This is a genomic window from Streptomyces sp. WI03-4A, assembly GCF_033792105.1.
GTDB lineage: Bacteria > Actinomycetota > Actinomycetes > Streptomycetales > Streptomycetaceae > Streptomyces > Streptomyces collinus_A.
The window spans coordinates 57672-105054 of the sequence record NZ_JARAUO010000031.1; the positions used below are offsets into that span (position 1 = coordinate 57672).

The window sequence follows — 47383 nt, forward strand, 5'->3', positions numbered from 1 at the left end:
GGTCTTCGTCGTCGCCGCGGCCGTGAAGGACGTCCGCCTCGACGCCTGGCAGTGGCTCGCCCTCACCGGCGTGATCTGGGCGGGGAGCCTCGTCTTCGCCGCGCTCGGGGTCGCCATCGGCTACGTGGCCTCCGGGGACGCGGTCCGCCCCATCACGATGATCATCTACTTCGGCATGTCGATCCTCGGCGGCCTGTGGATGCCCTCCACGAGCTTCCCGCAGTGGCTCCAGGACATCGCCGAGTGGCTGCCCACCCACGCGTACGCTGCTCTGGGGCGGGCCATCGAGCAGAGCGAGGCCCCCCACACCCAGGACATCGCCATCCTCGTCGTCTCCTTCGTCCTCTTCGCGGGCGGCGCGGCCTGGCTGTACCGGAAGGACACGCTGAAGGCGTGAGCACCATGACGGAAGACGGCAAGGCGCCCACCACGAAGCACGTACCCGTGGGCTGGCCGCCCCGCAACCGGCGCGAGATGACGGTCAAGGTGCTGTGGATCGGCGTCTGGCTCGTCTTCCTCAAGTCGCCGATCGAGGACCTGGCCGGCGGCGCCCACGGCATCGGGGCCACCGCGGCGGGGGCGGCCGGCCTCGCCGCCTTCGTCGGGAGCTACCTGGCGCTGGTCTTCCGCAACATCGGCCGGCCCTTCACACCGAGGTTCGTGATCAGCCTGCTCGCGGTCCTCGGCGTCCTGGCACCCCTGCTGTCCTACACCCTCGGCGGCGCCTGGCTCGGTCTGTTCATCTACCTTTCGGTGGCCTGCGGGGCGACGCTGCCGCTCCGGGCGGCGTACTGGGCCATCCCGGTCTCCTCCGTCCTGCTGTACCTGGTCGGGCTGCACTCCGACGTCCGGGAGGCGCGTGACCTGCTCCTGCTCACCCTGCTCATCGGCTTCGCGATGACCGGCGTGGGCCAACTGGTCCGCACCACGATCGAGCTGCGCCGGGCCCGGGCCACCGTCGCCCAGCTCGCCGCCAACGAGGAGCGGCTGCGGCTCGCCCGCGACCTGCACGACCTGCTCGGCCACTCGCTGTCCCTGATCACGCTCAAGAGCGAGCTGGCCGGCCGGATGCTGCCCGACCACCCCGACAAGGCGGCCCGGCAGGTCGCCGACATCGAACAGGTCAGCCGGCAGGCCCTGGTCGACGTCCGGGAGGCCGTCACCGGCTACCGCCGCCCCCGCCTCGCCGCCGAGCTCGCCGGCGCCCAGGTCGCGCTGACCGCCGCCGGGGTGCTGGCCGAGGTCCCCGCCGACCCCGACCTCACCGGCATCGCCGAGGAGGCCGAGTCCACCCTCGCCTGGACGCTGCGCGAGGCGGTCACCAACGTGGTCCGGCACAGCGGCGCCGACCGCTGCCTGGTGCAGCTCCTGCGCCGCCAGACCCTGGACGGCCCGGTCCTCGAACTCACCGTCGAGGACAACGGGTCGGGCGGCTCCGGCAAGGGCCCGGGCAACGGCCTGACCGGTCTGACCGAACGGCTGGAGAAGGTGGGCGGCGTATTGGAGGCGGGCCGGATCAGGCACGGTTTCCGGTTGCTCGCCCGGGTCCCCGCGTCCCCCGTGGTGGCCGTAGTATCCGGGGCATGACGAGCGTGATCAAGGTCCTCCTCGCCGAGGACCAGTCGATGGTGCGCGAGGCACTGGCCGCGCTGCTCGGCCTGGAGGACGACATCGAGGTCGTCGCCCAGGTCGCACGCGGCGACGAGGTGCTGGCGGCCGTCGGCGCGCACGGCGTCGACGTGGCGCTGCTCGACATCGAGATGCCCGGCTGCACCGGCATCGAGGCCGCCGCCCAGGTGCACCGCAGGTACCCGGCGGTCAAGCTCGTCGTCCTCACCACCTTCGGCCGCCCCGGCTACCTGCGCAGCGCCATGGAGGCGGGCGCCGACGCCTTCCTGGTCAAGGACGCGCCGGCCGCCCAGCTCGCCGCCGCCGTGCGCAAGGTGCTGGCCGGGGAGCGGGTCATCGACCCCACGCTGGCCGCCGCCGCGCTGGCCGAGGGCGCCAACCCGCTCACCGACCGCGAGCGCGAGGTACTGCGCACCGCGGCCGACGGCTCCACCAACGCCGAACTCGCCGCCGCCCTGCACCTGTCCCAGGGCACGGTCCGCAACTACCTCTCCACGGCCATACAGAAGCTGGCCGTGCGCAACCGGGCCGAGGCGGTGCGCACGGCCCGCGAGAAGGGCTGGCTGTAGGGCGAACAGGCCCTGGGCCGTGTCCGCGAAGTCCTGCCCGCCCCACGACGCCCGGCACGGCCCAGGGCTCAGTTGAGCATCGCCCGGGCCGTAGCGGCCTGCTGCCGCACCCGCAGGGCGGCCGGTTCGTCGACCACCTCGATCAGGTGCGCGTAGGCGTCGAGCTCCGCCGCGCCCGCCACGAACTCACCGCGCTGCACCAGCAGTTGTCCGCGCTCGTAGCGCAGCCGGGCCGGATGCGAGGGCAGCAGCAGGCTCAGCTCGACGGCTCGCAGCGCGACGTCCGAGCGCTCGGGCCGGGCCGCGGCCCACGCCCGGATGTTGTTCAGGATCCGCTGGACGACCTCGAGCGGCTCCGCGGGCACCAGCATGGCGGGCTCGAGCGGCGCCCCGGTGGCGCCCGCCACCATCAGCTCGGCGTCCGCCCCGGTCAGCACCCGGCCGCCGTCGAAAGGATCGACCAGCACCTGGTCACCCTCCGGCCCGAACCCGACCACGAAGTGCCCGGGCAGCGCCACCCCGTACACCGGCGCCCCGGCCCGCCGGGCGGCCTCCAGCCACACCACCGACAGCAGGATCGGCAGCCCGCGCCGCCGCCGCAGCACCTCGTGCAGCAGTGAGGACTCCAGCCGCTGGTAGTCGGCCGGGCTCCCGCGGAACCCCAGGCGCTCGCCCAGCAGCCCGCACACCGCCTCCGCCCACGCCCGCGGGCCGCCCGGCCGGAACGGCAGCCGCCCGGCGAGCCCGTCGAGCTCGACCTGGGCCGCGTCGATGCCGGCCTCGTCCAGCGAGCCGTCGGCCTCGGCGCCGATCAGCAGGCACAGCGCCGACAGGTCGGGCCGCTCGGACCGGGCCTCCTCCCCGAACCGCCGCCGCAGCTCGGCGGACCGTTCCGGCGGGGGCGGATACGGGGGCGGGAGACGAGGGTGCCGCATGTCTGGCCTATGCCCTGCCACGGGGGTTCCTACGACCGCGCGGGACCGGACACGTCCGGTTCCCGGTAGTGGTGGTAGGCGTGGTGCGGGGCCATGCCGAGGCTCGCGTACAGGGTGCGCGCGCCCTCGTTGTCGTCCTCCACCTGCAGCCAGGCCGCCGAGGCGCCCTCTTCGAGGGCCCGTCCGGCCAGCGCGGCCATCACCTCGGTGGCCAGGCCCTGCCGGCGCCGAACGGGATCGACCTCGACGGCCGCGAACCCGGCCCACCGCCCGTCCACGACGCACCGCCCGATGGCCGCCACCGGCGCGTCCGGGGCGTCCCCGGGCACGGTCGCGAACCACACCGAGGGGCCGCTGCCGAGCACGCGCAGGGCCACCTCGCCCACCGGCCCGCGCCGGTACCGGGCGAGCCACGCCTCGTCCGCCGTCCGGGACAGCACCACGCCGGCGCCCTCCGCCCGGTCCGCGAGCGGTGCCAGCGCCCCGATCCACAGCCCGGCGGTCACCTCCCGGACCCAGCCGCGCCGCTCCAGCTCCGCGCACAGCAGCTCCTGGGTGCCCTCGGCGCCCGTCGCCGTCTGCACGTAGGCGGGCAGGCCGCGTTCGCCGTACCAGCGCCGTACGGCCGCCAGCGCCTCGTCCAGCGGCAGCCCGGGGTCACCGAGCGGCAGCACGCTGTTGGCCCGCCGGGTGAAGCCCGTCCGACACCCGGTCGCCCCGGCCGGGCGCGGCTCGGCCGCCGCCCGCAGCTCCCACTCGCCGAGCCGCTCGCTCTCCACCGGCCGCCAGGCGCGCGCCGCGGCGCGGGCGAGCTCCGGATAGGTGGCCGCCGGGCCCCTGCGGCGCGCCGGGGCGGCCGGTACGACCTTGCCCGCGACCAGCGCCCTCTCCGGGATCCGGACACTTCTGCCGTCCCGCTGTGTGATCATGAGCACGCCTGCGTCCCATGATGTGAGAACACCCACCGTGTCGGTGAACTTCTCCTGCGTCGCCCCAGGTTCGCTCAAGCGCCGCACGGAGACCCGTTTGCCCACGTCAGCAGCGGTGATACGGACCTCGAGGCGTCCTTGCGCCGAGATTTCCACTGGTCAGTTCACCCCTCCTGTTCGGATCATGCCCCGGAACGGAGATACTAGGGGCGGGCATCGACGACGCCGCGCTCCCGCGCGCCAGGCGGCGGAGCCTACGGAGGCCCGCCAGCGCCCTATCGAGGAGGAACGACAGCGTGACCTACGTCATCGCGCAGCCTTGTGTCGACGTGAAGGACAAGGCGTGCATCGAGGAGTGCCCGGTCGACTGCATCTACGAGGGCCAGCGGTCCTTGTACATCCACCCGGACGAATGCGTCGACTGTGGTGCCTGTGAGCCGGTCTGCCCGGTCGAGGCGATCTTCTACGAGGACGACACTCCGGAGGAGTGGAAGGACTACTACAAGGCGAACGTCGAGTTCTTCGACGAACTGGGCTCGCCCGGTGGCGCCAGCAAGCTGGGCCTGATCGAGCGCGACCACCCCGTGATCGCCGCGCTCCCGCCGCAGGGCGAGTGACCTTCCGGACGGCCTAGCGGCCCGCACCAGCGCCGCCTCGGTCCCGTACGGCCGATCGCCCCGATCAGCGCCGTACGGGACCGAGGCGTTTGCCGTACCGACGAAAGAGAGCCAGTTTCCGTGTCCGCAGTCTCCGACCGTCTCCCCACCTTCCCCTGGGACAAGCTGGAGCCGTACAAGAAGACGGCAGCGGCCCACCCGGACGGAATCGTCGACCTGTCCGTCGGCACCCCGGTCGACCCGGTCCCCGAACTGATCCAGAAGGCCCTGATCGACGCGGCCGACTCGCCGGGTTACCCGACGGTCTGGGGCACCCCCGCGCTGCGCGACGCGATCACCGGCTGGCTGGAGCGCCGCCTCGGCGCCCGCGGGGTCACCCACCGCCACGTCCTGCCGGTCGTCGGCTCCAAGGAACTGGTCGCCTGGCTGCCGACCCAGCTCGGCCTCGGCCCCGGCGACCGGGTGGCCTACCCGCGCCTCGCCTACCCGACCTACGAGGTCGGCGCCCGCCTGGCCCGCGCCGAGTACGAGGCGTACGACGACCCGCGCGAGCTGGACCCGGCGGGCCTGAAGCTTCTGTGGCTGAACTCCCCGTCCAACCCGACCGGCCGGGTCCTGTCCCAGGAGGAGCTGACCGGGATCGTCACCTGGGCTCGCGCCCACGGCGTGCTGCTCGTCTCCGACGAGTGCTACATCGAGCTGGGCTGGGAGGCCGACCCGGTCTCGGTCCTGCACCCCGACGTCAACGGCGGCTCCTACGACGGCATCGTCGCCGTCCACTCCCTCTCCAAGCGGTCCAACCTGGCCGGCTACCGCGCCGCCTTCGTCGCCGGCGACCCGGCCGTCCTCGGCCCGCTGCTGGAGATCCGCAAGCACGGCGGCATGATGACCTCGGCGCCGACCCAGGCGGCCGTGGTGGCGGCCCTCGGCGACGACGAGCACGTGCACGCCCAGCGCGCCCGTTACGCGGCCCGCCGCACGGCCCTGCGGGAGGCGCTCCTCGGGCACGGCTTCCGCATCGAGCACAGCGAGGCCAGCCTCTACCTCTGGGCCACCCGCGGCGAGTCCTGCTGGGAGACCGTGGCCCACCTGGCCGGTCTAGGCATCCTGGTGGCACCGGGCGACTTCTACGGCGAGGCCGGAGAGACGTTCGTGCGCGTGGCGCTGACCGCGACGGACGAGCGCGTCGCCGCGGCGGTGGCCCGCCTGACGGCCTGAGGGTCTGACGGCGGCGCCTACGCGGGGCGGACACCCGAACGGGGTCCAGGGAGCTCCCTGGACCCCGTTCGGGTGCCCGGACGTCAGCCGCCCAGCGGCAGGCCCTTCGTCGGCAGCGAGGAGGTCGGCAGCGACGAGGTGGGCAGCGACGAGGTGGGCAGGCCGCCCTTGGTCAGGGTGTCCGTCGGCAGCCCGCCCTTGGCCGCGCCGGCCGCGGTGTCCCCGAGGACGCCTCCGGCGGCCCCGGCCACGTCCCCCGCGGCCTTCTGCGCCACGGGCGTCGCCTTCTTCACGGCACCGCCGCCGGTCTTTCCGGCGGCCGGCACCGCCTGCTCGATCGCCTTGCCGCCCGCGTTGCCCGCGAGGCCGGTGACGTGCTGCGCCGCACCGTCGACGGTGGTGCCGAGCTGCGCCCCGTCCAGGGCGGTCAGGCCGCCGAGGTTCGGGGTGGCCGCCGGCAGGTTGGTGGCCGCGCCGGCAGAGCCGGCCGCACCGACCCCGGCGGCCGCTCCCGCTGCGACGAGCAGCGCGGCACGGGCGATCCGGCGGGTCAGGGGGAGGGACATGATGCTCCATTCGACGGGGGAGAACGCTGTGGTCGTCCGAGCTCGGACGCCGTGACTACCGCTCGAGACCGACGAAGGTTGCGGACGCCGAAGGTAAAGAATGGATAACGCATCGCATTATCGTTTGTGGATAAAAACGGGCAAAGGGCGCCCGTGCGCGCCCCTGCAGAATCCTTACCGCCCTGAAATCCCAAGGGCCGGCGGAAATCCGGCGCGGTTCACCGGGAGGCGGCCGCTCCCCGGAGCCGCGCAACCCGGCCGGGTGAGGCCCCGCACTACTGTCCGGTGACGATCCGGACCGCCCCCGAGGACTGTTCCGCGCCCCCCGTGCCCTGCGCGCGTGCCGTGTGCCACTGCCCGCCGCCGCTGCCCGCGGTCCACTCCCGGCCCGCGTACGACACCCGCTCGATGTGCAGCGCCGAGGAGTTGGCCACGGCCCAGTGCGCCAGCTGCCAGCCCCGCTGCCGCTCACCGCGCCCGGTCGCGTCCGTCCGCGCCCCCTCGGGCACCGGCACGGTCACCGTCCGCCCGTGCGCGGTCGCCGTGACGCTCGGCGACGGCGACGGTGACGGCACCGCCGTACCGCCCACCTCCGCGCCGGTCTCCTGCAGCGCGTCCCGCCCGAAGTCCCGTACCAGCGCCGCGCGCACGGCGTCGGGCCCGGTCGCCTCGACGCCGGTTCCCGGACGCCCGTCGCAGGTCAGCGTGGCCGCCGCGGTCCCGGTCAGCGCCGCGGCCAGCAGCTCGGCGTCCGGCTCGTGCTTGGCGTACGCCTCCGGGTAGCCGCTGCGCTGCACCCGCTGCGCCGCGACCGTCAGCGGCAGGCTGCCGTAGTCCGGCACCCTGGCCAGGTGGGCGTAGAAGATGCCCGCCGCGTACGCCGGGTCCATGATCTGCCGCTCGGTGCCCCAGCCCTGCGAGGGCCGCTGCTGGAACAGACCCAGGGAATCCCGGTCGCCGTGCTCGATGTTGCGCAGCCCCGACTCCTGGATGGCGGTCGCCAGCGCGATGGTCACCGCCCGCTGCGGCATGTTCCGCCCGGTGCCGACGGCGGCGATCGTCGCCGCGTTCACCGCCTGCTCCGGCGTGAACTCGTAGGACGTGCCGTCCCCGCCGGCGGACACCACCTTGCAGCCGCGGGCTCCGCCGCCCCCGGTGACGTACTGCACCACGAGGTAGGCGGCGACACCGCACAGGACCAGCAGGGCCGCGCCGAGACGCAGGAGGCGGCCGCGACGCTTGGGGCGAATGGGGGACGGCTCTGACACGCGTACAAGGTAGCGGAGCCCCTCCCTCCCCCGGAGCCGGGTCGGGCGAACCACGGCGCACCGGGCCCGCCGTACGGGCGCGCTAGGGTCGGCGGCATGGCCGACACCTTGCTCGATCTCTCCCTGGACGCCGCCGCGCTCACGGCGCGACTCGTGGACTTCCCCTCGGAGAGCGGTACCGAGAAGCCTCTCGCGGACGCGATCGAGGCCGCCCTGCGCGCCCTGCCGCACCTGACGGTGGACCGTTACGGCAACAACGTGATCGCCCGGACGGACCTGGGCCGCGCGGAGCGGGTGATCCTGGCCGGCCACATCGACACCGTCCCGATCGCGGACAACGTGCCGTCCCGGCTCGACGAGGACGGCGTGCTGTGGGGCTGCGGCACCTGCGACATGAAGTCCGGGGTCGCGGTCCAGCTACGCATCGCGGCCACCGTCCCCGCCCCCAACCGCGACCTGACCTTCGTCTTCTACGACAACGAGGAGGTCGCCGCCGAGCTGAACGGCCTCCGGCACGTGGCCGAGGCCCACCCGGACTGGCTGCGCGGCGACTTCGCGGTCCTGCTGGAGCCGTCCGACGGCCAGGTCGAGGGCGGCTGTCAGGGCACCCTGCGGATGCTGCTGAGGACCACCGGCGAGCGAGCCCACTCGGCGCGCGGCTGGATGGGCTCCAACGCCATCCACGCGGCCGCCCCGATCCTCGCCCGGCTCGCCTCCTACGAGCCCCGGTGGCCGGTCATCGACGGCCTGGAGTACCGCGAGGGCCTGAACGCCGTGCGCGTCTCCGGAGGAGTGGCGGGCAACGTCATCCCGGACGAGTGTGTGGTGACGGTGAACTTCCGCTACGCCCCCGACCGCACCGAGGAGGAGGCGATCGCCCACGTCCGCGAGGTGTTCGCGGACTGCGGGGTGGCGGAGTTCGTGATCGACGACCACAGCCCCGGCGCGCTGCCCGGCCTCTCCCACCCGGCCGCCGCCGCCTTCATCGAGGCGGTGGGCGGCACCCCGCAGCCCAAGTACGGCTGGACGGACGTCTCCCGCTTCTCCGCACTCGGGGTGCCCGCCGTCAACTACGGCCCCGGCAACCCGCACCTGGCGCACAAGCGGGACGAGCGGGTGGAGGTGGCGAAGATCCTCGCGGGCGAGGAGCGGCTGCGCGCGTGGCTCACCGCGTGACGAGCCGCCGCACGGCGCCGCACGACCGACATGCGCACGTCCCCCGTCCGTGACCCGGGTGGATCTAGTCTGAGATCGAACTACCGGCAAGCGGAGGGAGCGCACATGGCGACCGGGAACCCCGAGGGGAAGAAGCAGCCGCCGGACGAGCAGCGGCTCGGACCCGTCCTCCGACGGCGCGGGCAGGTCACGACCAGCACGACGGACCAGCGGCTCCTGGACGAGCGCGCTCCCACGGACTGGGTGCACACCGACCCCTGGCGGGTGCTGCGGATCCAGTCGGAGTTCATCGAGGGCTTCGGCACGCTCGCCGAACTTCCGCCCGCGATCAGCGTGTTCGGTTCCGCGCGCACCCCGGTGGACTCACCGGAGTACGACGCCGGGGTACGTCTGGGCCGCGGTCTGGTGGAGGCCGGCTTCGCCGTGATCACCGGTGGCGGCCCCGGTGCCATGGAGGCGGCCAACAAGGGCGCGTGCGAGGCCGGCGGCACCTCGGTGGGCCTCGGCATCGAGCTGCCCTTCGAGCAGGGGCTGAACCAGTACGTCGACATCGGGCTGAACTTCCGCTACTTCTTCGTCCGCAAGATGATGTTCGTGAAGTACGCGCAGGGCTTCGTCGTGCTGCCGGGCGGCCTCGGCACCCTGGACGAACTCTTCGAGGCCCTCACCCTGGTCCAGACCCAGAAGGTCACCCGCTTCCCCATCGTCCTCTTCGGCAGCGAGTACTGGGGCGGCCTGCTGGACTGGCTGAAGCGGACCGTGGTGGCCCAGGGCAAGGCGGCCGACAAGGACCTGCTGCTCTTCCACGTCACGGACGACGTGCAGGAAGCGGTCGCCCTGGTGTCGAAGGAGGCGGGCCGCTAGCGGCCCTCGGCGTCTAGGCCACGCCTCGCCGGGCCACCGCGGGAGGGCGGTGCCCGGCGATCGACGCCACCATCTCCAGCACCTGACGGGTCTCGGCGACCTCGTGCACCCGGTAGACCTGGGCCCCGAGCCACGCCGAGACCGCCGTGGTGGCCAGCGTCCCGATCAGCCGCTCCTTGACCGGCCGGTCCAGCGTCTCGCCCACGAAGTCCTTGTTCGACAGCGACACCAGCACCGGCCACCCGGTGGCCACCATCTCCTCGAGCCGCCGCGTCGCCTCCAGGCTGTGCCGGGTGTTCTTGCCGAAGTCGTGCCCCGGGTCGATCAGCACCGACTCCCGGGGCACGCCCAGCGCCACCGCGCGCTCGGCCAGGCCCACGGTCACCTTCAGGATGTCCGCCATGACGTCGTCGTACGTCACCCGGTGCGGCCGGGTCCGCGGCTCGGCACCGCCCGCGTGCGTGCACACCAGCCCCGCCCCGTGGCGCGCCGCGACCTCCGCGAGCCCCGGGTCCACCCCGCCCCACGCGTCGTTCAGCAGGTCGGCGCCCGCCTCGCACACCGCCTCGCCGACCTCGGCCCGCCAGGTGTCCACGCTGATGATCACGTCGGGGAAGCGGCGCCGTACCTCCGCGACGAAGCCGACGGTGCGCCGCACCTCCTCCTCGGCCGTGACCTCCTCGCCCGGCCCCGCCTTCACCCCGCCGATGTCGACGATCGCGGCGCCCTCGGCCACCGCCCGCTCCACCCGCGCCAGCGCCGGCTCGTCGCGGAACGTGGCCCCCTGGTCGTAGAAGGAGTCCGGGGTCCGGTTCACGATCGCCATGATCACCGGCTCGTGCGGCCCGAATTCCCGCTTGCCCAGCCTGAGCATCCCCTGTGACCTCTCCCGTGACTTGCCGCAGTACCGCCGCCTGCGACCCTAACCGCCAGACTCGCATGGCACGATCGGACCCAGACAGAATCGGCATCCGGCACAGCGTCCGGCACATCGAGCGTGGGGACCTCCAACGATGGTCATGTTCTTGTTCCTGGTCGTCGCCCTCGCCGTGGTGGTGGCGGCGGTGACACTCGCCGTGGTGGGCGGCGGCGAGAGCGCGCCGCTGCCCGAAGCGGCCCCCGAGCGGCTCCAGGACCCGCTGCCCCCGGACCGCCCCGTCAGCGGGGCCGACGTGGAGACCCTGCGCTTCCCGGTCGCCCCGCGCGGCTACCGCATGGCCGACGTGGACGACGCCCTCGGCCGCCTCGCCGCCGAACTCGCCGAACGGGACGCCCGGATCGCCGACCTGGAGTCCGCGCTGGCCGGCGCCCGCGCGGCCGCGCACACCCGGCTGGACAAGCCGGGCCCGGAGGCCGGGCGATGAGCGCCGCGCTCGCCGGGCCGGACGGCGCGCTGCGCTGCCCCTGGGCCCTGTCCACCGAGGACTACGTGTCGTACCACGACGATGAGTGGGGCCGCCCGGTCCACGGAGACGACGCCCTCTTCGAACGGCTCAGCCTGGAGGCGTTCCAGTCGGGCCTGTCCTGGATCACGATCCTGCGCCGCCGCCCGGGCTTCCGTACCGCCTTCGCCGGCTTCCGCATCGACAAGGTCGCCGCCTTCACGGACGAGGACCGCGAGCGGCTGCTGGCCGACGCCGGCATCATCCGCAACCGCGCCAAGATCGACGCGACGCTCGCCAACGCGCGCGTGCTCGCCGACTGGGCCGAGGGCGACCTGGACGACCTCGTCTGGTCGCACGCCCCCGACCCGGCGGCCCGCCCGGCACCGAAGACCCTCGCCGACGTCCCCGCGGTCACCCCGGAGTCCACCGCCCTGTCCAAAGCGCTCAAGAAGCGGGGCCTGAGGTTCGTCGGCCCGACGACTGCGTACGCGCTGATGCAGGCGTGCGGGCTGGTCGACGACCACCTCGAGACGTGTGTGAGCCGGGGCCGCCCGCCCGCCGCCCGCTAGGGCCTGTTGCGAAAGTGGTCCTCTGCCGTGCGACGCCCGGCCGCCCTTCGGGCGACGATGCCACTTTCGCAACAGGCCCTGGCCGCTCAGCGGCCGAGGTACTTCGGCTTCTCCTTGTTCACGAACGCCTGCACCGCGATCGTGTGGTCCTCGGACTGCCCGGCCCGGGTCTGGAGCTCGTCCTCCTTCTCCAGGGTCTCGGCCAGGGAGTGTGTCAGGCCGTAGGCCATCGCCTCCTTGATCGCCGCGTACGCCACGGTCGGGCCCTCGGCCAGCGCCCGCGCCACCTTCCCGGCCTCGGCACGCAGCTCGGCGGACGGCACCAGCTTGTTGGCGATGCCCAGCTCCAGGGCGTCCTGGGCGCTGATGCTGCGCGGGAAGAGCAGCAGGTCGGCGGCGCGGCCCGGGCCGATCACCCGGGGCAGCGTCCAGGAGATCCCGGAGTCGGCCGTCAGCGCGACGCCCGCGAAAGAGGTGTTGAAGGCCGCCGTCTCCGCCACCACCCGGTAGTCCGCGGCGAGCGCGAAGCCGAAGCCCGCCCCGGCCGCCACCCCGTTCACCGCGGCGACGACCGGCTTGGGCGCCCCGGCCAGCGCCTTCACGATCGGGTTGTAGTGCTCCTTGACCGTGCTCATGGTCTGCCGGGACCCCGTCTCGCGGTCCGACACCAGCAGCCCGATGTGCTCCTTGAGGTCCTGGCCCACGCAGAACGCCCGGTCCCCGGCCGCGGTCAGCAGGATCGCCCGTACGGCCGTGTCCGCCGCCGCGGATTCCGCCGCCTCCCGCAGGGCGACCTTGGTCGCGATGTTCAGCGCGTTCATCGCCTCGGGGCGGTTCAGCGTGATCGTCGCGAGCCCGTCGCTCACCTCGTAGAGCACGGTGTCGGCCATGGCGCATCCCCTCGTGTCGCAACTGGTGACGTACCGCTCGGTACGCCGCTGTCCGAAGGACAGCATGGCGGACATCCCGGTCCGGTGACCGGACCGGACGTGTGACCTGCGTCAAAGAAATCCGGAGCGGATCCGGCCCCGTGGGGTTCCCGGGGTGGCGCAGTATCGCAGTCACATCCCCGAATTGGGTGGTTTTGCTCGCGCGCGTTGCCCAAGCGATGCCGACCGATGTTGGTCATCGGGTCCTGAGATGCGGGATAATGGCTTGGAAGCAATGTGTTCGATGCCGGTGACGCGTGTCCGCCACGGACTGCGGGTGCCCTCCCGGGGCCGTCGGCAGACGATGAGCCTGGTTTCAGGAAGGGGAACGAGCATGGCGGCCATGAAGCCGCGGACGGGCGATGGCCCGCTCGAGGTGACCAAGGAGGGGCGGGGCATCGTCATGCGCGTTCCGCTCGAAGGCGGCGGTCGACTCGTCGTCGAGCTGACCCCTGACGAGGCCGAGGCGCTTGGCGACGCCCTCAAGAAGGTCGTCGTCTGACGGGCCGGCGCTCCTGTCCTTCCGACCGCCCCGGCATCGTCCATGGTGCCGGGGCGGTCGCGTACCGGGGCCCCGGCGCCCCCGCCCGGCCCCTCACCGCTTGACGGCGCACAGCAGGCCGTCGCCCACCGGCAGCAGCGAGGTCACCAGCTCCTGGCTCTCCCGCACCGTGCGCAGCAGCTCGCGCAGCCGCAGCACCTCCGTGGGCTGCGGCCCCGAGTCGACCGTACGGCCGCTGGCGAAGATCCCCTCGAACACCACGAGCCCGCCCGGCCGCAGCAGGCGCAACGATTCAGCGAGATAGTCCGAGTACTCCAGCCGGTCCGCGTCGCAGAAGACGAGGTCGTAGCCGGCGTCCGCGAGCCGGGGCAGCACGTCGAGGGCGCCGCCGGGGATGAAACGGGCCCGGTTGCTGGCGAAGCCGCAGGCCCGGAAGGCCTGCCGGGCGAACTGCTGGTGCTCCGGCTCCTGGTCGACCGTGGTGAGCACCCCGTCCGGGCGCATGCCGTGCAGCAGATGGATCCCGGACACCCCGCAGCCCGTGCCGATCTCCGCGACCGCCTTGGCGTCCACGGAGGCGGCGAGCAGTCGCAGCGCGGCGCCCGTGCCGGGCGACACCGAGCGCAGCCCTGCCTCGCGGGCCCGCTCACGGGCCCAGCGCAGTGCCTCGTCCTCGGCGACAAAGGCGTCGGCGAACGCCCAGCTCGTCTGCCGGTTGGCGGTAATGACCCTCTCCTGTCCCCGTGGTTGCCTCGGCGTGACTGTATCCGTTGCCGTCGGGAACCCGCAGATGGGACCGGGCGTTTAAAGGGTGGGGACGAGAGCCCGGAACGCGACGGGGGGCACGAGGTGGACCAGGACGCCGAGCACATGCTGACGCAGCCGTATCAGCGCGTATCAAATTCTCGTAAAACCGCTTATCCGGAGCTAACGGGCGAGGTGGCTATGGTAGGGGCTCCACTGGACACCACCAGAGCCGACAGGGGAGGTGCGGCTACGCCTGGGGACCGGGGTGGAGTGCTGCGGCGCTTCCTCGGGTCGGCGGGCAGGCCGAAATCCGTGACCGACACCGCTGCTGACCACAGCCACGCCGCCGGCGCCGCCGCGGCCGACGCCCAGACCGCGACCTTCTCCACCGACGCGGACGGGCAGGCTTGGACTCCGCCCACGTGGGAGGAGATCGTCAGCACGCACAGCGGCCGGGTCTACCGGCTCGCCTACCGCCTCACCGGTAACCAGCACGACGCCGAGGACCTCACCCAGGAGGTCTTCGTCCGCGTCTTCCGTTCCCTGTCGACGTACTCGCCGGGCACGTTCGAGGGCTGGCTGCACCGCATCACCACCAACCTCTTCCTGGACATGGTCCGGCGCAAGCAGCGCATCCGCTTCGACGCCCTCGGCGAGGACGCGGCCGAGCGCCTGCCCAGCCGCGAGCCCACCCCGCAGCAGGTGTTCAACGACGCCCACTTCGACGCCGACGTCCAGCAGGCCCTCGACACCCTGGCCCCCGAGTTCCGCGCCGCCGTCGTCCTGTGCGACATCGAAGGACTGTCGTACGAGGAGATCGCCGCCACCCTCGGCGTGAAGCTCGGCACCGTCCGCTCCCGCATCCACCGCGGCCGCTCCCAGCTCCGCAAGGCCCTCGCCCACCGTTCGCCGGACGCGCGCAAGACCGAGCGGCGGTCGTTCGTGGCCCGTGTCCCCGCTCTGGGGGGAGGGGGCGCGACCGCGTGAACGGATCCCGGCCCAAACCCTCGCATCTCGCGGAGCAGCACCTGGGAGACCGGCTCTCCGCCCTGGTGGACGGGGAACTCGGTCACGAGTCGCGTGACCGGGTCCTGGCCCACCTCGCCACCTGCGCCCGCTGCAAGGCGGAGGCGGACGCCCAGCGCCGCCTGAAGAACGTGTTCGCCGAGGCGGCCCCACCGTCGCCCTCCGAGAGCTTCCTGGCCCGGCTCCAGGGCCTCCCCGGGGGAGGTGACCTGGACGGCGGCGGCACGCCGACGCCCGGGGGCGGCCTCCTCGGACGGGAACCCGACGCCGGGGTCTTCGGCCTGAGCCGCGGCGAGCGCTTCGAGTTCGGGTACGTGCCCGCCGTCCCCGCGCATCCCGGCGCCCCCGCGGAGCGCGGCTTCCGCATCCACCCCGTCGGCCGCCCCGACGCCGACCGCTCCGCCTCGCGCGGACTGCGGTTCGCGTTCGCCGCCGCCGGCGCGGTGTCCCTGGCCGCCCTCGCCCTCGGAGGTGTCACCACCGCGCTTCCCGGCGACACGACCGCCGACGCCCGCAGCGGCGCGGGCACCGGCAACGTGGTCCCGGCGCGTTCGGCCGGCACCGGAGCGGGCGCGGCGACGCCCGAGTCCCAGCGCCGCCGCCCGGTCGGACCGCTGCTCCAGGGCAGCAGCCTGCTCGGCCAGACCCCCGTGGCACCGACCTCCATGTCGGCGCCGCTGCTCCCCGGAGTGCCGACCCCGGCCACCGGGCAGCTCCAGGGCACCGTGCGCGGCCTGACCGCACCGGTGATGGCCGGCGCGGCCGCGGTCTCCCCGCTGATACGCCCGCTGAGCGAGATCGCCCCGTTCTCCCTGGCCCTGCCGGCGCCGCCCCGGGTGTCCGCCCCCGGCCTGCTGTCCGCCCCCGTCCCCGACACCGACCCCGCTCCCTCCTCCCCGCCCCCGTCGCCCGAGATGCCCTGACCTGCCGCTGCGCCCGGGCCCGCGAACCTGGTTGAATCCTGCGAGACCGTGCCCCGGCGCTCGACCGGGCACGGAATCGACGTTCCGCGGACCCCGCCGACACGCGCGGCCGCGGCCAGCCGTGGGGAGAGCATGAACGAGGGGAACCCGACGCCCGGGGAGCGCAGCGCACCCGAGGGCGACTTCGAGCTGGCCAAGCCCGCACTCCCCGCCCCGGCCCCCGACGAGGCCAGCACCACCCCATCGCCGGAACGCCCCACTCCCCTGCACGACCCCGACCCGTACAGCACCCCGCCCTACGGCGAACCGGGCCCCTGGGCCCCGGCATCCCCGGTCCAGCACCCCACGGCGCCCCAGGCTGCCCTGAGGGAGGGAGCCCAGCCGACCCCGGGCCAGCCGGTCCCGCCGACTGTTCCGCCGCAAGGGGCCTCGCCCGCGCCGGCCGGGGCGCCCCAGCCTCCCTCGGGGCAGGGGGCGCAGCCGACGCAGGGCCAGCCGGCCGCGTCGACCGTTCCGCCGCAAGCGGCTTCGGCTGCGCCCGTGCCGGCCGGTGCGACCCAGCCGGAGGCCGGACTCGCGGTCGCGCCTGCCCCGGGCCAGGGGGCGCAGCCCATACCGGGCGGGGGGCCGGCCGCACCCGCGTCGGTTGAGGCGACTCCGCGGGTCGCCGAACAGGCGGCGCCGCCCGCGCCCGGCCGGCCGACCCCGCCGCACCCCGAGGCGCTGGCCACCCCTCTCACGCCCGCGCGGGCTGCTCAACCCCTCCCAGGCCCTGAGGCGGCTGTCGGGTACCCCGGCGAGGCGGTCGCCGGAGGGGTCGGGGGGCTTGGTGCCGGTGGGGCGGAGGGCGGGGGCGGAGGTGGTCCCTGGCAGGGGTACGACCCGTGGGCCGTGGCTGGGGACGGGCGGGAGCCCCTGGCCCGCGGCCCGCTGCAGCAGACCGGTGCCGGGGTGCTCACGCGCCGGCAGCGGGAGAAGCGGGGCAGGCGGCTGCTGCTGGTGTGGACCGCCGTGGTCGCGATCGTCGCCGGCGGTACAGGCGGCCTCGCCGGCGCGTACGTCGAGCGCGAGGGCGTAGGGGACGTGACGCTGCCGCAGGCCGGAAGCGTGCCCGCCGGACGGGCGCCGGACAGTGTCGCCGGGATCGCGGCCCGGGCCCTGCCCAGCGTCGTCACGCTGCACGTCAGCGGGGCCGACGAGGCGGGCACCGGCACCGGCTTCGTGCTCGACGCCCGCGGCCACATCCTCACCAACAACCACGTCGTCCGGCCCGCCTCCTCGGGCGGCGAGATAACGGTGACGTTCAGCAGCGGGGACACCGCCAAGGCGAAGATCGTCGGCCGCGACAGCGGGTACGACCTGGCCGTGGTCCAGGTCAGCGGTGTCCATGGGCTCACCCCGCTGCCCCTCGGCGACTCCGACGGCGTCCGGGTCGGCGACCCCGTCGTCGCCATCGGCGCGCCCTTCGACCTGGCCAACACCGTCACCGCGGGCATCATCAGCGCGACGGAGCGGCCCATCACGGCAGGCGGGGAGAAGGGCGACGGGAGCGACGTGTCGTACGTCGACGCGCTCCAGACCGACGCCCCCATCAACCCCGGCAACTCCGGCGGCCCCCTGCTCGACTCCCGGGCCCGGGTCATCGGCATCAACTCCGCCATCCGCTCCGCCGGGACCGGCTCCGACTCCGGCAGCGGCCAGGCGGGTTCCATAGGCCTCGGTTTCGCGATACCCGTCAACCAGGCCAGGCGGGTCGCCGAGGAACTGATCAACAAGGGGCACGCCACCCACCCCGTCATCGGCGTCACCCTCGACATGGGCTGGACCGGCGACGGCGCCCGCGTCGACGGCAAGGCCAGGGACGGCGGCCCGGCCGTCGCCGCGGGCGGACCCGCCGCCCGGGCCGGCCTCAAGGCCGGCGACGTCATCACCGAGGTGGACGGGGAGCGCGTCCACTCGGGTGAGGAACTGATCGTCAGGATCCGCGCCCACGAACCGGGCGAGCGGCTGCGCCTGACGGTCGAACACGGCGGCGAGCGGGAGGTTTCACTCGTGCTGGGCGCTTCGGAGCAGAACTGACCGAAGTCCGGAACAGAACTGACAGAAGTCTCACCACGGGACGGTATCGGTCCGACTGTCGAGCCGGGTACCGTTGAGCGACCGAGGACTCGCAATGGGAGCGTCAGGTGTTCAATGACATAGGGCCACTGGAGCTGGTGACCATCATCGTGATCGCCGTTCTCGTCTTCGGTCCGGACAAGCTCCCCAAGGTCATCCAGGACGTGACGCGCACGATCCGGAAGATCCGGGAGTTCTCGGAGAGCGCCAAGCACGACATCCGCAGCGAGCTCGGTCCCGAGTTCAAGGACTTCGAGTTCGAGGACCTCAACCCCAAGGCGTTCCTGCGCAAGCAGCTGGACAGCGACGAGCTGGGGCTGAAGGAGATCCGCAACGGCTTCGACCTGAAGAAGGAGATGGCCGAGGTCACGGACGCGGTCAACAGCCGCGACGGCGACGCCCCGTCCTCGTCCTCCCCCTCCTCCGCCGGCCGCATCGACATGACCAAGAAGCCCGAGGACCCCGGCCCGGACGACCGGCCGCCCTTCGACGCGGACGCCACCTGACCGACCCCGCACCCGCGCCGCGCGACGCGTCCGACGCCCGGACCGCACGCGTGACGCGTTTCACATCACACGCGCCTGACACCCGCCGAGCCTCCCGCGCACCGCGCGTGGAGGCCGTCCGCGCGACCCACGCGCCGGGCGGTTTCCCGGCTGTCGTCAGCGGTGTGGATATGCTGCCGAGTTGTTGTGCGGACCGGACGAGTACGCCCGAAGGGGGGCGGGCCGCCCCGGTCCGACGAGAGCGAGGAGGCGTCCGGGCAGATGGAGACGACAAGTCGGGTGGGCGCGCAGGCGCCGGCCGCGGAGGGTGGACCCCAGTCCCTCTCCGCCCGGCGTACGGTCGACGCCTACCTGGAGGCGCCCTTCCCCTGGTACGGCCTCGACGAGGCCTTCACGGGGCCGCGCTGGCTGATGCAGGTCGGCACCGCGGCCGACGGGGCCGTGGAGCACGGTTCGATCGGGCACGGTGACGAGCCCTCCGTACGCAACGAGCACGTGGCCGCGTCGGCGGCGGACGAGCCCCGGGAGAAGTTCGCGGTCGTGGTGACCGTCGCCGCGAACCCGTCCCGCAGGAGCGCCGACGGCACGGGCCTGCTGGAGGCGACGTCGGTGTCCTCGGCGGCCTGGCTGGCCGGCGTGGGGCTGCTGTCGTTCACCTGGCCCGGCCAGATGGACCACAGCCTCCGCGACGACTGGCTGGACCAGCAGACGGAGACGGCGTGGGCCCTGGCCGACGACCTGGACGGCCCGGAGTGGTCCAGACTCTCCCTCCCGGTGGACGGCGTGCCCGCCGAGTTCCACTACCGGGAGTCGGAGTTCGGCTGGGTCCTGGCCGGCACCACCGGCGCCGGAGCTCATGTCGGGGCGTACGGACGGGGGATGAGCGCGTACGGCCTCGGCTTCTCGATGATCAAGGACATCGCCGCGTACGCCTGAGCGCCGCGCCGCACGCACGGAGAAGGGGGGCACCGTCATCACCGGCGCCCCCCGAACCCGCCTTCACACGGTCACGGGTACCGGGTGGATCTCGTCGGCCCGGTGGCCGGCACGTTCGTGGACACGCTGGACCGCTTCGGCCGAGGGAGCCTCGGACAGGCAGTAGACCGTGCCGGACTCCGGATCCGCCCAGGCCTGCGCGAAGTGGACGCCTTCCTCCTGTTCGATGGCGAGATCGGCCCCGTGGGCCTGCTTCAGCTGGTCTGCCGTGATGCCGTTCATCCCGTGGTGGACATCCATGAACTGGGGCATGATTCCGCGCCTCCTTCCGGCTCCCGCGCCCCGGCGGTTCGCCGGGCCGCGCCGGCCGGCTCCGTCCTCTCCATCCTCTGCCCGTACGCCCGCGACGGCGACTGAGCGGGCCCTGGCCGGTGGGGCGCCGGCGAGGCGGTCGTGGGCTCGCCCGGGGCGGCTGAGCCATCGCGTTGCCGCAGGGCTGACCGCGTCAGCCGTTCGCCCCCGTGTCACACTGCCTCCGGCCGTCGGAGCGCGGCCTCGCGAGGAGGTAGGACATGGCGCTGGGTGCCCTGCTCATATTGCTGGGTGGATGGGCCGCGGTGGTCGCGCTGCAACTCGCAGGCACCGTGGTCGGCATATACGCGCTGACACTCGGACGAGTACCCGGCCGATGGCTGCGGCGCAACGTCGAGCACCCCAGGATCTGGGGGGCCGGTGCCCTGCTGCTGGCGTTCGGCATCGCCTTCTCCTCGACTGTCGCGATCATCGGAGGCGGGCTCATCACCCTCGGACACCTCGATGTGCCGGCGTTCAACCGCTGATCATCGAGGGTGCCTTCCCGGGCCCTCCCGGGGCTGCCCGGCGATGAACAGCGATGACAGACGACGACGGCTCCGCCGCTGGTCAGCAAGCTGACCGAGGACGGAGCCGCGGATCGCAGGCGTGCGAACGTCAGAACTTGTTCGCCGACTGCGGGTCCGTAGGGGCGTGCGTGGGGAGCTCCCCATCCCGTCCACCGCCGACCCAGGCAGAGCCGAGCGGACGCGGCCCCTGGCGTCCAGGTCGTTCGTACAGTGGCGCGCTCCACCCGGACGCCAGGAACCACGCCCGCTCCACGGTGTGTGGGTCGACGGCGGACGGGATGGCAGCTGGGGGTGGTAGTGGGTTGCGGGAGTCTGTGATCGGTTGGATTCCCGGTCTACCTCAGTACGTCTTAGTGACGTCGGCGATGAAGTCGCGGGTGCCGGCGGTGTCGAGCGCCTGGGCCCGGAGGTGGTCGTGCAGCACGCTGTAGTGCCGTACGTCGGGGTGTTTCTCCAGGTAGAAGTCGCTGGTGAACCCTTCCAGGTACACCACTGCGCCGGGGGTGTCGGCGATCTTCAGGATGGAGAACTGACGTGACAGGCCCGCGTGGGCGCCCATGGTGCAGGGGAGGATCTGCACGGTGATGTGCGGCTCGGCGCTGAGTGCGGTCAGGTGTTCCAGTTGTTCGCGCATGATGTCGGGACTACCGACGACGCGGCGCAGTACGGCTTCGTCCAGGACGGCCCACAGGCGCAGCGGGGTGACCGGGGTGTAGATCCGGTGCTGGCGGCGCAGCCGTACCTTGAGGCGCGTGGCGGCCTGTTCGACGGTGAGCTGGGGGATCGTTTCCTCGATGACCGCGTGGGCGTAGGCGGGGGTCTGCAGCAGAGCGGGGATCACCATGGGCTCGTAGGTGTGGAGGGAGGTGGCGTCCGTCTCCAGGGCGATATACGCGCTCTGGGGGATGTCGCCGTAGGCGTGCCACCAGCCCTGCTGCCCGGATTCCCTGGCCATCTGCATCAGAGCGTCGATGACCTGCGAGTCCGTCACTCCGTAGATCGCGCACAGGTCGCGCACGTCGCGGGGGCTGATGGTGCGGCGGCCGTTCTCCAGGTGACTGATCTTGGGCTGGGAGACCATGAGCTGCTTGGCCACTTCGATGCCCTTCAGCCCGCTGGCCAGGCGGAGCCGGCGGAGTTCGGCTCCCAGACGGCGTCTTCTGACCGTGGGGTTGCTGTTCGCCGCCACGAGCGGTGTACCTCCGGCTCCAAGTCATCGCTTCGTCCGCAGATTGCCATGGAGCAAGGGTTGTTGGTCGCGTGCCATGCCTCGTGTTCGTGGGGCAGCCAAAACGGACTGTGACTTTGTAATTTGCCTCACGGCAGGACCGCCAGGCGTGGACGCCAACCTCGACTTTCAAGGCCACAACTCGAGGGGGCGGGCGGTCAGTCACCAGTGAAGACGGGGACGATCACTGCTGCGATCGCAGAGAGCAGGCCGGCTACGGCCAAGAAGGCGTTGAACTTCTCCTTCGCGGTCGGGAAAACGGCACGACTCACGTCCCCGACCTTGCTCCGCAACACGATCATCTTGAGTTTCTGCCAACGATGCTGGCGGTTTCGGCACCCCATCAGTACGCCGCAGGCGTTGTTCCGGCAGTAGGTCCGACCGTCCCGATGTGGGGCACTCACCAACCACCAACGCTGACAGACGACGACGGCTCCGCCGCTGGTCAGAAGCTTGACCAGTGACGGAGCCGCAGATCGCAGAGGCGTGAACGTCAGAACTTGTTCGTCTGGAAAAACAGCAGGTCAGCGACCTTCCAAGTCATCCGGGGCCGTGCTCGGGCCGTCAGAGTGGGAAGCCTCGGTGAAGAGAGCATCCACGGCGGACCGGGTCCGGCTGTCACTGCTGGGCATGAGGTGCGTGTACGTGCGCAGCGTGAATGCCGGATCGGCATGACCTAGGTACTCGCTCAGAGCCTTGATGCTCTCCCCGGCGTCGAGCAGGACCGACGCGTAGAAGTGCCGGAGCGCGTGCATGCCGTTCCCAGGCCCGGGGACCATTCCGCCGGCCACAAGCGCCGGTCGCCAAAACTGCGCGTTGAACGGATGACGTTCAATGGCCGCACCAGCAGGAGATCGGCAGATCAGCGGTACGGAAACGACCGGACCGTCCAGCGTCCGCCACGGCAGCTCGGCGTCTGCGGCGGGGTACCGGTTGAGGTGAGCCGTCAAGGACGCAGCCACCGAATCCGGCAGGGGCACGTCCCTCACCTTGCCACCCTTCGGCAGGGCAAAGATCGGACGCCCGCGGAGGAGCTTCACCTGCCTTACGACGTGCAGAGTGCCGTTTTCGAAGTCGACATCACCCATGCCGAGCCCGAAGGCTTCACCCTGGCGAAGACCACAACCGGCGGCAAGGTCAACAAGCACCCGGTAGCGGTCATCCAACGTGGTCCGTACAGCGCGCACCTGCTCAAACGACCAGGGGACGACCTTTCGCGGATCTAGACGAGGAGCCTTCACCGAACGCGCACGACATGGGTTCTCGTGGATGATTCGATCTTCTACCGCAGCAGTGAAGACGGTCGAGACGTGAGCGAAGATGACCCTGCGGTATGCGGAAGCCAGACGGATGTCCTCCAAGGTCCGCAACCAAGTCCGGATGTGTGACGGAGAGAATGACGCCATGGGCCGTTGCCCGATGTGCGGGAAGGCGTGCAGTCGCAATCGCGATTCGACGGACTCACGCGTCAGCGGATCGGCGTCCTGACTCCTCATCCACTCCTCAGCGAACTGCTGGAAGGTGATCCGTCCGGCACGGGGCGAGACGTAGGCACCACGGTTCATGTCGGCCTCTAGGTTGGCCAGCCACTGTTCAGCGTCGCGTTTCCGGCGATCCGGAAAGCTCTTGGACCTCTCTGCGCCGTCTGGCGCGACGTACCGGGCGCGGTAGCGCATACCGGTGCCATGACGGTCGGTCTTGACCTTGACGGGCTTGCCGTTCGGCCCGGTCTCGGTCCTGTACCAGCGGTCTTGGATGTGACCGGCCATCAGGCAGCCTCCCCGATCCGGGAGTCGACCCAGGCCCGCACGTCGGTCGGGTCGAAGCGGAGGTGCCGGCCGACGCGGAAGCCGCGGGGGCCGGTGTGCTTGCGGCGCCACTGGTAGACAGTCTCAACGCTGGGCAGTTCGAACATCTCGACCAGGTCCTCAGGGGTCAGGAACCGGTTCGGCAGCTCTGAGGCCATGGTCAGCAGTCCCTTTCGTCGGCAAGCAAGGCGGGCAGTTCTTCGCGGGCGATCTCACGGTTGTGCTGGATGTCGCGGCGGATGTTGGCGGCGAGCCAGGATTCGCCGGGGGTGTGGCCGTGACCGGCGTAGACCCAGTGGGCGAGGGTCAGGGTGGTCGCCCCTTCGTCGTCGGGGTCGGGCAGGCCGAGGGCGGCGCGTTGTTGGGCGGCGCGGTAGTCGGCGCGGACCTGGCGGAGGGCGCCCAGGGTGGTGGAGTAGCGGCGGGACTTGGTGGAGAAGTGGCCGCGGAAGCCGAGCATGTGAGCCCAGTCGCGTAACTTCCGGTCGGGGTAGAGCGGGTGTAGGTCGAGGCAGGCGGCGATGAGCCGGGCCGGGTGGTCGGGCACGTCGAGGAGGACCAGGGCCTCTTTGTTGCCGATGCGGCGGTCTACCGTGCCGGTGGTCTCGGCGGCCTTGGTGGCGTACTTGGCGACGTAGGAGGCAACGGCCTGTTCGGTGATCTCGGCACCGTCCCCGAAGGCCCGGATCGGTCGCACGTCCAGCTGCTCGCCCCACTTGAGGGTGCGCGCGGGCTCGGTTCTTGTCGGTTGATCGGGGTCCGGCTGATACCGGGCCGGGGGCACATCGACCGCAACGCGGGCAGCAGCGGCCCGGATCGCAGCCTCGAGGAGTTCGCCCGTGGCCCAGGCCGGGGGCGGGCTGTCGGGGCCTTCGGGGCCGTCGAAGCGGATCACGGCGTGGAAGTGCACGGCACCGCGCTTCTGGTACTCGGCGACCTTGCCGAAGGAGACCCGCGACTGTTCCCGGGCGGCCTTCTGTGTGAGACCGGCTCGCTTGGCGATCTCGCGGCGCAGGTAGATCGTGAAGTAGCGCCACAGGTCGGAGGCGTGGTTGTTCCAGAGCACCGCGCCCGCGTAGTCGTAGGTGTCGGGGTCGAGCGGGGTGCCCAGTTCGGGCGCGTCCTCCTGGTGGTGGATGCCGCAGCGGCAGGGCCGGTTGCCGGGCCGGTTGTGCACCGGGCCGAACGACGGCGCGGTCAGGGTGGCGAACACACGCGGGTGGTCCCGGATGGTGTCGGGGGTGCCCTTGGCGGGGTCGCCGACGAGGCCGGCGCGGATGAGGTGATAGGTGTCCCCGGCGTACGTCCAGGCGCAGGCCGGGCAGCGCGAGGCCCGCCGGTTGCCGCAGGCGACACGCAGCACCCCGCCGGGCTCGGTGTCAGTCGCGTAGGCGTGCAGCACGTGTCCGGTGGCCGCGTCGCGGGTGACGGTGGAGCCCATCAGGCGGATCGGATCGGTGCAGCCGCCGGTGCGGCGGATCTGTTCTTGGAGCAGGTCGAAGCCGTATGACCCGGCCAGCCTCAGCACGTCGGTGAGGGTGGCCGGGTCCAGGCCCCCCATGGTGGCGGTGTCGGTCATCCGGTCACCGGCCCCAACGTCGCTTCTTCGGCGTGCTGGCGTCGTTGCTGGTCGGCCCGGACAGGTCCGTGCGGCCGGGCCGGGACGGTTTCGTGTCCCGCTCACGGTCGTGCAGTTCGTGCGCCTTGGCGGTCTTCTTCAAGCGGTCGTAGTCGCCGTCGATCCCTTCGTAGTGGATGCGGTCGACTCCACGGCTCCAGTTGCGCGGCATCAGGCGGTCACCTCCTGCGGGCGCGCGAGGCGAGCGGTGCCGGCGCCCTTGCAGGCCGGGCAGGTGACGCGGAGGGTGGCGCGGGTGCCGTCGGCGTGGCGGGTGCCGGTGGTGATGTGGGCGGTGGCGTGGCCGTCGCAGTCGCGGCAGATCCGTGCGCGAGTGTGCTGGGGCATGATGGGGCTTCCCTTTCGGGTCCGTTGGATCAGGAAGGTGGAGCCGTCCGGGGCGGCGGATCTTTGGCGAGAGAGCCGCCCCGGAGGGCGTTACTTGATGCGGCCGGACCGCTTACGTCCGGCGTTCCAGATGCGCTTGTCTTCCTCCGTGGCGGTCCCGTCCTTCAGCCGCCCATAGATCTCCCGGTCGAGCTGTGCGCCACGGCGCTTGCCTTCCTCGATGTGCTGGTCCTCGTCGGGGTGGGGACGCTTGCTGAAGATGCCCATGGGGGTTCCTTTCGTGATCAGTGGTGGGTGTTGCGCCTGCCGTGGCCCTTGGCCGCGTACATCGAGGCGTCGGCCGCCGACAGCGCGTCGGTCAGGGAAGGCACGGGCAAGTGCGGGCGGTGGCAAGAGCCGACCGAGGCCGAGACCGGCAACGCGTGGCCTTCGTGCTCGGTGGGCTGGTCCAGGGCGGCCTGGAGGGCGCGGAGGCCGGGGGTGCGGGCGGGGTCGCTGACGATGGCGGCGAATTCGTCTCCGCCGAGGCGGGCGGCGATGCCGTGGCGTCCGCACCAGGCGTTCAGCCGATGGGCGGTCGCGGTGAGGACCGTGTCCCCGGCGGCGTGGCCGTGGGTGTCGTTGATGGCCTTGAAGTCGTCCAGGTCGACCAGGACCACGAGGGCGCCGGGGTGCTTGGCGAGCAGGCGCTCGGCGCGGGCGGTGAATCCGGCGCGGGTGTGCAGGCCGGTCAGCGGGTCGCGGCGGGCGCTGGCCAGGCGGCGGGTGAGCATGCCGCCGTGAACGGCCCAGCCTAGGGCCGGGAGGGCTGCTGCGATTAAGTGGGTGTCCATGCCGGTCACCGGGCCTTGTGAAGGTCGTTGACGAGCAGGCGCAGGACGATGGCGACCACGGCGACCGAGACGCCGGTGACGGCGACGGCCAGGAGCAGCGAGACCAGGACCGCGCCGACGACCAGGACCACGGCGCCACCACCGGCGGCCAGGGCGAGCGCGCTGCCCGGGGTGAGCTGGATGGTCGGCCGGGCGGAGACCAGCGGCACGGGGGCGACCGAGGCCGGGACCGGTGCGGCGGGGACCGGCGCAGCCGTCTGCGGCTGGATGGCCGGGGGCGCGGGGGTGTCCTGGGGCGGGTACTTCGGGGTGAGCACGGTGGTTCTCCCTTCGGGTCAGTGGTTGATGAGGGAGCCGACGACGGGGCCAAGGAAGCTGTGGGCGATGAGGTAGCCGCCGAGGAGGAGCACGGCCACGAGCCACCAGGAGGGGCGGGCGAGCTTGATGCCGAGGTAGCCGACGACGGCTACGGCGAGCCAGAGCGGAACGTCCATGACGGGGGTCTCCTTGTCAGGCCCGGCAGCGGTGGGTGCGGGCGGCGAGTTCGGCGCCGGCGCGGGTGGAGTAGTCGGCGTCGAAGCCGCAGCCGGGGGCGGTGCAGGCGGCGGTGTGCGTCTCGCGGCCACGGCCGTCGTAGGAGGTGCCGACCTGGACGGGGCCGATGCGGATCACGTTGCGAAAGCGGCGGTAGGCGGACATGAGCGAACCTCCCTTCGGATCAGGTGAGCTGGAGTTGTGTGGTGATCGCGCGGGTCATGTCCTCGGGCAGGCCGAGGCGAGCCGAGAGAACGTCGGCAGGCATCGGAGACCCGGTGGACGCCTGGTGTGCTTCGGCGAGCTTTCGGGCGTGGTCCACCAGCGCGGCCGGGACGACCGGGGCAGGAGCCGCGGGCTTGATCGGTGCCGGTTCCGGCGCGGGAGCCAGTTCCGGAGCCGACGCGGGCGCGGGTTCGGCCGCACGCTCGACTGCGACGTCCGGCACGGCCGGTTCTTCGACTTCCGCTGCGACCGGAGCCGTGGTCGGCGAGTGCACCAGCAGGGTGCCGCCGAGGAAGGCCAGAGCGGGCCAGCCCGCCACGAGGATGCGCAGCCAGGCGGGCACGTGGTCCAGGTCGAGGAGTCCGGCGGTGGCGATGTTGGCGCCGAGCGAGGCGCCGAGGGCGATGACGAACCAGGTCCAGGCCGAGCGGTCACGCCGGGCGGTTCGCAGTCGGCGCCAGGCCGCCACGAGCAGCAGGTCAACGGAGACCGGGTAGGCCCAGGCTTTCCACCCGGACTGGCCGGCCGCGTTGGCGAGGTCGTGCAGGTGGGCGAAGGACAGCGCACCGGCGATCACGGCTTGGATGAGGACGGGGTCCGGGCGGATGGACGAGCGGGGCATGCGGGGTACCTCCCGTCAGGGCCGGTCGGGGGCCGCTAGTCGGTGACCGGTCGCGGCTTGACCAGCGCCGGGCCGCCCGCCGGCGCCTCAGCGGGCACGGAGGGGCGGAAGGGTTCGAGGAACGGCAGGTCCGGGACCAGGTGGGCGAAGGTGCGGCACGTGGCGATGACTTCGTCACGGGAGAGGGCCGGGGTGCGGATCTTCGACCAGCCACCGGACGTGTCCGCAGCGACGGCGGTACCGGGGCGTTCCATCGGGATCAGGCTGGCGGCCGGGACCGCGTCCGGGGCGACGTCGGCGAGGCCCATTTCGGCGGTCTGCTTGTCGTTGACGCGGTGCACGACCCGGCCGGTGAGCTGGGCGCGGAGCATGGTGGCGCCCTTGCCCAACTCGGAGCCGAAGCGCTGCCCGCAGATCTCCAGGTAGATACCGGCAGCGCGGGCCATCTGCGCGAGCCGGATCAGCGCGGTCACGATCCGTTCCCGGCGTTCCTCGTCCTTCTTGGAGGAGATCAGGAAGAGTTCCGCGATCTCGTCCACCAGGACGACCACGGGCACCGGACGCAGGTGGTCCGGCAGTTCCCAGATGTCGGAGACGCCGTGCTGGCTCAGCAGGTCGAAGCGGTCTTCCATCTCCGCGACCAGCACGCCGAACAGCGAGGCGGCATCGTCCGGGGTGGTGACCAGGGCCGACAGCCGAGGCGCGTAACGGGATTGCTCCACACCGCGTTTGCAGTCAACGCCGACCAGGGCGACCGGGAGTTGAGCCAGGCCCTTGATCAGGTTCCTCTGGTACATGGACTTGCCGGACTGGTTCGCGCCCAGGGTGAGCGCCATCGGGGCCTTGCGGTAGTCCCGCTCGTAAGCGGTCCCGTCCTCGCGCAGAGCGACCGGCACGATCATGTCGCGCGGCTCGGCCTGGCGGGGCATCCGGACGCGGCGCAGGACGTCGTAGCCGGTCATCCGCAGTTCCACGAAGCCCGGCTTCGTCTCCCCCACGGTCACCGAGTACACGCCCCAGGCGTGCCGCAGCCGCTCGGAGGCGGCGGCCACGTCCGCGGGCTCCAGGCCGGCCGGGAGCCGCAGCGTCACCCGCAGACCGGTCGAGGTGCCTCGCACCTGGCGGATCTTCGGCGGGACCGGCTGCACCTCGCGCCGGGCGACGTTGCGGGTCACGAACGCCCGCAGACCCGACGGCCGCACCGTCAGCCCGCACACGTCCATCGTGGCCCGGTAGGAGAACCCGAACCGAGCCAGCGTCACCGGCAGCCCCACCGTCGCCCAGTACGCGCGCGGCGCCCGCACCTTCGCGTAGCCGACACCACCGGCGGCGGATAACCCGGCCGTGGCCTCCAGCCACATCGTCAGGTCGCCCATGATCAGGCCATCGGGGTGATCGCGATGGCACGGAACGAGATCCCGTGCCGCTTCTCGCCGTTGAAGGTGTTCTCCCAGTCCCGGGCCTTCAACCCCGTCACCCGCACCGGCATCCCCGGCGCCAGCCCCTCCGGGTAGCCCGTCTCCGGCACGGTCACCTGGTAGAGGTTCCCCTCCCCCTCGTCCGAGACCAGCAGGCCCACCGTGGACAGGGCGGCACCGGTCTCCCGGTCCATCGCCCGCTCACCGGTCTTGGCGTTGGCCAGCTTCGGCGTCGGCGCGGTCGCCACGAACACCACGGCGGTCGACGTGTCGATCTTGAAGGACGGCATGAAGTACTCCCAGTGTCGAAGCTCCGGAGCAGCCCAAAAAAGGGCCGCCTTACTCGCTGTCCTAGGACTGCGAGCGACCTGAGGAGACTTTGGCACGCAGTCCCAGGACTGTCAACAGTCCTGGGACTGTGCTTGACTTATTGCGTCGAGAGGAGTCAGGCGATGACGCCCAAATGGCGGGAGCTGGCCGACAAGCTGGCCGAACAGATCAAGCAGGGTGAGTACCCGCCAGGCCAGCAGCTTCCGCAGATCAGGGAGCTAGTTGCACAGGGCGAGGGCTCCAAGTCCACCGTCCATCAGGCCTACAAGGCACTCGAAGCCGAGGGCTTGGTGACGTCCTCCCGTGGACACGGGACCGTCGTACGGCAGAGGGTCCCGCTCAAGCGACTCGGCATTGCCAGGTACGACAAGGCCAAGTGGCGTGACGGCGACGAGGTGGCTTTCATCGCGGACCGCGTGGCCTCCGGGCGCGGTTACCGCCGGAATGAGCAGACCCAGAGCGTCAGCTTGGTAGAAGCCCCGCCAGCAGTCGCAGCAGCACACGGGCTGCCCGAAGGCGCCCAGGTGTATGCGAGGGCTCGGCTGGTGAAGGAAGGCAGCCAACCGACCCACACTCTGACCAGCTACTACCGACCCGAGCACGTCGAGGGGACGCGCCTGGTGGACCCCACTCCAGGACCGGCCGGCCGCGGCGGTGGCTTCCGCGTTCTGTACGACGCGGGGTACGAGATCGACCACATGAAGGAAGAGCTTTTCGCCCGAGCCGCCACGCCGGATGAAGTGAAGCTCCTCCAGCTGCCGCCGGGCGAACCTGTCGTCGAGTTGCACCGGACGACCTACACGGCCTCTGACACAGTGGTCGAGTTCGCCATCGGCGTGCACGCGGCTTCGCGTTTCGCCTGGGAGTACGACTTCAAGGTCCCCGACTCGGCGAAGGACAAGAAGGGGCAGTAATGATCTCCGCACAAGCATGGGCCGACACTCGACGCCTATGGGACTACCACCAGATGGGCCACACCCTGAGGCCGTGCTCAGTCGCTATCGGCTTGGGCAGTCACGACTTGGGTGTGGCCGAGACGGCAGTAGACCTCTACAAGCGCGGGATGGCTCCACTGCTTGTGTTCACGGGAGCCACCAGCCCCACGACGCGGGAACGCATGCCTCGAGGCGAAGCCGTGCACTACCGGGAGCGCGCACTTGAGCTTGGTGTCCCCGACTCGGCCGTCCTTGTGGAGCCACGAGCGCGGAACACGGGCGAGAACATCCGCTTCTCCCGAGAGCTGCTGGAGGCGGCGGGTATCGAGGTGTCCTCCGCCCTGCTGATCAGCAAGCCGTACGAGGAGAGGCGGGCCTACGCCACCGCGCGCAAGCTGTGGTCCGAAGTCGAGATCGTCAGCGCATCTAGCCCGATGACACTGGACGACTACGTCGACTCCATCGGGAACGCCCGCCTGGTGATCGACATGCTTGTAGGGGCGCTACAGCGACTGCTGATCTACCCGGCGCAGGGCTTCATGATCAGCCAGGCTGTGCCAGACGACGTGCTCCAGGCCTACGACCGCCTGTGCCACGAGGGCTTCACCAGCCGACTCCTGGTTACGGACCAGCCCTCTGCCTAAGCCGAACTGCTTCCTGACCGATCAGCCCGAGAGCTGTTACAGGTTTCTCTACCTCATCAAGTGCCCGCGCGAGCGCGGGCTGGCCCCTTGGGCCCGACCCCTCTGCGCCTTCGGCGCCGGGGCCGGTCCCCTGGGGCCGCAGCGAGCTACGGCCCTGAGTCGAGACCTGGATGGGCAAGGCCACGGTCAGAACAATGCCTCCGGCGGGGGATCGGCCGGCACCGGGATGGAGGGGGCGCCGTCGCCGACCGCGGGTCCATCGCAGCGGATGCTGGGAGCTCCCATCCCGCACACCATCGACCCAGGCAGAGCCGAGCAGACGCGGCCCCTGGCGTCCAGGTCGTTCGTACAGTGGCGCGCTCCACCTGGACGCCAGGAACCACGCCCGCTCCACGGTGTGTGGGTCGACGGCGTACGGGATGGGAGCTGGGAAGGTCGTGAGGGGTCTAGGGGGCCTCTCCACTACAGGCAGTCGGCGTCAAGTGGATGCACCATGGCAAGCCCATTCTTTTAGAATGATCAGCATGGACATGCGCAGGATCGTCGCAGTGCTGGCCGAGGACGCTGAGCAGAAGATCCAAGACCAGGTGTGGAAGCTGGCGCCTAGCGACCGCGCACTCGCCCTTGAGACCGCAGCCGGCCTGCGCGACGCTGTCGGTCCGCCGGACGTCCAAGAGGACTTGCCGCAGATCAAGCGACTAGAACACCTGCGCGAAACTCTTGCTGTCTTGGCCATCTCCCTCTCGCGTACTCACGGCCGTCTGGCCTGGTTTATCTCTGGCGCTCTCAATGCGCTTGAGCCGGTCCTGCGCTGGCGCGCCATGCCAGCCGACCGTGGCGGCAGCTTCGGCACGGTCCTCCCCAGTCCTGAGGAATACAAGCAAGCGGAGGATGCCGTCCGCCGACTCCAGGACGCCCTTGCCGTGATCACCGCTGAGACGCTTGACCTCGGCAGCGTTCGCCCAAATCAGGAGGCAAACGAGGTCTGATTATTAGGGCTCCGCCGATACACGGTCACCGTGGGATGAGCAGGACATATACGCCACCGACGGATAGCGACCATGGCTGACCTCGCTTGAGGACCGTGAGGCCTTCGGCGAGTGCTTGCGCGCCCACCTGATCCGCCGCAGCCCTCAACTCCCGCCACTCCCGCTCGTCAGAGCCGAAAGCCCGCCGTGACCGCTCGACGGAGCCATCAAGGGCCCTGACAGCCGCCGCAACATCGGCCACTGTCTGTCCAGCACTGCCCACCCCCTCCAGCGTCCACGACATCCACAGGCCCATGCGGCTACGGTCGCACCGGTACCAGGCGACCACCAACCAACCGCATGCAGCGCCGGCGCCGGGATGGACGCGGCGCCATGGCCGACCGCGGGTCCGCAGGGGCGAGTGCGTGGAGCTCCCATCCCGCACACCATCGACCCAGGCAGAGCCGAGCAGACGCAGCCCCTGGCGTCCAGGTCGTTCGTACAGTGGCGCGCTCCACCTCAGGAACCACGCCCGCTCCACGGAGCCTGCTGGATGATCACCAGGTTGTGAGCGTGCCCCGCCCGTGCCCGAACAGTCGGGCACGGGCGGGGAATGGCGGAGAGTCACGGCCCAGGCAGCACAAACCCGCACGTCAGCGAGTCCCCAGCTCAGGCGCCACCCGCGTACGCGATCTTCCAAACTAGGGCTCAGTGCGATACTTCCCAGGCCAGACGAACCTTCAGCTGAGCTTGACCCTCTCCATCAAATCGATCACGTAGTGAACCACCTCGTCTGGAACCTCGGTGACTGCAAAGGCTCGGCGCGGGGTACCGGTTGTGTCGTCGTACCAAGCCGTGTAGAGCACTACCGGAGTATCGATGCCAAGTTGATCCAACTCATCCAGGAGGGTGATCCCGGCCTGGGGATCTCCCGTGCGCCCGATGTCGCTCAAGATGATGTCGTACGAGTGGCGGCGGAGATTTATGAGAGCCTCGTCCGTCGACAGGGCAGTATCCACCTCCATGCCAGTGGCGCGGAAAAGTTCGATCAGCGGAGTGTTGTTCTCCGGGTGATCATCCACCCAAAGAATCTTCCCGCCGTCCAGGACGCCAGCTGCATGCTCCAAACGCCGCAGCGCGCCACGCCGCGTACTAGCCGGAACGGTCACGTTGGTCGCGGCTTCAGCTTGATCCAACAAGGCTCGGGCTTCCTCGGCGAACTCGACACTTCCTGCAGGTGTCGAGAGGCTCTTGATGCGTGGGATCAAAGCGCCGATGTGGCTCTGATATCGCAACACGACAAACAACGCGACAGCAGGCCAGGCTAAGGCCTTGACGTAGTTCAAGATCAGATTGGCGGTTTCCACGCTGCCATCATTGCTTCCGGAATCGTTGCAGTACAGCACGGGGGTACGGCAACCGTGGCAATCACGGGTGACCGCCAGGGGCCCCTACCCATCCCCTTGGCCAGGGCGGAAGACCTCGGCGATCTTACGTGCCCGTAGTTCGCATCGAGGGGCCGTGGCGCGGCCCCCGGGCCGTGCCACTCTCGTGCCAGAACGGGCGGGGACCCACGGGGAACTGAGGTGCAGAGGGGTACCGCCACCAGGATCCAATCAGGCCGGAGAATCCGCAGGTCATGCCCGCTCTCGCCCCACCTCACTCCTAAAGCGGTGGTCCACATTTGGAGGGTGAGATCATCCGTGGATGGCAGATGCACAGCTACCCCCAGGCTGGACCCTCCACCAGATCCGCGACGTATCCGGGGACCGAGAGGCTGGCGCGCTGGATCCAAACCGGGCGGTGAAGTGGGTAGCCGGCGCCGGAGCCCACGAGGTGCTGCATCCAGAGATCATTCTCGGGTTCCACAGCCTGTGCCTCGTGAAGCCTGTTCATGACGACGACTGGTACATGGGCAGCCTGTACGACGACGGCAGTATCGACTGTTGGTCAGCCTACGACGATCTATACGAGGCACTACGCGGTCTGTAGCGGCATGCGGGCAGGACAGCAGGCGCCCTGGCTCATAACTGGCCTGGGCCGTCTCGGGGCCGTCGGAAGGTGCTCAACGACAACCAACGCTGACAAACGTCGACGGCTCCGCCGCTGGTCAGAAGCTTGACCAAGGACGGAGCCGCAGATCGCAGGCGCGTGGCGTCAGAACTTGTTCTTCGGGGTGATGCCCAGGGACAGGCCCGACAGGCCGCGCTGGCGGCCGCCCAGCTTTCCGGCGATCGCGCGCAGGGCGGAGCCCGCCGGGGAGTCGGGGTCCGTCAGGACCACCGGCTTGCCCTCGTCGCCGCCCTCGCGCAGGCGGACGTCGATCGGGATGTTGCCGAGGACCGGGACCGTCGCGCCCGTGGTGCGGGTGAGGCCGTCGGCGACGAGCTGGCCGCCGCCGGTGCCGAAGACGTCGACCATCTCGCCGCAGTGCGGGCAGGGCAGGCCGGACATGTTCTCGACCACGCCGACGATCTTCTGGTGGGTCTGCACGGCGATGGAGCCGGCCCGCTCCGCCACCTCGGCGGCGGCCTGCTGAGGCGTCGTCACGACCAGGATCTCGGCGTTCGGGATCAGCTGGGCGACGGAGATCGCGATGTCACCGGTGCCGGGCGGAAGGTCCAGCAGCAGGACGTCGAGGTCGCCCCAGTAGACGTCGGCGAGGAACTGCTGCAGCGCGCGGTGGAGCATCGGGCCGCGCCAGACCACCGGGGCGTTGCCCGGGGTGAACATGCCGATGGAGATGACCTTCACGCCGTTGGCCGACGGCGGCATGATCATGTTCTCGACCTGGGTGGGGCGGCCGTCCGCGCCCAGCATCCGCGGCACCGAGTGGCCGTAGATGTCGGCGTCGACGACACCCACCTTCAGGCCGTCGGCCGCCATCGCCGCCGCCAGGTTCACCGTCACCGAGGACTTGCCGACTCCGCCCTTGCCGGAGGCGACCGCGTAGACCCGGGTCAGGTTGCCCGGCCTGGCGAAGGGGACCTCGCGCTCGGTCTGGCCGCCGCGCAGGGCGTTCGCCAGTTCCTTGCGCTGCTCGTCGCTCATCACGTCCAGCGCGACGTCGACGCGGGAGACGCCCTCGACCCGGGAGACCGCCTCGGTCACCCGCTGAGTGATCGTCTCGCGCATCGGGCACCCGGAGACGGTCAGGTACACGGTCACCGCGACCGCTCCGTCCGCGCCGATCTCCACCGATTTGACCATCCCCAGTTCGGTGATGGGGCGGTTGATCTCGGGGTCGTTCACCGTCGCCAGTGCCTCGCGCACCGCGTCTTCCGTAGCCATAAGGACGATGGTACGGCGCCGCGAGGGGCCTCCGGGTAGCCCCTCAGCGGTCGTCTGCGTCACGTCCCGGCGACCGTTCTGCCCGCTCTGCCGGGAATACGACATGACCGTCGTGCCGCCTCCGTTCCTCCAGCTCCTTGACCAGGTCCTGGAGCTCCGAGCGGATCCAGTCGCGGGTGGCCACCTCGCCCAGGCCCATGCGCAGCGCGGCGACCTCCCGGGTCAGGTACTCGGTGTCGGCGATGGACCGTTCGTTCTGCTTGCGGTCCTGCTCCAGGTTGACCCGGTCGCGGTCGTCCTGCCTGTTCTGCGCCAGCAGGATCAGCGGCGCCGCGTAGGACGCCTGGAGCGACAGCATCAAGGTCAGGAAGATGAACGGGTACTGGTCGAAGCGCAGCGCGACCGGGGCGGAGATGTTCCAGACCACCCACAGGATGATCACCACCGTCATCCAGACGATGAAGCGTCCCGTGCCCAGGAAGCGGGCGATCTTCTCCGACAGCCGGCCGAAGGCCTCCGGGTCCCACTCCGGCAGGAAACGGTGCCGTGGCGGGCGCGGCTGGTCCAGGCGGGGTGCCCGGGGCCGCGGGGCGGCCGTGGCGCCGGCCGGGTTGCGCTCCCGGGTCCCGGTGTCTCGCTCAGGAGCCATGGGTGGTCGCCCCCTCTCCCTCGTCGAGGTGGAACTCGGTCTCCCGCCAGTCGTCGGGGAGCATGTGGTCGAGCACGTCGTCCACGGTGACCGCGCCGAGCAGCGACCCGGACTCGTCCACCACGGGCGCCGCCACCATGTCGTAGGTGGCGAAGAACCCGGCGATGACGGGCAGCGTGGCGCTGGGGGCCAGGGGTTGCAGGTCGTCGTCCACCAGGGAGCTGACCAGGGTGTACGGGGGGTCGCGCAGCAGGCGCTGGAAGTGGACGGTGCCCAGGTACTTGCCGGTCGGCGTCTCGTCGGGCGGCCGGCACACGTAGACCTGGGCGGCGAGCGCGGGGGAGAGGTCCTGGTTGCGGACCCGGGCGAGCGCGTCGGCGACGGTGGAGTCCGGGCGCAGCACGATCGGCTCGGTGGTCATCAGACCGCCCGCCGTGTGCTCCTCGTACGACATCAGGCGCCGCATCTCGGCCGCGTCGGCGGGCTGCATCAGGCTCAGCAGCCGCTCCTTGTCCGCCTCGGGCAGTTCGGCGAGCAGGTCGGCCGCGTCGTCCGGGTCCATCGCCTCCAGGACGTCCGCCGCGCGCTCCTCGGCCAGCTTCCCGAGGATCTCGATCTGGTCGTCCTCCGGCAGCTCCTCCAGGACGTCGGCGAGCCGGTCGTCGTCCAGGGCGGCGGCGACCTCGGCGCGCCGCTTGGCGGACAGGTGGTGCAGGACGTTGGCGAGGTCGGCGGGGCGCAGCTGCTCGAAGGTGGCGAGCAGGCTCTCGGCGCCCTGTCCGTGCTCCTCCAGGGAGAAGCCGGTGACCGCCGACCACTCGACGGTCAGCGTCTCGCCCTTGGCCCGCCGGAAGGCGCTGCCCTTCCTGCCCTTGCGGACGAAGACCCGGTCGACCTCCCAGTCGCGGCGGGCCGGAAGCTGCTGCACGGACACGTCGAGGACGGTGACCTCCTCGTCGGTCTCCACCAGCTTCACCCGCCGGTCCAGCAGCTCGCCGAAGGCGAGCCGCTCGGTGGGTCGCTGTTCGAAGCGGCGCACGTTGACCACACCGGTGGTGATGACCTGCCCGGACTCGACGCCGGTGACCCGGGTCATGGGCAGGAAGATGCGGCGCCGGGTGGACAGTTCGACGACCAGCCCGAGGACGCGCGGCGGGCGTCGCCCGACGCGCAGCATGACGACCAGGTCGCGTACCCGGCCCACCTGGTCGCCGGCCGGATCGAAGACGGGGACCCCGGCGAGGTGCGAGACGAAGATCCGGGGGGCGCCGGCTGCCATGGCTGTGCTTCCTTTGCTCGCATTGCGTGGGGATTGCTGTTCTGTGCCCGCTCGCGTGCGCTTCAGGCTAGCCCGTACCGATCGGATACGCCCTGGTGGGCGGTCCGGACGGACTGGCTCCGTCGGGCGGGCGGGGCCCCGGTACGCTGCCGTACACCGCTCAGGACCCGTCAGAGAGGCAGCCCCACCTGTGACTGCGATTCCCCAGGGCCGTACCCGCCGGGCCGGGCTGGCCAGCGCGACATGCGCGCTGGCCGTCACCGGAGCGATGGTGCTGGCGGGGTGTGGTGGCGACGATCCGGACGCGGGGACCAACGGGGTGGGCAAACTGCCCGCCGAGCAGATCCAGGCGAAGACCCGCGCGGCGGCGAAGTCGGCGTCCGCGGTGCGGCTGTCCGGGACGGTGGTCTCCAGCGGCCGCACGTACAAGCTGGACATGCGGCTGAAGCCCGACGGCGGCACCGGCTCGGTCACGTCCCAGGGGTCGACGTTCGGGCTGCTGCGGATCGGCAGCAAGCTGTACCTGAAGGCCGACGCGGGCTTCTGGAACCACGCGGACGGCAGCGACGGCGCGGCCGGCAAGCTCGACGGCAAGTACGTCAAGGTGCCGCAGGGGGATCCCGCGTACAAGAAGTTCAGCGGCTTCACGGACAAGGACCTCCTCCTCGACGGTCTGCTCACGCTGCACGGCAAGCTGGCGACGGACGGGCACCACGAGCAGGCGGGTACCGGCACCATCCGCATCACCGGCGACGCCGGTTCCGGCGGCACCCTCGACGTCTCCCTGCACGGCCGGCCCTACCCGCTCCGGCTGGAGCGCGCCGGTTCCGCGGGCACGCTCAGCTTCTTCGACTGGGGCAAGGACTTCGCCGTGACCGAGCCCGCGAAGGGCGAGACGGTGGACTACGGCAAGCAGCTGCCGACGTCGTAGCGGTTCGGCGGCCCTGTCGGCCGGACCACTCCGCGGGCAGCCCTACTTGGCCTTTCTGCGCCGGGCCAGCAGCCGCGGCAGGGCCGCCGGGACCGGCTGTCGCGTGGTCGCGGGCGAGGGCACCGGACGCCGCGCCAGATCCCCGGAGGGCAACGGCTCCGGCGAGCCCGCGGGCGTCAGCCGGAGCACTCTGCACTCCCGGGCCCAGCGTGCGGGCATCTCCTCGCCGTCGGAGGCGTTCAGCCGCTTCCCCTTCAGCTCGGCCACCGCCGCCTCCCACTCCGGCGAGCCGGCGGCGAGCTCGGACACGGTCGCCGGCCAGCTCACCAGCCGGCCGCCCTTGTCCTTGCTGCGCACGGTCACCTCGGCGAGGCCACCGTCCTCCAGCGCGGGCAGCGGCTGCTCTCCCGGCCCGTCGCCGACCAGGCACACCGCGCCCTCGTGCCACACGTGCCACAGGGCACGCGCCGCCGGGGCCCCGGCGCCCTTGACCCAGATGAGGCCGGACTTCTTGGTGGCCTCCTCGATCAGGGCCCGGTCGAGCAGCTCGCTTGTCATGCGCCCAGCCTATCCAGGCCCGCTCACAGCCAGCCGTTGCGCTTCAGCGTGCGGTGGATGCCGAGACACAGCACCACCGTGACGCCCATGATCACCGGGTAGCCGTACTTCCAGTGCAGCTCGGGCATGTACGTGAAGTTCATGCCGTACACGCCGCACACCATCGTCGGCACGGCGATGATGGCCGCCCAGGCGGTGATCTTGCGCATGTCCTCGTTCTGCGCGACGGACGCCTGCGCGAGGTTGGCCTGGAGGATGGAGTTGAGCAGTTCGTCGAAGCCGAGGACCTGCTCCTGGACGCGGGCGAGGTGGTCGGCCACGTCCCGGAAGTACTTCTGGATGTCCGGGTCGATCAGCCGCATCGGTCGCTCGCTCAGCAGCTGCATGGGCCGCAGCAGCGGGGCGACCGCCCGCTTGAACTCCATCACCTCGCGCTTGAGTTGGTAGATCCGCGCCGAGTCCACACCGCGCGAGACGCCGCCCCGCCGGCCCGGCGAGAAGACCTCGGTCTCCACGTCGTCGATGTCGTCCTGGACGGCGTCGGCGACCGCGATGTAGCCGTCCACGACGTGGTCGGCGATGGCGTGCAGCACGGCCGAGGGGCCCTTGGCGAGCAGCTCCGGGTCGTCCTGGAGCCGGTGCCTGAGCGCCCGCAGCGAGCCCTGCCCGCCGTGCCGGACGGTGATGAAGAAGTCCCGGCCGGTGAAGCACATGACCTCACCGGTCTCGACGACCTCGCTGTTGGCGGTGAGCCGGTCGTGCTCGACGTAGTGGATGGTCTTGAAGACGGTGAAGAGGGAGTCGTCGTAGCGCTCCAGCTTGGGTCGCTGGTGGGCCTGGACGGCGTCCTCGACGGCCAGCGGGTGCAGTCCGAACTCGCCCGCGATACCGGCGAATTCCGCCTCGGTCGGCTCGTGCAGGCCGATCCACACGAACCCGCCGTCGCGGCGCACCAGGCGCATCGCCTCCTGCGGGCTCAGCGGCTTGGCGCTCTGCACCCGGGCGCCGTCGCGGTAGACGGCGCAGTCGACGACGGCCGAGGGCGTGGACGGGTCGCGCGTGGTGTCGTACGACGTGCTCGGTTCCTTGCGCAGCGAGACACGGGACGACGGGCGGACCACGGCGCGCAGGTCGCGGATCATCGACATGGGCAGGCTCCTTCGCGGGCGGGCAGCGACTGCGCGCGGCGATCGGGTGGAACTACCCGGAATGGGGACGTCCTGCGGGGGGCTCCGGCCCTTCGTACGGGGCAGGATGTTTGGCACGTCCACAAAGCGGGGAGCACCGCACCGTCGCGGTGGCGTGTTTCGCTGCTGATGCAGAACTGATTCAGGTCAGACAGATCAGGCAAAGCGAGACGAAGTGCTCTTCCGAACGACGAAGCGATCGTGAAGGCGGCAACCTGCCAGGAACTACATCAGCAGCCGGAAGAGCGAGTGGTACTACCAGGTCGACTTCGATCCATGACAGCCCCACCTCCTCCGGCCGGTCCCTCGTAAGGGAGTCTCGTCGGCGTCGGGACTCGATAGCGACGCTTCTGCGTGCTGCCCCGAACCACCGGCTCAGCGTAGCAGCAGCCCCTGGTGTCAAGGCGCCGCTTTGCCGGTAGCTGACGAGTTCTATGCTCACCGCATGGTTGATGTTCTTCCTCTGGTCGAGGCCCGGTTGGCCACCGCGCTGGGCGAGCCGGACGCGCGCGCCGCGGTCACCTTCCTCGGCACGGACCGCATCGAGGTGCTCCGCTTCCACGAGGAGGACCTGGTCCGCTACGCCACCCTCGGCATGTCGGCACAGCCCATGGCGGACCCCACCGCGATGCTCGCCGACCCGGTCAAGGGCCCCCGCGCCGAGCTGGTGCTGTCGGTCCGCGCGGGCCGGGCGGACACCGACAAGGTGCTGCGCTCGCTCGCGGTGCTCGCCGCTTCCCCGCAGGTGGAGGGTGTGGTGGTGGCTCCCGGCGCGTCCCTGGACGTGGGCGGGCCGCTGTGGCCCGGCGCCCCCTTCACCTCGGTGCTGGTGGGCGAGCCCGGCGGTCTGGTGGAGGACCTGGAGCTCGACGACCCGATGGACCCCGTACGGTTCCTGCCGCTGCTGCCGATGACCCCGAACGAGGCCGCCTGGAAGCGGGTGCACGGCGCCCAGGCGCTCCAGGAGCGCTGGCTGGCGAGCGGCACGGACCTGCGGGATCCCGCCCGCAGGTCCGTGCCGCTGGACATCGCGCCCGAGTGAGCAAGCTCACCAAGACCCGGGAACGAAGGGTCAGTTGGCGAAGACGGTGACGCCGTCCTCGGTGGCGTGGGCCGGCTCGAGCCGCTCGGCCTCGTGGGTGAGCGCCCGGCGCCGTACGACGACCACCAGCGCGCCCAGCACCGCCGTGACGGCCGCGACCACGAACGGGACGTGGATGTCCGTCCACTCCTCGATCTTGGGCGCGAAGTACGGCGCCGCGGCGGCCGCGAACCAGCGGACGAAGTTGTAACCCGCGCTGGCCACCGGGCGCGGCGCGTCCGACACGCCGAGGGCCAGCTCGGTGTAGACGGTGTTGTTCACGCCGATGAAGGCGCCGGACAGGATCGTGCAGACGACGGCTGTGGTGTGGTCGCCGTAGCCGAGCACGAGCACGTCGGCCGCGAGCAGCACCAGGGAGCCGCCGAGCACCTTCAGCGAGCCGAACCGTGCCTGCAGCCGCGGGGCCACGATCACCGAGAAGACGGCGAGCAGCACGCCCCAGGCGAAGAACACCGCGCCCGAGCGGTAGGGGGTCATGTTCAGCACGAACGGCGTGAAGGCCAGCACCGTGAAGAACGTGTAGTTGTAGAAGAACGCCGAGACCGCGGCCGAGGCCAGGCCGCCGTGGCCGAGCGCCTTGAGCGGGTCGAGGATCGAGGTCTTCCGCGCGGGCTTCGGCTGCTCCTTCAGGAACGCCGTGATGCACAGGAAGCCGACCGCCATCAGGGTGGCGGTGCCGAAGAACGGGTAGCGCCAGCTGATGTTGCCGAGGACGGCGCCGAGCAGCGGGCCGCAGGCCATGCCGAGGCCGAGCGCGGACTCGTAGAGCAGGATCGCCGCCGCGCTGCCGCCGGCCGCCGCGCCCACGATGACCGCGAGGGCGGTCGAGACGAACAGCGCGTTGCCCAGTCCCCAGCCGGCCCGGAAGCCGACGAGCTGGCCGACCGTGTCCGACGTGCCGGCGAGGGCGGCGAAGACGATCACGAAGGCGAGGCCGACCAGCAGGGTCCTACGGCCGCCGATGCGGCTGGAGACGAAGCCGGTCAGCAGCATCGCCACCGCCGTGATCAGGAAGTACGAGGTGAAGAGGAGGGACACCTGGCCCGGGGTGGCGTTCAGGCCCTTCGCGATCGAGGGCAGGATCGGGTCCACGAGGCCGATGCCCATGAAGGCGACGACCGAGGCGCCTGCCGTGGCCCAGACCGCCTTGGGCTGCCGCAGGATGCCGCCTGCTCCGGCGTCGAAGGAGTCCATGTGCTTCTCCCGTCCTGGCTAGATAGTTGGCTTATACACATACTAGGTTAGGGTAGCTAATTAATGCAAGATGCATCTAGTTTTCCCTGGTGGGCGGGCCGCGGGTGTTCCGTCCGGACGGGTGATCGTCCTTGACGCGGGCGTCCCGGGGTAGGACCGTGGGGCCCTATGAGGGGCGAACCCAGTTGCCCGAAGTGTGGTGGCCGGGTCCGGGCTCCCGGCCTTTTCGCCGACGCCTGGCAGTGCGACGAGCACGGGTCGGTGTACCCGCTGCAGCCCGTGATCCCGCCCAGCGTCGAGGCGCTCACCGTCGTGGTGCGCCGCACGCAGGTCCCGGTGTGGATGCCCTGGCCGCTACCGGTCGGATGGCTGTTCACGGGCGTGACCTACGCGGGTGACGACCGCAGCGGCGGTCGCGCCACCGCCGTGGCCTGCTCCGGTCCCGGCCCGCTCGGCGGGGTGGGCGAACTGATCCTGGTCGCCGAGGAACTCGGCGTCGGCCTCGGGGCGCACTACGCGGGCATCGACGCCCCCGACCCGGGCCCCTATCTGAACGTCGAGAAGCCGCCCCAGGCCAAGGTGCTGGCCGGCGGCCGCCCCACCCCGCTCTGGCACGTCTCCGGCGCCCCGCACGACCGCGCCGTCTTCGCCGGCGAAGCCCTCGGGCTGTGGCTGTGGGCGGTGGTCTGGCCGGAGCAGTCCAGCATGCTCATGTACGACGAGCTGGTGCTGACGGACCTGCGGGACGCGGGCGCGGAGATAGACCTCGTCCCCTGCGGGGCGCTGTCACCGCGGCTGCTGCGCCCCTGAGCGCCCCTGTAGGGGGTGCCTCCGGGGTTCGGGTGTGACAGGGCATGCCGTTCCTGCGGCTATCCTTAGGTGTCCCCCTCCGTCCCCGTCCTGCCCTGGAGTCGCTGTGCGCATCGATCTGCACTGTCACTCCACGGCCTCCGACGGCACGGACACCCCGGCCGAGCTGGTGCGCAACGCCGCCGCGGCCGGTCTGGACGTCGTCGCGCTGACCGACCACGACACCACCCGCGGGTACGCCGATGCGATCGCCGCGCTGCCCGAGGGGCTCACCCTGGTCACCGGCGCCGAGCTGTCCTGCCGCGTCGACGGCGTGTCCCTGCACATGCTGGCCTACCTCTTCGACCCCGAGGAGCCCGCCCTGCTCGCCGAGCGCGAGCTGGTCCGGGACGACCGGGTGCCGCGGGCCCAGGGCATGGTCGCCAAGCTGAACGCGCTCGGCGTGCCGGTCACCTGGGAGCAGGTCGAGCGGATCGCCGCCGGCGGTTCGGTGGGGCGGCCGCACGTCGCCACCGCGCTCGTCGAACTGGGCGTGGTGCCCACGGTGAGCGACGCGTTCACCGAGGAATGGCTCGCCGACGGCGGCCGGGCCTACGTGGAGAAGCACGAGAGCGACCCCTTCGAGGCGATCCGGCTGGTCAAGGGCGCGGGCGGCGTGACCGTCTTCGCGCACCCGGCCGCCGCCAAGCGCGGCCGTACGGTACCGGAGTCCGTGATCGCCGAGCTGGCCGCGGCCGGCCTGGACGGCATCGAGGTCGACCACATGGACCACGACGCCGACACCCGGACCCGTCTGCGGGGCCTCGCGAAGGACCTGGGGCTGCTGGTCACGGGGTCCTCGGACTACCACGGCAGCCGCAAGACCGTCGCGCTCGGCGATTGCACGACGGACCCCGAGGTGTACGGGGAGATCACCCGGCGGGCGACCGGGGCCTTCCCGGTGCCCGGCACCGGCGGAGCCTGAGACCGGGCCCGGTCACCTCACCGGACCCGCCGACGTCCGTCCCCACGCACACCTCTCCGCAAGGCCAGTACTTCCCGCATGTTCGACATCGCCGTCTTCGGCTCTCTGTTCCTGACCCTTTTCGTCATCATGGATCCCCCTGGGATCACCCCGATCTTCCTCGCCCTGACCGCCGGCCGTCCGGCCAAGGTGCAGAAGCGGATGGCCCTCCAGGCCGTCTGCGTGGCGGGCGGGGTCATCGCCGTCTTCGGCGTCCTGGGCCATCAGATCCTCGACTACCTGCACGTCTCCGTCCCCGCGCTCATGATCGCGGGCGGGCTGCTGCTCCTGCTGATCGCGCTCGACCTGCTCACCGGCAAGACCGACGAGCCGAAGCAGACGAAGGACGTCAACGTCGCCCTCGTGCCGCTGGGCATGCCGCTGCTGGCGGGGCCCGGTGCCATCGTGTCGGTGATCCTGGCCGTGCAGAAGGCCGGCACTGTGTCCACGCAGATCTCGGTGTGGGCCGCGATCGTCGCGATCCACGTCGTGCTGTGGCTGGTGATGCGCTACTCGCTGCTGATCATCAGGGTCATCAAGGACGGCGGTGTGGTCCTGGTGACGCGGCTCGCGGGCATGATGCTCTCCGCGATCGCCGTGCAGCAGATCATCAACGGGATCACTCAGGTGATCCGGGGGAGCTGAGAACGGGCCTCGGCTCCCCCGGAAGGCTTGAGTGGCGGTCCCCGTTACGAGGCCGGGGTCTCGGCCGGGCGGATCCACAGGCGCTGCCCCACGGCGGCGGCCTGCTGAACGATCCGGTTGACGGAGGCGGCGTCCACGACGGTGGTGTCCACGGTGGTGCCGTTGACCTCGTCGAGTCGCATGATTTCGAAGCGCATGGGCTTCTCCCTTCGTCTGGTCATCCTCCTGAGGAGAACTACTGGGTGACGTGTGCTGTCGTAGAGAGTTAACGAGCTGCGTGTTACAAACATTCCCTACGCTAAATAAATTTTTCGAACGACTAATTACTGAACGGTAAGCGGTGTGCGTGAGACCGCCCGGGATCGGTTGTGTTCGCAGCGTGACCGCCGGGACAATGGTGGCGATGAACGACGACCTGGCGGCCCTCGCCGCCCGCATCGACCACACCAACGAGCTGCTGCAGCGCATGCTCGCCGAGGTGGCGAAGACGCCCTCCACCCACTCGATCTTCGTCGACGCGGGCTATCTCTACGCGGCCGCCGGCCGGCTGGTCGCCGGTACGGAGGACCGGCGGGCCTTCGACCTCGACGCCGAGGGCCTGATCGACGCGCTCATCGACAAGGCCCGCACCATCTTCGCGGACAGCCGGCTGCTGCGCGTCTACTGGTACGACGGCGCCCGGCGGCGCATCCACACCGCCGAGCAGCAGTCCATCGCCGAACTGCCCGACGTCAAGGTCCGCCTGGGCAACCTCAACGCCAACAACCAGCAGAAGGGCGTCGACTCGCTCATCCGCTCGGACCTGGAGTCCCTGGCCCGCCATCGCGCGATCAGTGACGCGGCCCTGCTCGGCGGCGACGAGGACCTGGTGTCGGCGGTCGAGGCGGCCCAGGGCTACGGCGCCCGCGTCCACCTGTGGGGCATCGAGGCGCCCGAGGGCCGCAACCAGGCCGAGCCGCTGCTCTGGGAGGTCGACAGCCAGCGCACCTTCGACCTGGAGTTCTTCAAGCCGTACGTCTCCCGCCGCACGGCCGCCGCCTACGAGGCCACCGCCGGGGCCCGGCCCACCCGGGAGGACGTCCGCTTCGTCGGCGCGCAGATCGCCGCCAAGTGGCTGTCCGCTCGGGGCCGCGAGGCCCTGGTCGAGCTGCTGCCCGGCCACCCGTATCTGCCCGGCTCCGTCGACCAGGACCTGCTGGTGGAGGCCGAGGGCCTGCTCCAGTACTCCCTGCGCGGCCAGGCGGACCTGCGCCGCTCCCTCAGGGACGGCTTCTGGGAGCACCTGCAGACGCAGTACTGACGGCTAGGGCCTGTTGCGAAACAGGCCCTGGCCCGCCCGGCCCGGGTGCGCCTGCCAGAAGTCGGCGATCGCGCGGGCCGTGGCGAGCGGCCGGTCGGTGTTGGGGGAGTGCTCGGCGCCCTCGACCACCGTCCGCCGGGCGTTCAGCCGGGCCGCCATCCCGTCGAGCAGCGCCAGCGGCCAGGTGTCGTCCAGCGCGCCGGACAGCACGTGGAACGGCAGCGGCACGGCGGCCAGTTCGGCGACGCGATCCGGTTCGGTGCACAACTGGTGTCCCGTGGCGAGCAGTTGGGCCGGCTTGTTGCGGAGCCAGCGGCGCCGCAGGTCGTTCCGGTCGTCCAGGCCGCCGTCCAGCGTGCCCGTGTCGGTCTCCTCGGGAGCCTCCATCGCCTGGATCGCGTCCCAGACCTGGGCCATCGTCATCACGGCGAGCGCGTCCCGCAGCAGCTTCACCCGCTCCCGCTGGGAGGCCGAGATCTCCGCCGGACCCGAGGCCATCAGGGTGAGCGAGAGGAAGGGGGAGTGGTCCAGCAGCACCGCCGCACGCGAGATCTGCCCGCCGAGCGAGTGCCCCAGCAGGTGCACGGGTGTCCCGACCGCCTCGGCCTGCGCGAGCACGTCACGCGCCAACTCCTCCTGCGCGTAGGCCGACTGGTCCTCCTCGGGACCGTCCGACTCGTACTGCCCGCGCCCGTCCACGGCCACCGTCCGGTAGCCGCGCTCGGCCAGCGGCACATGCAGCGGATTGAAGTCCTCCTTGCTGCCGGTGAACCCCGGCAGGAGCAGCGCGACCCCCCTGGGTTCCACCCCGTCCGCCACGGGCGCGTCGACGACGGCGAACTCACCGCGCGCGGTCCGCAGCGCATACGCGCGGGCACCGGGGGGCGGGACGAAGGTGGCAGGCCGGCTCATGGAGGCAGGCTATCGGGCACGGGAGCGGGGCCGGGAGGGAGGGACCGGACACGTCCGTCGGTGCTCGGGAGGCCCGCCGGCCGGTCGGTGAAAACGTCGATGGCCCGGTCCACGGGAAGTGGACCGGGCCATCGACGACGGGGTGCCGGATCAGCCTTCGGTGGCCTCGACGGCCGCCGCGGCCTTGCGCGTACGGCGACGCGGCCTGACCTCGGGCTCCTCGGTGGCCTGCGCCGGGATCTCCGGAGCGGCCGCATCGGCCACGGCCTTGCGGGTCCGACGCGCCTTGGGCGCGGGCGCCTCGGTGGCCTCCTCCACCGCGACGGCGGCCGTCTTGCGGGTCCGACGCGGCTTAGCCTCGGTGGCCTCGGCCGTGTCGAGGGCGGCTTCGGCGGTGGCGGCCGTCTTACGGGTGCGGCGGGGCTTGGCCTCGACGGCTGCGGCCTCGGCGGCCTCGGCGGGTGCGGTTGCCGCGGTCTTGCGGGTGCGGCGGGGCTTGGTCGCCGGGGCGGCCTCGTCCGTGCCTTCCGCGGTGGTGACGGCGGCCTCGGCGGCCGGTTCGGCCGCCTTGCGGGTGCGGCGGCGCGGCTTGGCCTCGACGGCCTCGGCCGTGTCGGCGGCGGCCTCGGCGGCCTCGGCGGGTGCGGTTGCCGCGGTCTTGCGGGTGCGGCGGGGCTTGGTCGCCGGGGCGGCCTCGTCCGTGCCTTCCGCGGTGGTG

General features: G+C 71.4%; 57 protein-coding genes and 1 pseudogene (1 of these 58 running past the window's edge). 26 read left to right on the forward strand and 32 right to left on the reverse strand.

The window, feature by feature from the left end:
• The 3 genes in view from PV343_RS27070 to PV343_RS27080 are tightly spaced (at most 5 nt apart) and all read left to right on the forward strand, a layout consistent with a single transcriptional unit that may run on beyond the window.
• A protein-coding gene (locus tag PV343_RS27070; RefSeq protein WP_319149592.1) for an ABC transporter permease crosses the window boundary here: on the forward strand, window positions 1–397 show its 3' portion. It extends 344 nt beyond the left edge of the window; only the last 397 of its 741 coding nucleotides appear in the window; the start codon falls outside the window, past its left edge; it ends in the stop codon at window positions 395–397.
• 5 nt (window positions 398–402) lie between these two features.
• On the forward strand, window positions 403–1587 hold the full coding sequence (locus tag PV343_RS27075) for a sensor histidine kinase (protein WP_319149642.1): 1185 nt from the start codon (window positions 403–405) through the stop codon (window positions 1585–1587).
• A complete protein-coding gene (locus PV343_RS27080; RefSeq protein WP_319149593.1) occupies window positions 1584–2198 on the forward strand; it encodes a response regulator transcription factor in 615 nt (204 codons plus the stop codon). The genes PV343_RS27075 and PV343_RS27080 overlap by 4 nt, the downstream gene beginning before the upstream one ends.
• Window positions 2199–2266: 68 nt before the next feature.
• Here the strand turns inward: PV343_RS27080 and PV343_RS27085 are convergent, their stop codons facing one another.
• Together PV343_RS27085 and PV343_RS27090 are read right to left on the reverse strand one after the other, a co-directional pair.
• A complete protein-coding gene (locus PV343_RS27085) occupies window positions 2267–3133 on the reverse strand; it encodes a transglutaminase-like domain-containing protein (RefSeq protein WP_319149594.1) in 867 nt (288 codons plus the stop codon).
• Window positions 3134–3162: 29 nt separating this feature from the next.
• Window positions 3163–4218 (reverse strand): GNAT family N-acetyltransferase, encoded by a 1056-nt coding sequence (locus PV343_RS27090; protein WP_319149595.1) that lies wholly within the window; start codon window positions 4216–4218, stop codon window positions 3163–3165.
• 140 nt (window positions 4219–4358) lie between these two features.
• On the opposite strand from PV343_RS27090, the gene fdxA reads away from it, so the two are divergent.
• The gene (gene fdxA, locus PV343_RS27095) at window positions 4359–4679 is read left to right on the forward strand and encodes a ferredoxin (RefSeq protein WP_020942069.1); all 321 of its coding nucleotides are present in this window, start codon (window positions 4359–4361) and stop codon (window positions 4677–4679) included.
• Window positions 4680–4799: 120 nt separating this feature from the next.
• Window positions 4800–5897 carry a bifunctional succinyldiaminopimelate transaminase/glutamate-prephenate aminotransferase gene (locus PV343_RS27100; RefSeq protein WP_319149596.1) on the forward strand — a complete coding sequence of 366 codons (1098 nt, stop codon included), beginning with the start codon at window positions 4800–4802 and terminating at the stop codon, window positions 5895–5897.
• A gap of 83 nt (window positions 5898–5980) precedes the next feature.
• On the opposite strand, the gene PV343_RS27105 is transcribed toward PV343_RS27100, so the two are convergent.
• Together PV343_RS27105 and PV343_RS27110 are read right to left on the reverse strand one after the other, a co-directional pair.
• Window positions 5981–6463, reverse strand: a complete 483-nt coding sequence (locus PV343_RS27105) for an ATP-binding protein (RefSeq protein WP_319149597.1) — start codon at window positions 6461–6463, stop codon at window positions 5981–5983.
• 275 nt (window positions 6464–6738) lie between these two features.
• Complete coding sequence (locus tag PV343_RS27110) at window positions 6739–7731, reverse strand: heavy metal transporter (protein WP_319149598.1); 993 nt, start codon at window positions 7729–7731, stop codon at window positions 6739–6741.
• Between the two features lie 96 nt (window positions 7732–7827).
• Here PV343_RS27110 and dapE point away from each other — a divergent pair, with 96 nt between their 5' ends.
• Both dapE and PV343_RS27120 read left to right on the forward strand, forming a co-directional pair.
• A complete protein-coding gene (dapE, locus tag PV343_RS27115; RefSeq protein WP_319149599.1) occupies window positions 7828–8907 on the forward strand; it encodes a succinyl-diaminopimelate desuccinylase in 1080 nt (359 codons plus the stop codon).
• A 105-nt stretch (window positions 8908–9012) separates the two neighbouring features.
• On the forward strand, window positions 9013–9771 hold the full coding sequence (locus PV343_RS27120) for a TIGR00730 family Rossman fold protein (RefSeq protein ID WP_319149600.1): 759 nt from the start codon (window positions 9013–9015) through the stop codon (window positions 9769–9771).
• A gap of 13 nt (window positions 9772–9784) precedes the next feature.
• On the opposite strand, the gene folP is transcribed toward PV343_RS27120, so the two are convergent.
• Window positions 9785–10645, reverse strand: coding sequence for a dihydropteroate synthase (folP, locus tag PV343_RS27125; protein ID WP_319149601.1), 861 nt, complete (start codon window positions 10643–10645; stop codon window positions 9785–9787).
• A 139-nt stretch (window positions 10646–10784) separates the two neighbouring features.
• Here folP and PV343_RS27130 point away from each other — a divergent pair, with 139 nt between their 5' ends.
• Both PV343_RS27130 and PV343_RS27135 read left to right on the forward strand, forming a co-directional pair.
• Entirely contained in the window at window positions 10785–11135 is a 351-nt protein-coding gene (locus PV343_RS27130; protein ID WP_319149602.1) for a DivIVA domain-containing protein, read from the forward strand.
• Complete coding sequence (locus tag PV343_RS27135; RefSeq protein ID WP_319149603.1) at window positions 11132–11725, forward strand: DNA-3-methyladenine glycosylase I; 594 nt, start codon at window positions 11132–11134, stop codon at window positions 11723–11725. Before PV343_RS27130 ends, PV343_RS27135 begins: the two co-directional genes overlap by 4 nt.
• A gap of 86 nt (window positions 11726–11811) precedes the next feature.
• On the opposite strand, the gene PV343_RS27140 is transcribed toward PV343_RS27135, so the two are convergent.
• A complete protein-coding gene (locus tag PV343_RS27140) occupies window positions 11812–12615 on the reverse strand; it encodes an enoyl-CoA hydratase/isomerase family protein (RefSeq protein ID WP_319149604.1) in 804 nt (267 codons plus the stop codon).
• A 373-nt stretch (window positions 12616–12988) separates the two neighbouring features.
• Between PV343_RS27140 and PV343_RS27145 the strand changes: the two genes are divergently transcribed.
• Window positions 12989–13156: a DUF3117 domain-containing protein gene (locus PV343_RS27145; protein ID WP_018544333.1), complete on the forward strand. Its 168-nt coding sequence runs from the start codon at window positions 12989–12991 to the stop codon at window positions 13154–13156.
• 93 nt (window positions 13157–13249) lie between these two features.
• Here PV343_RS27145 and PV343_RS27150 read toward each other — a convergent pair whose 3' ends face one another.
• Window positions 13250–13948, reverse strand: coding sequence for an O-methyltransferase (locus PV343_RS27150; protein ID WP_078614788.1), 699 nt, complete (start codon window positions 13946–13948; stop codon window positions 13250–13252).
• A 225-nt stretch (window positions 13949–14173) separates the two neighbouring features.
• On the opposite strand from PV343_RS27150, the gene sigE reads away from it, so the two are divergent.
• The 5 genes from sigE (at window position 14174) to PV343_RS27175 (ending at window position 19412) form a co-directional block, all read left to right on the forward strand.
• Window positions 14174–14890: an RNA polymerase sigma factor SigE gene (sigE, locus tag PV343_RS27155; RefSeq protein ID WP_133920164.1), complete on the forward strand. Its 717-nt coding sequence runs from the start codon at window positions 14174–14176 to the stop codon at window positions 14888–14890.
• Window positions 14887–15852: an anti-sigma factor family protein gene (locus PV343_RS27160; RefSeq protein ID WP_319149605.1), complete on the forward strand. Its 966-nt coding sequence runs from the start codon at window positions 14887–14889 to the stop codon at window positions 15850–15852. Before sigE ends, PV343_RS27160 begins: the two co-directional genes overlap by 4 nt.
• Before the next feature lie 363 nt (window positions 15853–16215).
• On the forward strand, window positions 16216–17931 hold the full coding sequence (locus PV343_RS27165) for a trypsin-like peptidase domain-containing protein (RefSeq protein ID WP_415923516.1): 1716 nt from the start codon (window positions 16216–16218) through the stop codon (window positions 17929–17931).
• A 107-nt stretch (window positions 17932–18038) separates the two neighbouring features.
• The gene (locus PV343_RS27170; RefSeq protein ID WP_319149608.1) at window positions 18039–18476 is read left to right on the forward strand and encodes a sec-independent translocase; all 438 of its coding nucleotides are present in this window, start codon (window positions 18039–18041) and stop codon (window positions 18474–18476) included.
• A 261-nt stretch (window positions 18477–18737) separates the two neighbouring features.
• Window positions 18738–19412 carry a hypothetical protein gene (locus tag PV343_RS27175; protein WP_319149609.1) on the forward strand — a complete coding sequence of 225 codons (675 nt, stop codon included), beginning with the start codon at window positions 18738–18740 and terminating at the stop codon, window positions 19410–19412.
• Window positions 19413–19475: 63 nt separating this feature from the next.
• Here the strand turns inward: PV343_RS27175 and PV343_RS27180 are convergent, their stop codons facing one another.
• The gene (locus tag PV343_RS27180; protein WP_319149610.1) at window positions 19476–19724 is read right to left on the reverse strand and encodes an SCO4226 family nickel-binding protein; all 249 of its coding nucleotides are present in this window, start codon (window positions 19722–19724) and stop codon (window positions 19476–19478) included.
• A gap of 260 nt (window positions 19725–19984) precedes the next feature.
• Here PV343_RS27180 and PV343_RS27185 point away from each other — a divergent pair, with 260 nt between their 5' ends.
• Entirely contained in the window at window positions 19985–20251 is a 267-nt protein-coding gene (locus tag PV343_RS27185) for a hypothetical protein (protein ID WP_319149611.1), read from the forward strand.
• Window positions 20252–20633: 382 nt separating this feature from the next.
• Here PV343_RS27185 and PV343_RS27190 read toward each other — a convergent pair whose 3' ends face one another.
• From PV343_RS27190 to PV343_RS27255, 14 genes are all read right to left on the reverse strand, one after another.
• On the reverse strand, window positions 20634–21482 hold the full coding sequence (locus tag PV343_RS27190) for a helix-turn-helix transcriptional regulator (RefSeq protein ID WP_319149612.1): 849 nt from the start codon (window positions 21480–21482) through the stop codon (window positions 20634–20636).
• A gap of 563 nt (window positions 21483–22045) precedes the next feature.
• Window positions 22046–23290 (reverse strand): tyrosine-type recombinase/integrase, encoded by a 1245-nt coding sequence (locus tag PV343_RS27195; RefSeq protein WP_319149613.1) that lies wholly within the window; start codon window positions 23288–23290, stop codon window positions 22046–22048.
• A complete protein-coding gene (locus tag PV343_RS27200; RefSeq protein WP_319149614.1) occupies window positions 23290–23487 on the reverse strand; it encodes a helix-turn-helix transcriptional regulator in 198 nt (65 codons plus the stop codon). The genes PV343_RS27195 and PV343_RS27200 overlap by 1 nt, the downstream gene beginning before the upstream one ends.
• 2 nt (window positions 23488–23489) lie before the next feature.
• Window positions 23490–24908 (reverse strand): replication initiator protein RepSA, encoded by a 1419-nt coding sequence (gene repSA / locus PV343_RS27205; protein WP_319149615.1) that lies wholly within the window; start codon window positions 24906–24908, stop codon window positions 23490–23492.
• Window positions 24909–24912: 4 nt separating this feature from the next.
• Complete coding sequence (locus tag PV343_RS27210) at window positions 24913–25119, reverse strand: hypothetical protein (protein WP_319149616.1); 207 nt, start codon at window positions 25117–25119, stop codon at window positions 24913–24915.
• Window positions 25119–25295, reverse strand: coding sequence for a hypothetical protein (locus tag PV343_RS27215; RefSeq protein WP_319149617.1), 177 nt, complete (start codon window positions 25293–25295; stop codon window positions 25119–25121). Before PV343_RS27215 ends, PV343_RS27210 begins: the two co-directional genes overlap by 1 nt.
• Window positions 25296–25385: 90 nt before the next feature.
• Window positions 25386–25562, reverse strand: coding sequence for a hypothetical protein (locus tag PV343_RS27220; protein WP_319149618.1), 177 nt, complete (start codon window positions 25560–25562; stop codon window positions 25386–25388).
• Between the two features lie 17 nt (window positions 25563–25579).
• The gene (locus tag PV343_RS27225) at window positions 25580–26128 is read right to left on the reverse strand and encodes a GGDEF domain-containing protein (RefSeq protein ID WP_319149619.1); all 549 of its coding nucleotides are present in this window, start codon (window positions 26126–26128) and stop codon (window positions 25580–25582) included.
• A 5-nt stretch (window positions 26129–26133) separates the two neighbouring features.
• Complete coding sequence (locus PV343_RS27230) at window positions 26134–26445, reverse strand: SpdD protein (protein ID WP_319149620.1); 312 nt, start codon at window positions 26443–26445, stop codon at window positions 26134–26136.
• An 18-nt stretch (window positions 26446–26463) separates the two neighbouring features.
• Window positions 26464–26622 (reverse strand): hypothetical protein, encoded by a 159-nt coding sequence (locus PV343_RS27235; protein WP_121024823.1) that lies wholly within the window; start codon window positions 26620–26622, stop codon window positions 26464–26466.
• A 16-nt stretch (window positions 26623–26638) separates the two neighbouring features.
• Window positions 26639–26827 carry a mobile element transfer protein gene (locus PV343_RS27240; RefSeq protein ID WP_116129402.1) on the reverse strand — a complete coding sequence of 63 codons (189 nt, stop codon included), beginning with the start codon at window positions 26825–26827 and terminating at the stop codon, window positions 26639–26641.
• 19 nt (window positions 26828–26846) lie between these two features.
• Window positions 26847–27509, reverse strand: coding sequence for a DUF2637 domain-containing protein (locus PV343_RS27245; RefSeq protein ID WP_319149621.1), 663 nt, complete (start codon window positions 27507–27509; stop codon window positions 26847–26849).
• A gap of 35 nt (window positions 27510–27544) precedes the next feature.
• Window positions 27545–28885 carry an FtsK/SpoIIIE domain-containing protein gene (locus PV343_RS27250; RefSeq protein ID WP_319149622.1) on the reverse strand — a complete coding sequence of 447 codons (1341 nt, stop codon included), beginning with the start codon at window positions 28883–28885 and terminating at the stop codon, window positions 27545–27547.
• Window positions 28886–28887: 2 nt separating this feature from the next.
• Window positions 28888–29217, reverse strand: coding sequence for a hypothetical protein (locus PV343_RS27255; protein WP_319149623.1), 330 nt, complete (start codon window positions 29215–29217; stop codon window positions 28888–28890).
• Between the two features lie 162 nt (window positions 29218–29379).
• Between PV343_RS27255 and PV343_RS27260 the strand changes: the two genes are divergently transcribed.
• From PV343_RS27260 to PV343_RS27270, 3 genes are all read left to right on the forward strand, one after another.
• Entirely contained in the window at window positions 29380–30171 is a 792-nt protein-coding gene (locus tag PV343_RS27260) for a GntR family transcriptional regulator (protein ID WP_319149624.1), read from the forward strand.
• On the forward strand, window positions 30171–30836 hold the full coding sequence (locus tag PV343_RS27265) for a YdcF family protein (protein WP_319149625.1): 666 nt from the start codon (window positions 30171–30173) through the stop codon (window positions 30834–30836). Before PV343_RS27260 ends, PV343_RS27265 begins: the two co-directional genes overlap by 1 nt.
• Before the next feature lie 515 nt (window positions 30837–31351).
• On the forward strand, window positions 31352–31825 hold the full coding sequence (locus tag PV343_RS27270; protein ID WP_319149626.1) for a hypothetical protein: 474 nt from the start codon (window positions 31352–31354) through the stop codon (window positions 31823–31825).
• A 719-nt stretch (window positions 31826–32544) separates the two neighbouring features.
• Here the strand turns inward: PV343_RS27270 and PV343_RS27275 are convergent.
• The gene (locus tag PV343_RS27275; protein ID WP_319149627.1) at window positions 32545–33210 is read right to left on the reverse strand and encodes a response regulator; all 666 of its coding nucleotides are present in this window, start codon (window positions 33208–33210) and stop codon (window positions 32545–32547) included.
• Window positions 33211–33511: 301 nt separating this feature from the next.
• Here PV343_RS27275 and PV343_RS27280 point away from each other — a divergent pair, with 301 nt between their 5' ends.
• The gene (locus PV343_RS27280) at window positions 33512–33796 is read left to right on the forward strand and encodes a hypothetical protein (RefSeq protein WP_319149628.1); all 285 of its coding nucleotides are present in this window, start codon (window positions 33512–33514) and stop codon (window positions 33794–33796) included.
• A 165-nt stretch (window positions 33797–33961) separates the two neighbouring features.
• Here PV343_RS27280 and PV343_RS27285 read toward each other — a convergent pair whose 3' ends face one another.
• Genes PV343_RS27285 through PV343_RS27295 form a run of 3 tightly spaced genes read right to left on the reverse strand, consistent with a single transcriptional unit; the run spans window position 33962 to window position 37023 of the window.
• Entirely contained in the window at window positions 33962–35095 is a 1134-nt protein-coding gene (locus tag PV343_RS27285; protein WP_319149629.1) for an Mrp/NBP35 family ATP-binding protein, read from the reverse strand.
• 43 nt (window positions 35096–35138) lie between these two features.
• Entirely contained in the window at window positions 35139–35744 is a 606-nt protein-coding gene (locus PV343_RS27290) for a DUF1003 domain-containing protein (RefSeq protein ID WP_319149630.1), read from the reverse strand.
• Window positions 35734–37023 carry a magnesium transporter MgtE N-terminal domain-containing protein gene (locus PV343_RS27295; protein WP_319149631.1) on the reverse strand — a complete coding sequence of 430 codons (1290 nt, stop codon included), beginning with the start codon at window positions 37021–37023 and terminating at the stop codon, window positions 35734–35736. Before PV343_RS27295 ends, PV343_RS27290 begins: the two co-directional genes overlap by 11 nt.
• Window positions 37024–37213: 190 nt before the next feature.
• On the opposite strand from PV343_RS27295, the gene PV343_RS27300 reads away from it, so the two are divergent.
• Complete coding sequence (locus tag PV343_RS27300) at window positions 37214–37954, forward strand: hypothetical protein (RefSeq protein WP_319149632.1); 741 nt, start codon at window positions 37214–37216, stop codon at window positions 37952–37954.
• Window positions 37955–37996: 42 nt separating this feature from the next.
• Here the strand turns inward: PV343_RS27300 and PV343_RS27305 are convergent, their stop codons facing one another.
• Complete coding sequence (locus tag PV343_RS27305; protein ID WP_319149633.1) at window positions 37997–38512, reverse strand: hypothetical protein; 516 nt, start codon at window positions 38510–38512, stop codon at window positions 37997–37999.
• Window positions 38513–38535: 23 nt separating this feature from the next.
• Entirely contained in the window at window positions 38536–39660 is a 1125-nt protein-coding gene (locus tag PV343_RS27310) for a magnesium and cobalt transport protein CorA (protein ID WP_319149634.1), read from the reverse strand.
• A gap of 484 nt (window positions 39661–40144) precedes the next feature.
• On the opposite strand from PV343_RS27310, the gene PV343_RS27315 reads away from it, so the two are divergent.
• Entirely contained in the window at window positions 40145–40741 is a 597-nt protein-coding gene (locus PV343_RS27315) for a suppressor of fused domain protein (RefSeq protein WP_319149635.1), read from the forward strand.
• 30 nt (window positions 40742–40771) lie between these two features.
• Here PV343_RS27315 and PV343_RS27320 read toward each other — a convergent pair whose 3' ends face one another.
• The gene (locus tag PV343_RS27320) at window positions 40772–41995 is read right to left on the reverse strand and encodes an MFS transporter (RefSeq protein WP_319149636.1); all 1224 of its coding nucleotides are present in this window, start codon (window positions 41993–41995) and stop codon (window positions 40772–40774) included.
• A 168-nt stretch (window positions 41996–42163) separates the two neighbouring features.
• Between PV343_RS27320 and PV343_RS27325 the strand changes: the two genes are divergently transcribed.
• The 3 genes from PV343_RS27325 to PV343_RS27335 all read left to right on the forward strand — a co-directional run bounded on the left by PV343_RS27325 (window position 42164) and on the right by PV343_RS27335 (window position 44453).
• Window positions 42164–42805 (forward strand): DUF6758 family protein, encoded by a 642-nt coding sequence (locus PV343_RS27325; RefSeq protein WP_319149637.1) that lies wholly within the window; start codon window positions 42164–42166, stop codon window positions 42803–42805.
• Window positions 42806–42911: 106 nt separating this feature from the next.
• Window positions 42912–43769: a PHP domain-containing protein gene (locus tag PV343_RS27330; RefSeq protein ID WP_319149638.1), complete on the forward strand. Its 858-nt coding sequence runs from the start codon at window positions 42912–42914 to the stop codon at window positions 43767–43769.
• A 78-nt stretch (window positions 43770–43847) separates the two neighbouring features.
• The gene (locus tag PV343_RS27335; protein WP_319149639.1) at window positions 43848–44453 is read left to right on the forward strand and encodes a MarC family protein; all 606 of its coding nucleotides are present in this window, start codon (window positions 43848–43850) and stop codon (window positions 44451–44453) included.
• A gap of 44 nt (window positions 44454–44497) precedes the next feature.
• Here the strand turns inward: PV343_RS27335 and PV343_RS27340 are convergent, their stop codons facing one another.
• The gene (locus PV343_RS27340) at window positions 44498–44650 is read right to left on the reverse strand and encodes a hypothetical protein (RefSeq protein ID WP_020942099.1); all 153 of its coding nucleotides are present in this window, start codon (window positions 44648–44650) and stop codon (window positions 44498–44500) included.
• Window positions 44651–44856: 206 nt separating this feature from the next.
• Between PV343_RS27340 and PV343_RS27345 the strand changes: the two genes are divergently transcribed.
• Window positions 44857–45753 carry an NYN domain-containing protein gene (locus PV343_RS27345; RefSeq protein ID WP_319149640.1) on the forward strand — a complete coding sequence of 299 codons (897 nt, stop codon included), beginning with the start codon at window positions 44857–44859 and terminating at the stop codon, window positions 45751–45753.
• A gap of 3 nt (window positions 45754–45756) precedes the next feature.
• Here PV343_RS27345 and PV343_RS27350 read toward each other — a convergent pair whose 3' ends face one another.
• Entirely contained in the window at window positions 45757–46665 is a 909-nt protein-coding gene (locus tag PV343_RS27350) for an alpha/beta fold hydrolase (RefSeq protein WP_319149641.1), read from the reverse strand.
• 150 nt (window positions 46666–46815) lie between these two features.
• Window positions 46816–47383 (reverse strand): annotated as a pseudogene (locus PV343_RS27355) (DEAD/DEAH box helicase); the annotation flags it as partial.

Excerpts from the sequence above, each read along its gene's own strand:
- PV343_RS27245 (WP_319149621.1), bottom strand. The coding sequence starts at position 27,509 with ATGCCCCGCTCGTCCATCCGCCCGGACCCCGTCCTCATCCAAGCCGTG.
- PV343_RS27085 (WP_319149594.1), bottom strand. The coding sequence starts at position 3,133 with ATGCGGCACCCTCGTCTCCCGCCCCCGTATCCGCCCCCGCCGGAACGG.
- PV343_RS27285 (WP_319149629.1), bottom strand. The coding sequence starts at position 35,095 with ATGGCTACGGAAGACGCGGTGCGCGAGGCACTGGCGACGGTGAACGAC.
- PV343_RS27260 (WP_319149624.1), top strand. The coding sequence starts at position 29,380 with ATGACGCCCAAATGGCGGGAGCTGGCCGACAAGCTGGCCGAACAGATC.
- PV343_RS27130 (WP_319149602.1), top strand. The coding sequence starts at position 10,785 with ATGGTCATGTTCTTGTTCCTGGTCGTCGCCCTCGCCGTGGTGGTGGCG.
- PV343_RS27325 (WP_319149637.1), top strand. The coding sequence starts at position 42,164 with ATGAGGGGCGAACCCAGTTGCCCGAAGTGTGGTGGCCGGGTCCGGGCT.
- PV343_RS27265 (WP_319149625.1), top strand. The coding sequence starts at position 30,171 with ATGATCTCCGCACAAGCATGGGCCGACACTCGACGCCTATGGGACTAC.
- PV343_RS27280 (WP_319149628.1), top strand. The coding sequence starts at position 33,512 with ATGGCAGATGCACAGCTACCCCCAGGCTGGACCCTCCACCAGATCCGC.
- PV343_RS27270 (WP_319149626.1), top strand. The coding sequence starts at position 31,352 with ATGATCAGCATGGACATGCGCAGGATCGTCGCAGTGCTGGCCGAGGAC.
- PV343_RS27225 (WP_319149619.1), bottom strand. The coding sequence starts at position 26,128 with ATGGACACCCACTTAATCGCAGCAGCCCTCCCGGCCCTAGGCTGGGCC.
- PV343_RS27350 (WP_319149641.1), bottom strand. The coding sequence starts at position 46,665 with ATGAGCCGGCCTGCCACCTTCGTCCCGCCCCCCGGTGCCCGCGCGTAT.
- PV343_RS27250 (WP_319149622.1), bottom strand. The coding sequence starts at position 28,885 with ATGGGCGACCTGACGATGTGGCTGGAGGCCACGGCCGGGTTATCCGCC.
- PV343_RS27145 (WP_018544333.1), top strand. The coding sequence starts at position 12,989 with ATGGCGGCCATGAAGCCGCGGACGGGCGATGGCCCGCTCGAGGTGACC.
- PV343_RS27080 (WP_319149593.1), top strand. The coding sequence starts at position 1,584 with ATGACGAGCGTGATCAAGGTCCTCCTCGCCGAGGACCAGTCGATGGTG.
- PV343_RS27305 (WP_319149633.1), bottom strand. The coding sequence starts at position 38,512 with ATGACAAGCGAGCTGCTCGACCGGGCCCTGATCGAGGAGGCCACCAAG.
- PV343_RS27215 (WP_319149617.1), bottom strand. The coding sequence starts at position 25,295 with ATGCCCCAGCACACTCGCGCACGGATCTGCCGCGACTGCGACGGCCAC.
- PV343_RS27255 (WP_319149623.1), bottom strand. The coding sequence starts at position 29,217 with ATGCCGTCCTTCAAGATCGACACGTCGACCGCCGTGGTGTTCGTGGCG.
- PV343_RS27210 (WP_319149616.1), bottom strand. The coding sequence starts at position 25,119 with ATGCCGCGCAACTGGAGCCGTGGAGTCGACCGCATCCACTACGAAGGG.
- PV343_RS27220 (WP_319149618.1), bottom strand. The coding sequence starts at position 25,562 with ATGGGCATCTTCAGCAAGCGTCCCCACCCCGACGAGGACCAGCACATC.
- repSA (WP_319149615.1), bottom strand. The coding sequence starts at position 24,908 with ATGACCGACACCGCCACCATGGGGGGCCTGGACCCGGCCACCCTCACC.
- PV343_RS27310 (WP_319149634.1), bottom strand. The coding sequence starts at position 39,660 with ATGTCGATGATCCGCGACCTGCGCGCCGTGGTCCGCCCGTCGTCCCGT.
- PV343_RS27135 (WP_319149603.1), top strand. The coding sequence starts at position 11,132 with ATGAGCGCCGCGCTCGCCGGGCCGGACGGCGCGCTGCGCTGCCCCTGG.
- dapE (WP_319149599.1), top strand. The coding sequence starts at position 7,828 with ATGGCCGACACCTTGCTCGATCTCTCCCTGGACGCCGCCGCGCTCACG.
- PV343_RS27295 (WP_319149631.1), bottom strand. The coding sequence starts at position 37,023 with ATGGCAGCCGGCGCCCCCCGGATCTTCGTCTCGCACCTCGCCGGGGTC.
- PV343_RS27105 (WP_319149597.1), bottom strand. The coding sequence starts at position 6,463 with ATGTCCCTCCCCCTGACCCGCCGGATCGCCCGTGCCGCGCTGCTCGTC.
- PV343_RS27290 (WP_319149630.1), bottom strand. The coding sequence starts at position 35,744 with ATGGCTCCTGAGCGAGACACCGGGACCCGGGAGCGCAACCCGGCCGGC.
- PV343_RS27315 (WP_319149635.1), top strand. The coding sequence starts at position 40,145 with ATGGTTGATGTTCTTCCTCTGGTCGAGGCCCGGTTGGCCACCGCGCTG.
- PV343_RS27200 (WP_319149614.1), bottom strand. The coding sequence starts at position 23,487 with ATGGCCTCAGAGCTGCCGAACCGGTTCCTGACCCCTGAGGACCTGGTC.
- PV343_RS27075 (WP_319149642.1), top strand. The coding sequence starts at position 403 with ATGACGGAAGACGGCAAGGCGCCCACCACGAAGCACGTACCCGTGGGC.
- PV343_RS27335 (WP_319149639.1), top strand. The coding sequence starts at position 43,848 with ATGTTCGACATCGCCGTCTTCGGCTCTCTGTTCCTGACCCTTTTCGTC.
- PV343_RS27345 (WP_319149640.1), top strand. The coding sequence starts at position 44,857 with ATGAACGACGACCTGGCGGCCCTCGCCGCCCGCATCGACCACACCAAC.
- PV343_RS27195 (WP_319149613.1), bottom strand. The coding sequence starts at position 23,290 with ATGGCCGGTCACATCCAAGACCGCTGGTACAGGACCGAGACCGGGCCG.
- PV343_RS27120 (WP_319149600.1), top strand. The coding sequence starts at position 9,013 with ATGGCGACCGGGAACCCCGAGGGGAAGAAGCAGCCGCCGGACGAGCAG.
- PV343_RS27185 (WP_319149611.1), top strand. The coding sequence starts at position 19,985 with ATGGCGCTGGGTGCCCTGCTCATATTGCTGGGTGGATGGGCCGCGGTG.
- PV343_RS27180 (WP_319149610.1), bottom strand. The coding sequence starts at position 19,724 with ATGCCCCAGTTCATGGATGTCCACCACGGGATGAACGGCATCACGGCA.
- PV343_RS27340 (WP_020942099.1), bottom strand. The coding sequence starts at position 44,650 with ATGCGCTTCGAAATCATGCGACTCGACGAGGTCAACGGCACCACCGTG.
- PV343_RS27235 (WP_121024823.1), bottom strand. The coding sequence starts at position 26,622 with ATGGACGTTCCGCTCTGGCTCGCCGTAGCCGTCGTCGGCTACCTCGGC.
- folP (WP_319149601.1), bottom strand. The coding sequence starts at position 10,645 with ATGCTCAGGCTGGGCAAGCGGGAATTCGGGCCGCACGAGCCGGTGATC.
- PV343_RS27240 (WP_116129402.1), bottom strand. The coding sequence starts at position 26,827 with ATGTCCGCCTACCGCCGCTTTCGCAACGTGATCCGCATCGGCCCCGTC.
- PV343_RS27175 (WP_319149609.1), top strand. The coding sequence starts at position 18,738 with ATGGAGACGACAAGTCGGGTGGGCGCGCAGGCGCCGGCCGCGGAGGGT.
- PV343_RS27140 (WP_319149604.1), bottom strand. The coding sequence starts at position 12,615 with ATGGCCGACACCGTGCTCTACGAGGTGAGCGACGGGCTCGCGACGATC.
- PV343_RS27320 (WP_319149636.1), bottom strand. The coding sequence starts at position 41,995 with ATGGACTCCTTCGACGCCGGAGCAGGCGGCATCCTGCGGCAGCCCAAG.